Genomic DNA, 55,713 nt, shown 5'->3' on the forward strand with positions numbered 1-55,713 from the left:
CCGGCCAGATCGTCATCGTCGGCACCGAGGGCTTCGACCCCGACAACACCGACACCGCCGAAAACGCCAAGTTCACCTTCAAGGGCGTGCCGAAGTCCACGTCGGTGCCCGACGCGCCGTCCCAGGGCGCGGTCGCGGGTTAGCCCTCGCGTGCGGGATCGGGAGGCAGGGCCGCGGCGGGCGCTCGTGATCGGCGGGCTGGGCGCGATCGGCGGCGCCGTGGTCCGGCGGTTGGGGGGCGCCGGCTGGGAGTGCCTTGTGGCGTCCCGGTCGCCGCGCGCCGACATCGGCCTCGACATCGGGGACGAGGCTTCGGTCGTCGCGGCGGCGGCGGCGTGCCCGCCGTTGGACGCGCTCGTCATCGCCACCAACCTGGAGCCGAGCGCTTCGCTGACCGAGCTGACCGGCCGGCACGCGGCGGCGATGTTCGCCACGCACGTGACCGGTCCGCTCCTGTTCATCCGGAGTGCGCGCCACCTGCTGGCGAAGGGGTCGAGCATCGTCTTCCTGTCGTCCCCGGCGGCCTATCGCGGAAGCTATGACCCGTGTTATGCCGCGGCGAAGGGGGCCACGATCGCTCTCGCGCGGACGCTGGCGAAGGAGCTCGCGCCGGACGTGCGCGTCAACGCGCTGTCCCCCAGCATCGTCGAAGACTCACCTGTGGCCCGGCGCATGACGCCCGACTTTCGCGCCCGCCATCGTGAGGCCTCCCTGCTGGAGCGAACCCTTTCGATGGACGAGTGCGCGGACGCCGTCTCCTTTCTCGTCTCCCACCCGCACGTGACGGGCGCGACCCTGCACCTGAACGGCGGCGAGTTCCTGGGGGCGTAGCGAGCTCACTTGTCCTCGAACTCGGCGCCCAGGGCGTCCAGATGCTGGGTCCAGAACCTGCGGAAGCGCTCCAGCCACGTGTCGATCTCCCGCAGGGTCGCGGAGTCCACGGCGTAGAGGCGGTGCGCGCCCCTCGCCCGGACCGTCGCGAGCCCGCTCTCCCGCAGCACGCGAAGGTGCTGGGAAACGCCGGGCTGCGAGATCCCGAACTCCGCCTGGATGACCGCGGCGATCGCGCCCGAGGTCTGCTCGCCGTCGGCGAGCAGCTCCAGGATCCGGCGCCTCACCGGGTCCCCCAGGACATCGAACACGTGCATCACGCCATTATTTCGGTGCGACTTATATAAGTCAATGGCTAAACAACGCGCCGGACCCCGCCTGCCCGCCGGGGCCGGTTGCGGCCAGGGGGCCAGGACGCGGGCGCCGCGACGGGCGCCGGTCACTACCACGACACGGCCGACCCAGCTATATTTTTTTATAGCGGACTCTCTGACCGCGCTCATTCCAGCGCGATGCCTCCGGCCCCCCGGCCGGAGCCCTCGCCCGCCTTGGACGGAGAGGTGGCCCGATGGAGCCCAGCGCCTCCGCGCACGTCGACACGTTCTGCCGCGACAACCTGCCTCCCCACGACGAATGGCCCGATCTCGACCTCACGCCGGCGGAGGTCGCCTACCCCGAGCGGCTCAACTGCGCGCACGTCCTGCTGGACGAGACGGCGAGGGCCGTGGGCGCCGGCCGGCCCTGCCTGCGCACCCCCGGCGGTCTCCTGTGGACCTACGGCGACGTGCTGCGGCGGGCGAACCAGGTGGCCCGGGTGCTGGTGGACGACCTCGGACTGGTGCCGGGCAACCGCGTGCTGCTGCGCGGGCCGAACCACCCCTGGCTGGCCGCGGCCTGGCTCGGCGTGCTCAAGGCGGGCGGCGTGGTGATCACGACCATGCCGATGCTGCGCGCCCGGGAGCTGACCGCCATCGCCGAGTCGGCCCGGCCGAACCTGGCACTGTGCGACCACCGTTTCCTGGACGACCTCGCCGCGGCGGAGACGCCCGGCATGCGCACCGTGCCCTACGGCTCGGACGACGCCGGCGACCTGGTGTCCCGGGCGGCGGGCAAGGACGGGACCTTCGAGGACGTCGACACCGCCGCCGACGACGTCGCGCTGCTGGCGTTCACCTCGGGCACCACCGGACGCCCCAAGGCCACCATGCACTTCCACCGCGACGTGCTGGCGATCGCCGACACCTTCTCCCGGCATCTCCTCAAGCCCGTTCCCGACGACGTCTTCGCCGCGTCGCCGCCGCTGGGGTTCACCTACGGGCTGGGCGGGCTGCTGGTGTTCCCGCTCCGCGCCGGCGCCTCCGCCCTGCTGATCGAGAAGGCGACCCCGGCCGAGCTCGCCGAGATCGCGGCGGAGCACGGCGTGACGGTGCTGTCCACCGCGCCGACGACCTACCGGGCGATCCTGGCCGCCGGGCTGGCCCGGCGGCTGGCCGCGGTGCGGTGCTGCGTCTCGGCGGGCGAGCACCTTCCGGCCTCGGTGTGGAGGGCGTTCCACGAGGAGACGGGCGTGCGGATCATCGACGGGATCGGCTCGACCGAGATGCTGCACATCTTCGTCGCGGCCGCCGACGACGCCATCAGGCCGGGCGCGACGGGCGTCCCGGTCCCCGGCTACCAGGCGGCCGTGGTGGACGCCGCCGGCCGGCCGGTCCCGGACGGGACCCCCGGGCAGCTCGCGGTCCGCGGCCCGACCGGGTGCCGCTACCTCGCCGACGCCCGGCAGAAGACCTACGTCCAGGACGGCTGGAACATCACCGGCGACACCTACATCCGCGACGCCGACGGCTACTTCTGGTACCAGGCCCGCAGCGACGACATGATCATCTCGTCCGGCTACAACATCGCCGGACCCGAGGTCGAGCAGGCGCTGATCGAGCACCCGGACGTGCTCGAATGCGGGGTGGTCGGCGCCCCCGACCCCGACCGGGGCGCCGTGGTGACGGCGTTCGTGGTGCTGCGCGAAGGGGTCGAGGGGGACGCGGCGAAGGCCGCCGAGCTGCAGGACTTCACCAAGCGGACGATCGCCCCGTACAAGTACCCGAGGTCGGTCCGGTTCGTCGACCGGCTCCCCCGCACCAACACCGGCAAGCTGCAGCGCTTCCCCCTGCGCGAGCAGGTCGGAGGCGCCCGGTAGAGGCCGCGGCGGCGCCGGCGCCCGCATCCGGCCACCCGGGATCGGCGGCGTCCGCGCGGGACGGGAATACCGTGGGTGTCACCCGGCGGAAGGCAGGCTCATGCTTCTGGGCGCCCTCAGCGGAATCGCCGCCGCGATCTGCATCGTGCTCGTCCCCCACCGCGAGGGCATGGTCGCGGTCTGCCCGCCCGAGTGGGCGGTCGCCGTCTCACCGGGGCTGCTGATCGGCCTGCTGCTGTCGGCCGCCGTGATGCCCCGCCTGACCTTCGCGGCCTGCCTCCCGGCGATGTTCGGCGCGGTCGCCGGCGCGGCCGGAGCGCTGTTCAGCGAGCACCCCGTCTACGGCCTGGTCTGGACGCTGTGGGCCGTGCTCTTCTTCTTCGGCCAGCGGAGAGCCTGGTTCAAGGCCCAGGCGGAGTCCGCCTGACCATGCCTCCGCCCGAAGGCGGGCACGCCTTCGGGCCGGGCCCGGCGGGCCCGGCCCGAAGGGCGCCTACAGCCCCCGGCCGCGGCGGTAGTCGGCGACGACCAGGTCGGTCAGCTCCTGCAGGGAGGTCTCCGACGTCGGCCTGTCGAAGGAGATCCGCCCGTGCTGCAGCAGGTTGACCCGGTCGCAGACGTCCAGTACCTGGGCGTAGTTGTGCGCGATGATGATGATCGACACCTCGCCGCGCTCCTTGAGGTCGCGGACGAGGTCGAGGATCATCGTGCCCTCCTTGGCGCCCATCGCGGCCAGCGGCTCGTCGAGCAGCAGGATGCGCGCGTCGGAGTAGACCGAGCGGGCGACCGCGATGGCCTGCCGCTGGCCGCCGGACAGCTTGGCGACCTCGACGTCCACCGACGGGATCCGGACCCCCATGTCGGCCAGCTGCCGCGCGGCCCGCCGGCGCATCGCGCGGTTGCTGAGCAGCGGCCAGCGCACCAGCTCCCGGTTGAGGAACATGTTGTGGTAGACGCTGAGCTCGTTGACGAGGGCGAGGTCCTGGTAGACGGTGTCGACGCCGAGCGAGCGGGCGTGGTCCACCGAGCGCGGGCTCACCTCCGTGCCGTCGATGAGGATGCGCCCGGAGTCCGGCCGCTGGAAGCCACTGATGATCTTGATGAGCGTGGACTTCCCGGCGCCGTTGTCGCCGATGAGGCCGAGCACCTCGCCCTTGCCGAGGCGCAGCGTGACGTCGGCGAGGGCCTCCACCCCGCCGAAGCGCTTGCTGATGCCCTCCACCCTCAGCGCGTCGCTCATGAGCGCCCCGCCCTTCGCAGCCGGGCCAGGTGGACGTTCAGCACCATCGAGATGATGATCGCCGACCCGAGGATGATGTTGAACGGGTTCGCACTGATCCCGATGAGGTTGAAGCCGTTCTGCATCTCGGCCAGCACCAGCGCTCCGAGCAGCGCGCCGACGACGGTCCCCGAGCCCCCGGCCAGGGCGGTGCCGCCGATGACCGCGGCCGACACCGCGATGAACATCGCGTTCGACCCGCCCGAGCTCGGGTCGATGGAGCCGACCCGGAAGGCCTCCAGGATGCCGGCGAAGGCGCCGAGCGCGCCGGTGAGCATGAAGTTGCCGATCTTGATCCGGCCGGTGCGGATGCCCGCCTCGGCGGCGCCGAGCGGGTTGCCGCCGGTCGCGACCGTGTGCAGCCCCCACCGGGTGCGGGTGAGCACCAGGTGGAAGAACACCACGATCACCAGGCACCAGGTCAGCTCCGCCCAGGGGGCGCGCCCGAACCAGCCCGCCAGGCCGTCCGCCGCCTCGGGGATCTGCGCCGGGTAGGCGTGGGAGGTGGTGAGCATGATGCCCTGGACCAGGAACATCGAGCCCAGGGTGGCGACGAACGACGGCACCCGCAGCACGACCGTCACCAGTCCGTTGCCGAGTCCGATGAGCGCGCCGGCCAGGACCGCCAGCACGATCGCGATGATCGGGTAGACGCCGGAGAAGTCGACCATGTAGTGCATGAGGAAGGGGGCCAGCGCGAAGACCATTCCGACCGACAGGTCGATCTCGCCGCTGACGAGCAGGAACACCTCGCCGACGGCGATGATGGCGTACGGCGCGGTGCCCTGGGACACGTTGACCAGGTTGTCGTGGGTCAGGAAGACCGACTTGGCGGTCTGGAAGTAGATCAGCAGTCCGAGCGCCACCAGGAGGATGGTCGCCTCACGGCGGCGCAGGAACGCGTCGGTGGCGAGGCCGGGCAGCCCCCGGGCGGGCCGCCGCGGTGGCGTGCCCGGGGTCGCCGCCTGGTCTCGCAGGGTGCTCTCGCTCACTCCGTGCCCCTCCCGTCAGACGTGAGCGATGGCGCCGGACCGCGGCACCAGTTGCTGGGCCGGGCTGGAGCCCTCGTACCGGGTCTTGGTGGTGAGGTACGGGCCGACGGTCTGCTTGCTGACGAAGGTCAGCCCGGTGTTGGTCACCGGAGGGAAGACCAGGCCTCCCGACAGCTTGTAGAACCACAGGGCGAGCACGGGCAGGAACCCCTGCAGGTACGGCTGCTGGTCGATGGTGAAGTCCAGGTCGCCGGCCTTGACGGCGTTCAGGGTGCCCGGGGTGAGGTCGAACCCGCCCGCGACCACGCCCTTGCCCTTGAGGCCGTACTTCTGCATGACCTTGCCGATGCTCTCGGTCGAGCCCGCGTCCACCGCGAACATGCCCTTGACGTTCTGGTGGCCCTGGGCGTAGGCGTCGACGGTCGACAGCTCCTTGGGCAGCTCGGCGCCGCTGGCGACCGAGGTGAACTTGATCGGCTTGCCGGAGGCCTTGATGGCGTCCGCCGCGCCGTCGATGCGCGGCTGGATGTTCAGCGAGCCCGGGGTGGCGATGAAGCCGACCGCGTCTCCCCCGGTCATCAGCCCCGCGATCTTGGTGCCGAGCTGGTAGCCGGAGGTGTAGAGGTCCTGGCCGATGTAGGCGAGCCGGTTGGTGCCGGGGTCGTCCTTGGCGCCGTCGGCGTTGTAGGAGACCACCGGAATGCCGGCGTCCAGCGCCTTGTCCACCGGCGCCTTGAAGGCGGACTTGTCCACTACGGAGACCGCGAGCCCGTCGGCCTTGCCGGAGATGGCGGCGTTGGCGGCGCTGACCATCTCGGGCACCGAGGAGGTCTGCGACCCCGTCCACTGGAACGAGACGCCCAGCAGGGCGCAGGCGTCCTGGGCGCCGTACTGCGTCGGCGTGAAGAAGGGGTTCGTGGTGACGTGGTTGACGAACACGAACTTCCAGTTCGGCGTCTTCGGGAAGTGCCCGGGCCCGCCCTTGGCCGAGGACGAGCTCTTGTTGTCCGAGGAGCAGGCGGCCAGCAGCGCCGAGGCGGCCGCCGTCGCGCTGACCAGGCCGGCGCCGCTGAGCAGCCGGCGCCGTGTGGGCTCGCTCAGGCCGAGGGTGTCGACGGCCTCTTCGACCACTGGATCGATGCGCTCCATGTCAGGCTCCGAACTGGTAGACGGTCGTGGAGTGGTAGGTCTGGCCCGGGTCCAGCTCCGTCGAGGGGAAGTTCGCGTTGTTCGGCGAGTCGGGGAAGTGCTGGGTCTCCAGGGCGAACCCGTCGCCCTGCCGGTAGACGCGGCCGCCGGTGCCGACCAGCGTGCCGTCGAGGAAGTTGCCCGAATAGAACTGGAGCCCGGGCTGGTCGGTGGAGATGGCCAGGGTGCGGCCGCTCGCGGGGTCCTGGACGCGCGCGGCGACCTTCCACCCGGAGCCGTCCAGGACGAAGTTGTGGTCGTAGCCCTGGCCGTAGAGGAGCTGGTCGAAGCCGGTGCGGATGCGGGCGCCGATCGCGGTGGGCCTGGTGAAGTCCAGCGGGGTCCCGCGCAGCGGGGCGATCTTGCCGGTCGGGATCAGCTCGGACGAGCCGACGGGGGTGTACCGGGAGCCGTTGATCTGGAGCCGGTGGTCGTAGACCGTGCCGGTGCCCTCGCCCGCCAGGTTGAAGTAGGAGTGGTTGGTGAGGTTGACGACGGTCGGCTTGTCGGTGGTGGCGCGGTAGTCGAACCGGATGGCGTTGTGCCGCGTGACGGAGACGGTCACGTCGGTCTTGAGCGTCCCGGGGAATCCCTGGTCGCCGTCCGGGCTGGTGTGGGACAGCCTGAGCGCGACGTCGCCGCCGGACGTGACCGGGGTCGCCGACCAGACGCGCTGGTCGAAGCCGGTCGTGCCGCCGTGCAGCGTGTTCCCGTTGTTGTTGGTGGTCAGCTGGTACGCGTGCCCGTCGAGCGTGAACCGGCCCTTGGCGATGCGGTTGCCGTACCGGCCGATGAGCGCACCGAAGTACGTGCTGTTCTTGGTGAGGTAGTCGGAGAGGGTCGGGAAGCCCAGCGTGACGTTGGCGAGCCTGCCGTGCCGGTCGGGCGTCTCGATGGTCTGGACGATGCCGCCGTAGGTGATCACCCGGATGCGCATCGAGCCGTTGGTCAGGGTGTAGCGCCAGACCTTGGTCCCGTCGGGCATCGTGCCGAACAGGTCCTTGCCGATCCCGGGCTTCAGGGGGCGTCCGGACGCCGTGGAGGAGGGGGCGAATCCGCCGATCGCGGCGCCGGCGAGCGCGGCCAGCGCGACCAGCCTGACCGCGAAGCGTGATCTGGTCATGGGACGGGTTCCTCACAGATCTCGGGGGTGGGGGGTCCTGGCGGCTAGAAGCCTTGCGCCAGGCGGTGGTACGCCTGGTTCCAGCGCATCTCGCGGCGGAACCGGGCGACATCGGTGTCGCCGTCGATGACGAGCAGTTCCACGCCCGTCATCTCGGCGAGGTCGGCCAGGATCTCGGTGGTGACCGCCTGGGACAGCACCGTGTGGTGCGGTCCCCCGGCCGACAGCCAGGCCTCGGTGGAGGTACGGAAGTCCGGGCGGGGCGCCCACACGGCCCGGGCCACGGGCAGCCGGGGCAGCGGTTCCGGGGGCCCCACCAGGTCGATCTCGTTGGCGACCAGCCGGAACCGGTCGCCGAGATCCGCCAGCCCGACGACGAGCCCCGGTCCCGGCGCCGCGTCGAACACGAGCCGGACCGGGTCCCGCCGTCCCCCGATGGACAGCGGATGCACCTCGCAGCTCGGCACGCCGCCGGCGATGGAGGGGCAGACCTCCAGCATGTGTGCGCCCAGGATGAGCTCCCGGCCCGGGACGAGGTGGTAGGTGTAGTCCTCCATGAAGGAGGTGCCGCCGGGCAGTCCCGCGGCGGCGCTCTTGAGGGCCCGAAGCAGCAGGGCCGTCTTCCAGTCGCCCTCGGCGCCGAAGCCGTGGCCGTCGGCCATCAGGCGCTGCACGGCGATGCCCGGCAGCTGGGTGAGCCCGCCGAGGTCCTCGAAATTGGTGGTGAACGCCTGGAACGACCCGGCGGCGAGGAAGTCGCGCAGCCCGAGCTCGATCCGCGCGGCGTCGCGCAGCGCCGGGTGGCGTTCGCCGCCGGACCGCAGCTCCGGTGCGACGGTGTACGCCTGCTCGTACTCCTCGGCGAGCTCCCCGACCCGGTGGGCCGGCACCGCGTCGACGGCGTCGACGAGGTCGTTCACGCCGAAGGCGCTGACCGAGGCGCCGAACCGGATCTGCGCCTCGACCTTGTCGCCCTCGGTGACGGCGACGTCCCGCATGTTGTCGCCGAAGCGGGCGAGCCGCAGCGTCCGCAGGTCGGCGTATCCGCGGGCGGCCCTGACCCAGGAGCCGATCCGCGCCCGGACCGCGGGGTCGGCCGTGTGCCCGGCCACCGTGGTGCGCGCCATGCCGAGCCGGGTCTGGACGTGTGCGTGCTCCCGGTCGCCGTGCGCGGCCTGGTTGAGGTTCATGAAGTCCATGTCGATGCTCGACCACGGCAGTTCCACGTTCGCCTGGGTGTGCAGGTGCAGCAGCGGTCGCAGCAGCGCGTTCAGCCCGGCGATCCACATCTTGGCGGGCGAGAACGTGTGCATCCAGGTGATGACCCCGATGCAGTCGTCGTCCGCGCTCGCCTGGAGCATCGTCCGCCGGATGGCGTCCGCGTCGGTGAGCACCGGGCGCCACCGCACCGCCGCCGGGATGTCCGGATCCTCGTCCAGGGCCTGGGCGATCCGCCGTGACTGCCCGGCGACCTGGTGGAGCGTGTCCTCGCCGTACAGGGACTGGCTTCCGGTGAGGAACCAGATGGTCGGTGCCATCGCGGGGCTGCTCCCTTCGCGGGTCACGGACGCTGTCCGTAGACGTTCTGGTAGCGGTCGTACAGGCGGTCGATGTCCTCGGGCCGGAGCGGGACGGGATCGCCGAGCTGGCGGGCGAGGTGCACCGTCCGCGCCGCGTCCTCGCACATCACCGCGGCCTTGACCGCGGCCCGCGCGTCCGCGCCGATGGTGAAGACGCCGTGGTTGCGCATGATCACCGCTGGGGAGCGGTGGCCACGCAGGGTGCCGACGACGCCGCGCCCGATCGAGTCGTCGCCGATGGGCGCGAACGGGCCGAGGGGGATCTCCGCGCCGAACTCGTCGGCCATGGCCGTCAGGACGCAGGGCACCGGCTCCCCGCGCGCGGCCCAGGCGCAGGCGTACGCGGAGTGGGTGTGGACCACCCCGCCGACCTCGGGCATGTGCCGGTAGACGTAGGCGTGCGCGGCGGTGTCGCTCGAAGGCCGCAGGTCGCCTTCGACGACCGTCCCTTCGAGGTCGCAGACCACCATCGCCTCCGGGGACAGGTCGTCGTAGGAGACGCCGCTGGGTTTGATGACCATCAGGTCGCGGCCGGGCACCCGGGCGGAGACGTTCCCGGCCGTCCACACCACCAGCCCGTACCTGACGAGCTCGGCGTGCAGGTCGCTCACGGTCCGCCGCAGCGCGTGGATCCCGTCGTCTCGCGTGCCGGGCATCACCGGTCTCCTTCCGAGCCGAGCGCGTCGTTGCGCAGCCGCCGCAGCCGGTGCAGGACGTCGCTGCTCGCCCCGCCCCTGGCCGCGAAATGGTCGTGCAGTTCGCGGTACTCCGCGTACAGGAGGTCGTAGGCCCGGGCCCTCGCGGGATCCGGCGCGTAGGCCGCGGTGACCACCCGGCCCATCGCCGCCGCGGCCTCCGGGACGTCCCGGTAGGCGCCCGCCGCGACCGCGGCGTGGATGGCGGCGCCGAGCGCCGGCGCCTGGTCGGAGGCGGCGATGGAGACCGGCCGGCGCAGGACGTCGGCGTAGATCTGCATCAGCGCCGCGTTGCGTTTCAGCCCGCCGGCGACGACGAACTCCTCGACCGGGATCCCGGCCGCCTCGAAGGCCTCGACGATGACCCGCGTCCCGTAGGCCGTCCCCTCCATGAGGGCGCGGTAGACCTCCTCCGGGCGGGTGGCCAGGGTCATGCCCGCGACGACGCCCGACAGGTGGTGGTCGACCAGGACCGAGCGGTTGCCGCCCATCCAGTCCAGCGCCACCAGCCCGTGCGAGCCGACGGGCGCGGCCGCGGATCCGGCCGCCAGCTCGTCGTGGTCCCGGCCGGTCATGCGGGTCCACCAGGCGAAGACGTCGCCGACCGCGCTCTGCCCGGCCTCGTAGCCGTAGGCTCCGGCGGTGATGCCGCCGTCCACGACGCCGCAGATCCCCGGGACCTCGGCGAGGACGCCGCTGTTGACCACGTGGCAGGTCGACGTCCCCATGATCGCCAGCAGCCTGCCGTTCTCGACCGCGCGGGCCGCCGGGGCGGTGACATGGGCGTCGACGTTGCCGGCGGCCACCGCGACGCCCTCCGGCAGGCCGGTCCGGCGGGCCGCCTCGGCGGTCAGCGTCCCCACCCGCGACCCCAGCGGGGAGAGCGGGTGGGCCAGCCGCGTGGCCGCGAAGTCGGCGAAGCCCGGATGCAGCGCGCCCAGATAGTCGGTGGAGGGGTAGCCGCCGTCCTGGTGGAGCCCCTTGTAGCCGGCCGTGCAGGCGTTGCGCGTCTCGCGGCCGGTCAGCTGCCAGACGATCCAGTCCGCCGCCTCGATCCAGCGTTCCGTGCGCCGGTAGGTGTCCGGGTCCTCCTCCAGTACCTGCAGCGCCTTGGCGAACTGCCACTCCGAGGAGATCCGGCCGCCGTACCGCTTGATCCACTTCTCCTCGCGCTCGTGCGCCAGCGCCGTGATGCGGTCGGCCTGCGGCTGCGCCGCGTGGTGCTTCCACAGCTTCGGCCAGGCGTGCGGCCGTCCGGCCAGCTCCGGGAGCTCGCACAGCGGGGTGCCGTCCGACCGGACGGGAAGCACGGTGCAGGACGTGAAGTCGGTGCCGATCCCGACGATCTGGGCCGGGTCCACTCCGGCCTCGGCGACGGCCGCGGGGACCGCGGTGCGCAGCACGGCCCGCCAGTCCGCGGGGTTCTGCAGCGCCCAGTCGGGCGGGAGCGGCTCCCCCGTGCCCGGCAGCACCCGCTCGATCACCGCGTCGCCGTAGTCGTGGACGGCGCCGCCCAGCTCGGCGCCGTCGGCGACCCGGACGACGACCGCCCGGCCGGACAGCGTGCCGAAGTCGACGCCGACGACGCAGGCGGCCTCGTTGATGTTAGCGCTCACAATTCCCTCATCGCTGGAGTACGCGGGCATCGGTCGGTCAGGTGCGCGGGGCCGGCCGGGCGCTGGACCTGACCACGAGCTCCGGCGGGATCAGTACATTCCCCGGCGGCCCCGAGGGTTCGCCCAGGCGCTGCACCAGCAGCTCCAGCGAACGGCGGCCGAGCTCGCCGAAGTCCTGGCGCACCGTGGACAGCGGCGGGATGAAGTAGGCGGCCTCCGGGATGTCGTCGAAGCCCACCAGGCTGACGTCCTCGGGGACCCGGCGGCCGGCCTCGTGCAGCGCGCGGAGCACGCCCAGGGCCATGTGGTCGTTGGCGCAGAACACCGCCGTGACCGCGGGGTCCCGCGCGAGCCGCCGCCCGGCCTCGTAGCCCGACCGGGCGCTCCAGTCACCGGTCAGCGGCTCCGGCACCGCCGCACCGGCCTCGGTCAGGGTCGCCCGCCAGCCGTCGGCCCGGCCGACCGCGTCGAGCCAGGTCACGGGCCCCGCGACGTGGTGGACCGTGCGGTGCCCGAGGTCGAGCAGGTGGCGGGTGGCCGCCACCGCGCCCTCGCGCTGGTCGATCGCCGCCATCGGAACCCCCGCGGTCAGGCCGCACCCGGCCCCCACCAGCGGCACGAGCCGGCCGGCCTGCGCCAGCACGTCGTTCGTCGAGGTGTGCGGGGCGATCACCACGACGCCCTCGACGGCCTGCTCGGCCAACCGTCCGACCGCGTCCAGCAGCGCGCGCTGCGTGATCGCCCGCAGGCTGACGATGCTGACGAAGAAGTCGGCGTTCCGGGCCGCCTGCTCGATGCCGTGCAGCATCGAGGCCGGACCGTAGAGCGTGGATTCGAAGCTGACTACGCCGAGCGTCCTGGAGCGCCGGGTCACCAGGGTCCGGGCCGCCGAGTTCGGCCGGTAGCCGAGCTCGGCGATCGCCGCCTGCACCCGGGCCCGGGTCCGCGCCGAGACGTTCGGGTGGTCGTTGACCACCCGCGACACCGTCTGGTGCGACACCCCCGCCAGCTGGGCGACGTCGGCCATGATCGGCGGATTCGGGGTGCCGTGGTCCGCCATCGCCTCCTCCTCCGCGGTCGTGCCGGTGCCCGGCGGTGATCCGATGGGCCGATTGTGAGCGCGAACATTTCATCCGTCAAGACCCCATTCGCGACTCAGGTCCCCCCGCACCCGCCTCCGGGCGGCCGGACTCCCGGGCCCCTGGCCAGAAAATCGGACTATTGGCTATAAACCGGGTACATCCCTCGTGGACACCCGTGACGTCCGAGGACGGGGGCGACGAGCACGGTCCGCCGTTCCGGGCGCCTGCGAGCCGACTCTCTACACGGAGGGGGAGGACGTGGCGGACACCAACCGAGGGGTCGTGTACCAGGGGCCGGGCGAGGTCACGGTCGAGAACCTGGACTTCCCCAAGCTCGAACTCGCCGAACAGGGCGGGCGCAAGCTGGAGCACGGCGCCATCCTGAAGGTACTGGCCACCAACATCTGCGGTTCCGACCAGCACATGGTGCGCGGCCGGACGACCGCGCCCGCCGGGCTCACGCTCGGCCACGAGATCACCGGGGAGGTGATCGAGACCGGCAGGGACGTCGAGTTCATCAAGCGCGGCGACCTCGTCAGCGTCCCGTTCAACATCGCGTGCGGCCGCTGCCGCAACTGCAAGGAGCGCCACACCGGCGTGTGCGAGAACGTCAACCGGGAACGGCCGGGCGCCGCCTACGGGTACGTCGACATGGGCGGCTGGCACGGCGGCCAGGCCGAGTACGCGGTCGTCCCGTACGCCGACTTCAACCTGCTCAGGTTCCCGGCCGACCGCGACACCGTGATGGAGAAGCTGCCCGACCTGTCGATGCTGTCGGACATCTTCCCGACCGGGTACCACGGCGCCTACACCGCCGGCGTCACCACCGGCTCGACCGTGTACGTCGCGGGCGCGGGACCGGTCGGCCTCGCGTCCGCGACCGCCTGCCTGCTGCTCGGCGCCGCCGTCGTGATCGTCGGCGACATGAACGGGCAGCGGCTGGAGCAGGCCCGCGGCTTCGGCTGCGAGACGATCGACCTGTCGGAGCACGGCGACGTGGCCGCGCAGATCGAGCAGATCCTCGGCGTCCCCGAGGTGGACGCCTCCGTCGACTGCGTCGGGTTCGAGGCACGCGGCCAGGGGCACGAGGGTGCGAGGACCGAGCAGCCCGCGACCGTTCTCAACACGCTCATGGAGGTCACCCGCACCGCCGCCGGGCTCGGCATCCCCGGCCTGTACGTCACCGGCGACCCGGGCGCGTCGGACGAGAACGCGAAGGAGGGGCAGCTCGGGCTGCGGATCGGCCTCGGCTGGGCCAAGTCGCAGTACATCGTCACGGGCCAGTGCCCGGTGATGAAGTACAACCGGCAGCTGATGATGGCGATCCTGCACGATCGGGTGCACATCGCCCGGAACGTCAACGCATCGGTCATCCCGCTCGAACAGGCGCCGCAGGGCTACGCCGAGTTCGACCGGGGCGCGGCGCGCAAGTACGTCCTCGACCCGCACGGCACACTGGGCGCCGCGGCCTGAGCCCGGCCGGACCGCCGCCCGACGCGCCGCGGCGCGACCGAAGCGGCCCGGCAGGCCCGCCCGACACCCGCACCGATGAGCCCGCAGCGGGCGTGGCCATCGACCACGCGGCAGGGTGTGGGCGGGCCTGCCGTCAGATGTGGGGCTCCTCGGCCAGGGCGGGAAGGGCCGGGACCGTCTCGGCGAGCCAGTCGCCGGGGTTGGCGGTGAAGTGCGGGGCGGCGCCGGTCTCCCACCACGACCGGATCGCCGTGGTCGTCACCTGGTCCCCGGTCCGGCGGTCGGTGTAGGACACGGGCCGCTCCCCCGTCCGCCGCACCGCGACCCGCCCCCGCTTACAGCCGGCCGGGTAGTCGTTCCAGTTCACCCCGGCCTCGCTCCACAGCAGCTCCTGCATCTCGCCGGTGCCGATCTTGTGGAGCCGCTTGTGGGAGAAGTGCGCCTGCGCCGCCATCGAGATGCTGTTCCGGACGGCGTCGCGCTGCCGCCACAGGAAGTAGTTCGCGACGTCCACCTGGCCCGGGATCGTGAACACCCGCGCGTCGAACGTCGCCCGGGACACCGGCGACGCACCCCTCGCGGGCACGTAAGCGTCGTTGAACGCGACCGTCGCCGTCGACGCCGCGACCGAGGCCATCTTCTGGATCACCCCGCCGAACCATGGCTCCGTGCCCGTCCCGGTGAAGTCGCTCAGCAGCACCGAGCACTCGTCGGACTGGGTGAAAGCCAACACCGCGCCCGACATCTCCGCGCAGAGGGCCTCGGCGACGGTGTTCATCGCGGCCATGACGGCGTCGTCGAACGGCCGCTCGGCGTGCCGGAGGAACGAGTGGAACGACCGGCCGTCGACCCGCACGACCGTGTAGGTGCGGCGCGGCAGGATCATGCGGGTGGCCTGCTCGTACGCCTTCATCCGGTCACCGAGCGCGGTGGTGTCGCTCACCGGGCCACTCCAGCGGTGGGGCGGCGGGCCGCCGGGACCGCCTGCGGGCCCTGCGGATGGCCGACGGTCGGGGCGCCGGGCTCTTCGGCCATTCTTTGTCCTTTTGAGGGCGATGGGGGTCTACGGTTTATCGGCATTTGTGCCCGTCTAGGGTACTCTACTCAATTCCGCCGCACTGATCACCAGCACTCCCGGCCCGTCTCGCCAGTTCGCTGCGGGCCTGCTCGATCAGCGCGGTTCCGAAGTCGGGCAAGGTCGCGAGGTGAGCGGCAGCGGTCGCTTCGGTCACGACGCGGGCGGCGACGTTCGCCACGTCGGTCTCGGGGCTGGTCCAGCGGTTGACAGGCTGCGCCGGCGGTCTTTCCAAACGGTGGCCGCCTCCAGCTCAGCAATCGGAGACAGAAGCGGGGTATTGGAATGGTCTCTTTCATTTGGTCCTGATGCCTGGAATCGGCATGTGGAGGGCGGCCCCCGGTTACTCCTCCGGGCTCGGCGTCTCGTCCACAGGGCGGGTGGTCGTCATTTCGGGCTCTCGGTTTCCGTTCCGGGGAGACCGTCAGCGAGAGCGAGACCGCCGGAGCCCGCGGGGCGTTCGAGGCATGCGCGACCCGGCAGAGCGGACGCTTCCCGAGCGGTTGGATCAGGGGTAGTTCTTGGGCCCGTACATGCGTAGGACGAGCGCATGCAGGTTGGCGCGGAACTCTTCGAGTGTCTCGGGGGAGATGGCGGACTCGGCCGGGGCGGTCCTGGCCGGTGAGTGGCCGCTGTGCAGCATCCCACCGGTGATGAAGCCCGCGACCGACCAGATGATCGTCCAGGTGACGAAGTCGGTCTGAATGTCGTCCGGCGCCATGGGGCCGACCGCGTCGGTGACCATGGTGATGATCGGTCCGCGGTACCGGACGTCGAGTTCGGCGGTGGCCGACGCGTCGCCCATCCAGCGGTGCATCCACAGCATCGAGGTGTGAGGGTTGCTGACGTGGAAGTCCAGGTAGGCGTCCGCCAACGCGGTCAGCCCTGCCAGAGTGCGAGGAGTCGAGGCCAGCGCGGCCCGCACCATCTGCACCTCGGCCTCATGCACTCGCAGCATCACAGTCTTGTACAGCTCGGTCTTGCCGCCCGTAAGCGCCGTGAGCGTGGCGGTGTCCACCCCGGCGGCTTCGGCCACCAACCCGACCGGGGTCCCGTCGAAGCCAAGCTCGGCAAAGAGCCTGGTAGCGACGTCGACGATCCGCTCCACGGCGAGGTTCTCCTCCACACACCCAACGTAATCGATGAGGTCACGGCGCCTCTCCCTGGAGCCGGATTTTTCGCCGGCACTGCGGCGGAGCCACGCGCATCGATCTATGCGCTCGGCGGCTGAGGCCCTCCAGACGCCCCGGCGGGTCGGGGCCACACGCGTTCGCGCTCGTGCGGGCGCCTGGAGCGCGGCGGGCAGACCGTCCGCCTCGTGCACCGCGACTTGGACAAGGCGGTCATCCCGCGATCTGAGCGCATTTCCGAAGGCCTCTCCCGAACGCCGGGTGGGGCCTCCTCTGCGTCACGGCGTCGAACGCTCGGCAGCGCGACGACTCCGTGATCATTTGCTCGGCGAGGAACTCGGCGCGCTCCTCGAACACCTCGCCGTCGAGGGCCTTCGGGCCGCTTCGCCGACCGGGCGCGCCTTGCGTGATGCCGGAGATGCCCAGGGGCCCACGCTGCTCCAGCGGTCCGTCCTGGCGGCCGCGCTCGGCGAGCCGGTCCAGCGGTGGATTCGCGCTGGGATCTCACCGCCACTTGAGGCCAAATGCGGTGATTGCGGTTCTTAGGGTGTTCTCGCCCCACCTTTTGCGGAGATTCGTGCGACGCTCGACAGGGCCGCACCGACCGTCTGGGGGGCTGATGAAGGCGCTGCTGAACTCGCTGAACGAGCCCGAGAAGGCTCTTGTCCGGGAGACCGAGAGCGCCGAACTCTCTGACCTCGCCGAGGACGGGCTCGTCGATTTGCACACGCGGATCCGGCGCGCCCGCAACAAGTACAGCAAGCTGTACCGCCGCACCGCGAGCGCGCGGATCGAGGAGCAGGGCGGACGGGGCAAGGCCCGCCCGAAGAACACCCGCGCCGCCCAGAAGGCAGAGGTGTTCGAGGACGCCCTGGCCCGCGTGAGCTGGTATCTGGCCAGGGCCGCAAGGCGCAGCGCCTCAGAGATCAAGGCCGAGCGCATTGCCGCGGCCAACCCGTCCCGCCCAACCCCGCCTCAGGCCGGTGCCCCGCAACCCGAGTCGATGACGCCCCAAACGACGGCTCGCCGCAGACCCACAACGGCCGACCCGGCCCTGAACCGCCGCCACGCCGCCACGCGCGCCAAGGGCGCCCGCCGCCAAGCCCGCCGCGACGCCCGCTGAGGATGCGCGGCCTACCTTCCTGCTCAGGGAAATGCGCAAGCCTGGCACGGTGGCCGGGCTGCCGCCGAGTGGGCCGCGTCTCGGCGGCACACCCCCGGCGGCTCGGCTATCTGCGCAGGTCAGCTGTTATCTGACGGGCAGGCCCGTGACGGTGCGGCCGATCACCAGGCGCTGGATCTCCGAGGTGCCCTCGAAGATGGTGAAGATCTTGGAGTCGCGGTGCATGCGCTCGACGGGGTACTCGCGGGTGTAGCCGTTGCCGCCGAGGATCTGGATGGCCTCCTCGGTGACCTGGACCGACATCTCGCTGGCCATCAGCTTGGCCATCGAGCCCTCGGCGTTCTGGAAGTCCTTGCCGGTGCGGGCCATCCAGGCGGCACGCCACACCATGAGGCGGGCGGCGTCCAGGCGGCACTTCATGTCGGCCAGCTTGAAGGCGATGGCCTGGAAGTCGCCGATCTTCCTGCCGAACTGCTCGCGCTCCTGCGCGTACTGGAGGGCGTACTCGTAGGCGGCGCGGCCGACGCCGAGGGCCATCGCGCCGACGGACGGGCGGGTCGTCTCGAACGTCTTCATCGCGGCCTGGCCCTTGGAGCTCTTGCCCTCGCGGCTGCGCGCGATGCGCTCGTCGAACCTGTCCTTGCCGCCGACGACCAGGTGGGACGGGATCCGGACGTCCTCCAGGATCACCTCGGCGGTGTGGGAGGCGCGGATGCCGTGCTTCTTGAACTTCTGGCCCTGCCTCAGGCCCGGGGTGTTCGGCGGGACGATGAAGCTGGCCTGGCCCCGGCTGCCGAGGTCGGGGTGCACCGAGGCGACGATCACGTGGACGTCGGCGATGCCGCCGTTGGTCGCCCAGGTCTTGGTGCCGTTCAGCACCCACTCGTCCTTGGCCTCGTCGAACACGGCGCGGGTGCGGATGGAGCCGACGTCGCTGCCGGCGTCGGGCTCGGAGGCGCAGAACGCGCCGAGCTTGATGTCGTCGGCGCTGCCGAACATCTGCGGCACCCACTCGCTGACCTGCTCCGGCGTGCCCACGGCGGCGACGGACGCGGCGGCGAGGCCGGTCCCCACGATCGACAGGGCGATGCCCGCGTCGCCCCAGAACAGCTCCTCGAACGCCACCGGAATACCGAGGCCGGTGGCCTCCAGCCACTGGGTGGCGAAGAAGTCGAGGGAGTAGATGCCGATCTTGGACGCCTCCTGGATCAGCGGCCAGGGGGTCTCCTCGCGCTCGTCCCACTCCTGCGCCGCGGGGCGGATGACGTCCTTGGCGAACTCGTGCACCCAGTCCCTGACCTCGCGAACGTCCTCGCTGGGCTCCAGCGAGAACGGCGTCTGCTCCGCACTCGTCATGATTAATTGACCCTCTCTCCAATATCGCGTGTTACCAACGGTAGCACCTTCGGAGTTACCACGGGTAACACGCCGGCGGGGTTCGCGTGGAACGGAGGGCCGTTACCGCGGCCGGAAGACAGGGAGCGGGCCGCGGCGTATCCGGGGACCTCGATCATCGGCGGGCGCTCCCCCACGGCCACGTCGGCCGTGCGGGCGTCGTGCCCGTCCGCGCCGCGCCGGAACCGGGTGAGCGCGGTGGAGGGGGCCGCGAGGGGCATCATCCGGCCGTGCCGTTCCAGCCGCGACCAGGCGGTCAGCAGGATCTGGCCCGACATCGCCCCGAGCGCCTCGGTGGACTGGTGGGCGTGGAACCGGCGGCCGAGGTCGACCTGCGCGATCGCGTCGAGCCCGGAGTCCTGCCAGACGTCCAGCAGCAGGCCGAGCTCCACCCCGTAGCCGGTCACGAACGGCAGCCGCTCCAGCAGCGCCCGGCGCCCCGCGTACTCGCCGCCGAGCGGCTGCATGACCCCGGCCAGCAGCGGCCAGTGCAGGTTGATCAGGGGACGCGCGACCAGCTCGGTCACCCGGCCGCCGCCGCCCTCGACTCGCCGCTCCCCCTCGACCAGCGGCCGGTCATAGCAGCCCTTGACGTAGCCGACGGAGGGGTCGGTCAGCAGCGGCCCGAGCAACCCGGTCACGTAGGACGAGGTGAACTCGCGCAGGTCGGCGTCCACGAACACGACCAGGTCGCCGGACGTCGCCGCGAGGGACTTCCACAGGGCCTCGCCCTTGCCTGACATGCGGCCCTGCTCCGGCAGCACGGCGTCCTGCGCCACCACCTCCGCGCCGGCCGCGGCGGCCACGGCGGCGGTCCGGTCGGCGGAGCGGGAGTCGACCACGACGATCTCGTCCACCAGCGGGATCCGCTCGACCAGGTCGGCGCGCACGGCCGCGACGATCGCGCCGACCGTCGCCTCCTCGTCGCGCGCGGGCAGCACGACGCTGATCCTGGTCGCTCCCTTGGCGGCGAGCAGGAGACGCGGCGGCCAGTCCTCCGCCGCGCTCGTACGGCGGGCCAACCACGACGCGACCTCGGGCAGCACGCGCGCCCCCTCTCCGTGCGGGGCGGCCCGGACCGGGCGTCCTGCGGCCGACGTCCCCCTCGCCTCCCAGCAAACGCCAGATCCGCCCAGATCAGCGGCCGCCCGCGCCGCTCACGGCGGACCGACCCGAAGGTTTAACGCGGCCACAACACGTCCGTCATTCGGCGGCGTGCCGGTCCAGGAACTCGTAGACGTCGGCCTCGTCGACGCCGGGGAACGCTCCCGGCGGCAGGACCGACAGGACGTGCGAGTGGGCGCGCGCCGACGGCCAGGCCATCCCCTCCCACCGGTCCGACAGCGCCTTCGGGGGCCGCTGGCAGCAGTCGCCGTCCGGGCAGGCCGACCTGACCCGCCGGGTCGTCTCGCGGCCGCGGAACCAGCGGGAGTCCTCGAACCGGACGCCCAGCGTGATCGCGAAGTCGCGCTCGTGGCTGGGGTCGATGTGCGACAGGCACCAGTACGTCCCGTTCGGGGTGTCGGTGTACTGGTAGTAGACGGAGAAGCGGTCCGCGGCGCCGAACACGTGCCGCCCGGCCCACTCCCGGCACATCCGCTGGCCCTCGATCGCGCCGTCCTCGTCCTGCGGGAAGGCCAGGCCGTCGTTGGCGTACGCCTTGTAGATCGTGCCGTTCTCGTCGTTCTTGGTGAAGTGCAGTTGCAGATCGAGGTGGTGGGTCGCGACGTTGGTGAAGCGGTGCGCGGCCATCTCGTAGGAGACGGAGAAGACGTCCGCAAGGTCCTCGACCGACAGCTCCCGCGCGGCCTTGGCCTCCTGGAGGAACGGGACGACGCTGCGCTCGGGCATCAGGATCGCGGCGCCGAAGTAGTTGGCCTCGACGCGCTGGCGCAGGAAGTCGGCGAAGTCGCGCGGCTGGTCGTGGTCGAGGGCGATGTGCCCGAGGGTCTGCAGCAGGATCGTCCGCGGCGTGTGCATGCCGAGCTGCTCGCGCTCCAGGTAGATCCGCCGGTTGCGCAGGTCGGTGATCGACCGGACCGAGCGCGGCAGGTCCTGGACGTACTGGAGGCTGAAGCCGAAGTGCCCGACCAGCGTCATCAGCAGCCCCTGCGACACCGCGCCGCGCCGGTACCCCACCGAGTCGAGGGTCTGGGACGCGACGTGCTCGATGTCGGCGAAGTGGTTGCCGCGCTCGTGCATCTGGCGGCGCAGCTCGGCGTTGGCCTTGCGGGCCTCCTCGGGGCTCGCGGTGGGCTTGGTGCGGCTGCGCTTGAGCTCCCCGTACAGCGCGAGGATGTGCTCGATGATCTCGTTCGGCATCCGCTTGCCGACCTTCAGGTGCGACAGGCCGAGCGTCCGGTACAGCGGGTCGCGCTGCGCCTCCTCCAGCTGGATCTCCAGCTGGGCGCGCCGGCTGGGGGGCTGGCGGCGCAGGAGCTCCTCCACCGGGCACTCCAGCGCGGCGGCGAGGGCCTGCAGCAGGGACAGCTTGGGCTCACGCCGCCCGTTCTCCAGCAGGGAGAGCTGGGACGGGGCGCGGCCCACGCGCTCGCCGAGCTCCGACAGCGTCAGGCCGCGGGCGCGGCGCAGATGGCGCAGCCGCTGGCCGAACGTCACAAGATCGACGTCACTCGTCAAGTTGAGGGGTTCTTCTGTCCGCAAGGTCGTCACGGCTTCATCGTAGCGGAAATTTCGCACTTCTTCTGTTACTCGTCAGTTCATAACGGGCTTGCGCCGGGGGCATAGTCGGGAACAAGCACCCAGGGGACGACACGGAAGGGCAAGATGATGAGCGACAGTCGCCTCAAGGGCGCAGCCGAGGAGCTGCAGCGGCAGTGGGAGTCCGACCCTCGTTGGAAGGGCATCGAGCGGACCTACACGGCCGAGGACGTCGTCCGGATCCGCGGATCGGTCCAGGAGGAGCACACGCTCGCGCGTCTCGGCGCGGAGCGGCTCTGGACCCTCCTGCACGAGGAGGACTACGTCCACTCGCTCGGCGCGCTGACCGGTCTGCAGGCCGTCCAGCAGGTCAAGGCGGGCCTGAAGGCCATCTACCTGTCCGGCTGGCAGGTCGCGGCGGACGCCAACCTGGCGGGCCAGACCTACCCGGACCAGAGCATCTACCCGGCGAACTCGGTCCCGGCCGTCGTGCGCCGGATCAACAACGCGCTGCTGCGCGCCGACCAGGTGCAGTGGGCCGAGGGTGAGGGCGACACGCACTTCCTCGCCCCGATCGTGGCCGACGCCGAGGCCGGCTTCGGCGGCGTGCTCAACGCCTTCGAGCTGATGAAGGGCATGATCGCCGCGGGCGCCGCGGGCGTGCACTGGGAGGACCAGCTGGCCTCCGAGAAGAAGTGCGGCCACCTCGGCGGCAAGGTCCTCATCCCGACCTCGCAGCACATCAAGACCCTGAACACGGCTCGCCTCGCCGCGGACATCTCGGGCGTCCCGTCTCTGATCATCGCGCGGACCGACGCCGAGGCCGCGACCCTGATCACGACGGACGTGGACGAGCGCGACCGCGAGTTCACCACCGGCGAGCGCACCGCCGAGGGCTTCTACCACGTCCGCAACGGCATCGAGCCCTGCATCGCCCGCGCCAAGGCCTACGCACCGTACTCCGACCTCATCTGGATGGAGACCGGCACCCCGGACCTGGAGCAGGCGCGCAGGTTCGCCGAGGCCGTGAAGGCCGAGTACCCGGACCAGATGCTGGCCTACAACTGCTCGCCGTCCTTCAACTGGAAGGCGCACCTGGACGACGCGACCATCGCCAAGTTCCAGCGCGAGCTCGGCCACATGGGCTTCAAGTTCCAGTTCATCACCCTGGCCGGGTTCCACGCGCTCAACTACGGCATGTTCGACCTGGCGCACGGCTACGCCCGCGAGGGCATGACGGCGTACGTCGACCTGCAGGAGCGCGAGTTCGCGGCGGCCGAGAAGGGCTTCACCGCGGTCAAGCACCAGCGCGAGGCCGGCACCGGCTACTTCGACATGGTCAGCACCGCCATCAGCCCCGACTCCTCCACCACCGCCCTGAAGGGCTCGACGGAAGAGGGCCAGTTCCACTGACCCGCGCCGGCCGGCGCCGCCGGCCCCGCTCTCCGGCCTGATCCCCAGGACCCCTAAGGCCCCCGCGTCCCTACACCCGCGGGGGCCTTACGGCGTCCCGGAACACCCCCGCCGCCCCTCTGGCCACCCTTGTCCGGCCCTCACGTTCCGGCCACATTCGGCAATGGATCTCGACAAACGCCGCCGTCGGGGCGCATCGTGAGCCCCGCTATTCGATCTCTCTGAGAGAGGACCCCTGATGGCGCGTCACCCCCGGTTCATCCGGTCCCGGGCGATCCCCGGCCGGATGCTTCCGCTCGCCGTCGCCGCGGTGAGCGTCGTCGCGCTCGCGCCCGCCGCCTCCGCGGACGGGCAGGGCCAGCACGGGCGCTTCACCCCCGGCGCCCCCGGTGTCGGCGACCCCTACTTCCCGCTGGAGGGCAACGGCGGCTACGACGTCCGCCACTACTCTCTGGACCTGAGCTACGACCCCGACCACGACCAGCTCGACGGCACCGTGACCGTCACCGCGCGCGCCACCCAGGACCTGTCGCGGTTCGACCTCGACCTGTCCGGCATGGACGTCGACAAGGTCTGGGTCGACCGGCGCCAGGCCCGCTACGAGCGGCACGGCCAGGAGCTGGTCATCACGCCGCGGCAGGGGCTGCGCAAGGGACGGACCTTCACCGCGGTCATCAGGTACGGCGGCGTTCCGCAGACCATCGTGGGCTCCCCGATCGTCTTCGGCTCCCCCTACGGCTTCCTGCACACCCCCGACGGCGCGTTCGTCGGCGGCGAGCCGAACGGCGCCAGCACCTGGTTCCCCGTGAACGACCACCCGAGCGACAAGGCCACCTACGACTACACGATCACGGTGCCGAAGGGCCTGACGGCCGTCGCCAACGGCCGCCCGGCGGGGCACCGCTCCGCCGTCGCCGGCTTCAGCCGCCGCGCGTCCAAGACCCGCGCGGAGGTCTTCAAATGGCGCGAGGACAGCCCGATGGCGAGCTACCTCACCACGATCGACATCGGCAGGTGGGACGTGAGGCAGGGCCGGACGCCGCGCGGCGTCCCCAACTACACGGCCGTCGACCCCGAGCTGCTCGCCGCCCAGCCGGACGCGGTGAGCTTCTTCTACGACACCACCAGCGAGGTCACCGACCTCTGGTCGAAGACGTTCGGGGAGTACGCGTTCGGCAGCACCGGCGCGATCGCCGACGACGCCCGCTTCAACGGCCAGCCGCTCGGGTTCTCCCTGGAGACCCAGAGCAAGCCCGTGTACTCGGCCGTGCGCAGCACCGGCACGATCGCCCACGAGCTGGCGCACCAGTGGTACGGCGACGCGGTCTCGCCCGCGCAGTGGAAGGACGTGTGGCTGAACGAGAGCTTCGCCACCTGGTCCGCGTGGTACTACACCGAGGTGCACGGCGGCCGCTCCGTGCACGACGCGGCCCGCGCCACCTACGCCGCCCGCCCGTTCCCCGACGCGGCGGGGCGCCCGTACTGGTCGGTGCTGACCGCCGACCCGCAGCGCGACACCATGTTCAACGATCGCGTGTACAGCGGCGGCGGCATGATGCTGCAGTTCCTCCGCGAGAAGATCGGTGACGAGAAGTTCTTCACCCTGCTCCGGACGTGGTACGCGCAGCACAAGTACGGCAACGCCCGGACCGGGCAGTTCACGGCGCTGGCCCAGCGGATCGCCGGGCAGGACCTGAGCGGGTTCTTCAAGGACTGGCTCTACTCCCCCGTCAAGCCCGACATCCCGCAGGACTGAGCTCGTCCCGCACGTGGACCGGGCCCCCGGCGCGATCCGCCGGGGGCCCGTCTGTGTGCGAAAGTACGTGGTCGGGGCCGGGCCGCCGGTCTAGGATCCCGGCAGGTGGGCGTTCTTCCGTGGGTGTGGTGGTACGGGTTCCGCCGCCACACCGCCTATCCGCTCGGATCCCTGACCGAGTCGCTCACCAACACGATGTTCGGCTTCCTGCGCGCCTACGTGCTGCTGGCGCTGTGGGAGGTCCGGCCGTCGCTCGGCGGGTACGCGGCCGCCGACGCCGTGACCTTCTGCTTCGTCACCCAGGCCCTGATAGGGCCGGTGCAGATCTTCGGCGGGATGGAGCTGACCGAGCGCATCCGCAACGGGGACGTCGCGATCGACCTGCACCGGCCCGCCGGGCTGATGGGCTGGTGGCTGGCGCACGACCTCGGCCGCGCGGCGAGTTCGCTGGTGCTGCGCGCGGGGCCGCCGCTGCTGGCCGGCGCCCTGGCGTTCCCCTTCCGGTGGCCGGCTCCGGCGCACCTGGCCGCGTTCGCGGTGGCGCTGGTCCTCGCGGCGGTGGTGAGCTTCGGGCTGCGCTACCTGGTGGCGATGGGGATGTTCTGGCTGCACGACGACCGCGGCCTGAGCGCCGTCACGCTCGTGATGTCGCTGTTCTTCTCCGGGATGATCCTGCCGCTCGTCGTGTTCCCCGGGCGGCTCGGCCAGGCCGCCGAACTCCTGCCGTGGGCGGCGCAGATCCAGGTGCCGGCGGACGTGTTCCTCGGCCGCCACGACGGCGCCGGCCTGGCCGGCGCGCTGGCCTTCCAGGCGGGATGGGCGGCCGTCCTGCTCGGGGCGGGCGCGCTGGTCACGCGGGCGGCCCGGCGGAGGCTGGTGGTCCACGGTGGCTGAGCCCGCCGCGCCCGGCGCGCTGCGCGTGTACGGGCTGCTCGCCTGGACGTGGATCCGCGCCGCGGCGCAGTACCCGGTGTCGATGGTGCTGCTCGGCCTGGCCACCGCGGTCGTCTCCGTCCTGGACGCGGCCGCGATCATGGTGCTGTTCTCGCGGGCGCCGCGCATCGCCGGGTTCGGCGTGTCCGAGGTCCTGTTCCTGTACGGTACGTCGGCGCTGTCCTTCGCGCTCTCCGACATCGTCCTCGGCTCGACCGAGCGGCTCGGGGCGCACGTGCGGGAGGGGTCGCTGGACGCGATGCTGGTGCGCCCGGTGAGCCCGCTGGTCCAGATCGCGACGGAGGGCTTCACGCCGCGCCGGCTCGGCAAGCTCGTCCCGGCCGTGCTGGTGCTCGGGTACGCGCTCGGCGGGCTGGAGGTCCGCTGGACCCCGGGCCGGCTGGCGATGATCCCCGTCATGGTGCTGTCCGGGGCGGCGATCTTCGGGGGGCTGTGGGTGCTGACGGCCGCGATGCAGTTCGTGCTCGTCGACAGCCACGGGGCGAGCAAGTCGCTCACCTACGGCGGCGCGTTCCTCACCCAGTACCCGCTGACCGTTTTCGCCCGCGACCTGGTCCGCGGGGTGACGTTCGTCGTGCCGCTGGCGTTCGTCAACTGGCAGCCCGCGCTGTACGTCCTGGACCGTCCCGACCCGCTCGGGCTGCCGGGCGCGGCGCGGTTCGCCTCCCCGGCGGTCGCCGCGGCGCTGTGCGCGGCGGCGGCGACCGCGTGGCGGGCCGGCCTGCGGCACTACCGATCGACAGGGAGCTGATGCCGGTGCCGATGATCGAGGCCGAGGACGTGGTCAAGACCTTCACCGTGCGAACGCGCTCGGGCGTCCTTCGGCGGGCGCGCCGGCCGGTGCGCGCGGTGGACGGAGTGTCGTTCACGGTGGAGCGGGGCGAGTTCGTCGGCTACCTCGGCCCCAACGGGGCGGGGAAGTCCACGACGATCAAGATGCTGACCGGGATCCTCACCGCGTCGTCCGGCACCCTGCGGGTGTGCGGGCTGGACCCGTCGCGGCGCCGCACGACGCTCGCGCGCCGCATCGGGGTGGTGTTCGGGCAGCGGACGACGCTGTGGTGGGACCTGCCGCTGCGCGCCAGCCTGGCGCTCGTGCGGCGGCTCTACCGGGTCGAGGCCGCCGCGCACCGGGCCCGGCTCGCGGAGCTGACCGCGCTGCTGGAGCTGGAGCCGTTCCTGGACACCCCGGTCCGGCAGCTCAGCCTCGGCCAGCGGATGCGGGGCGACCTCGCGGCGGCGCTGCTGCACGACCCGGAACTGCTCGTCCTGGACGAGCCGACGATCGGCCTGGACGTGGTGAGCAAGGCGACCGTCCGCGACTTCCTGGAACGCGTCAACGCCGAGCGCGGCACCACGATCCTGCTGACCACGCACGACCTCGGCGACATCGAGCGGCTCTGCCGCCGTGTCATGATCGTCGACCACGGCCGGCTCGCCTACGACGGCGGGCTGGAGGAGCTGCGCCGCACCGTGGACGCCGACCGGCTGCTGGTCGTGGAGCTCGCCCGGCCGGCGCCGCCGATCATGCTGGACGGGATCGAGGCCGAGCGGGTGGAGGGGCCGCGGCAGTGGCTCCGGCTGCCGAACGCGGCGAACGCGGCGGCGGTGGTCGCGGCGCTCGCCCGCGACCACGACATCCGCGACATCTCGCTGCGCGAGGCGGGCATCGAGGACGTCCTCGCCGGCCTCTACCGGGGCGACCACGCGTACTGGTGCTCGGGCCGTCCGGTGGCGCCGTAGCGCAGCGTCACCACGACCCGCCCGGCCTCGGCGAGCGCCGCGAGGTAGCGCTGGGCGGTGGCGCGGGAGATGCCGACCTCGTCGGCGATCTCGGCCGCGGACCGCGGCGCGTCCGCCCGCCGCAGCGCGTCGCTGACCAGCCGCGTCGTCACGGGCGACTGGCCCTTGGGGGCGGGCGTGCGGGCGTGCAGCGGCGCGTACAGCGCGCGGACGGCGCCGTCGAGGGCCGCCTGGGAGAGCTCGCTCCCGCCGGACAGCGCCTCCCGGTAGCGGGCGTAGGCGGTGAGGCGCTCGTTCAGCGCGGCGGCGGTGAACGGCTTGATGAGGTAGTGCAGGGCGCCGTGCCGGAGCGCCTCCCGCACGGCGCGGGGGTCGGCCGCCGCCGTCGCCATGATGACGTCGGCGTCCAGCTCGGGCAGCAGGGACAGGCCCGAGGCGTCCGGCAGGTAGACGTCCAGCAGGACCAGGGCGGGCCGCAGCTCGGCGGCCATGGACCTGGCCTGCGCGGCGGAGTGCGCGAGCCCGGTCACCGCGAACCCCCGCAGCGCCGCCACGAACCCGGCGTGGACCTGCGCCACGCGGAAGTCGTCGTCCACCACGAGCACGTCGATCATCGCACCGCCTCCGCGCCCAGCACCCCGGGGAGCCGGGCGACCGCCACGGCCCCGCACCCCTCCGGCCCGCCCGTTCCCGCGTCCACGAACGTCACGTCGCCGCCGCGGGCGCGGGCGGTGCGGCGCGCCAGGCCGAGCCCGAGCCCGCGCGAGCGGCCCGCCGCGGTGTCGCGGGTGGAGACGCCGTCGTCGAAGACGGCGTCGCGCAGGCCGTCCGGCAGGCCGTCGCCGGAGTCGGTGACGGTGGCGTGCAGGTCGCGGCCGTCGCCGAGCAGCTCGACCTCGACGCGGGCGGGCCGCCGCCGCCCGAGCCGCGCCGCCTCGACGGCGTTGTCGACGAGGTTGCCGACGACGGTCGTCACGTCCAGGGCGTCGGCGACGCGGCCCGGCACGTAGCTGCCGGCGCCGATGTCGAGCCGGACGCCCTTCTCCGCGGCGACGGCGGACTTGGCGGACAGGAACGCGCGCAGGTACGGGTCCGACAGGGGGTCGGGGAGGTTGTCGGGCGCCGGGGCGCGGCGCGCGGCGTCCTCCATCAGGGTGCCGACGTAGTCGGCGGCCTCCTCGCTGTGGCCGAGCTGGAGCAGCCCCGAGAGGGTGTGGAGCCGGTTGGCGTACTCGTGGCGCTGCGCGCGGAGGGCGTCGAAGAGGGTGCTGACCGAGTCCAGCTCGCGGGCGAGGGTCTCCAGGTCGGTGCGGTCGCGCAGCGTGATGACGGCGCCGAGGTCGCGGCGGTGCCTGCGGACCTCCCGCCGGTTGACGACGAGGACGCGCTCCCCCGCCGTGACGAACAGGTTCGCGGCGTCGCGCCGGCCCGTGAGGACGTCGCGCAGCGCCCCCCGCTCGGCGAGGTCCCCGGCGGGGGCGCCGCGCTCCGGCGCGACGCCGAGCAGCCGGGACGCCTCGTCGTTGCAGACCGCGATCCGGCCCGCGGTGTCGACGGCCACGACTCCCTCGCCGACGCCGTGCAGCACCGCCTCCCGCTCGTGGACGAGCTCGACCAGCTCGTACGGTTCGAGGCCGAGCGTCTGCCGCTTCAGCCTGCGGCCGATCGCGGCGGACGCGACGACGCCGAGCAGGACGGCGCCCGCGACGAACAGCGACATCTCGCGCAGCACGTGCCCGAGCTCCCGGTCGATGGCGCGGGCGTCGAACCCGACGCTGACCTCGCCGAGGATCCGCCCGCCCGGGCCGTACAGCGGCACCTTGCCGCGCGCGGACAGGCCGAGCGTGCCGCGCTCGACGCGGACGACCTCCCGCCCGGCGAGCGCGTCGGAGGGGTCGGTGCTGACGTGCCGGCCGAGCTCCAGCGGGTTCGGGTGGGACAGGCGCAGCCCGCGGTTGTCGGTCACCACGACGAACAGCGCCCCGGTCCGGACCCGGACCCGCTCGGCGCGGTCCTGGACGAGCCCGGCGGGGTCGCCGGCGGCGACCGCCGCCGCGATCTGCGGGTCGACGGCGACGCTGCGCGCCACCGTGAGGGCCCGCTGGCCGTACTGGTCGCGGAGCCGCCCGTCCAGCATCCAGGCGACCAGCCCGTACCCGAGGACCGCCACCACGACGACCACGCCCACCTGCAGGATCAGCACCTGGCGGGCGAAGGAGATGCGGGGCCGGACGGGCATGAGGTGCACCGTAGACCAATCCGGCCCGGCCGCCCAGACCCCGCGTGAGCAGAACGCGCAGAACCTCGGCTATCGCGCTCAACGTGGGGATTCGCGGCTTGCGAGCACATCGCGGGCAAGGGTTCCGGTGACGCGCGCCACATTCGTACGGTGCCGCCGTGTCCACATCAGCATCACCCAAGCCAGACAGCGCCGGGCGGCCCGCCGGGCCCGTGATCGAGCTGGACGGCGCCACCAAGCGCTTCCGGTCGGCGGGCGGCGTCCACACGGCGGTCAGGGACCTGCACATGGCCGTGGGGCCGGGCGAGTTCGTCGCCGTGGTCGGCCCGACCGGCTGCGGCAAGTCGACCACCCTGTCCCTGGTCTCCGGACTGGAGCCCGCGTCCGCGGGCCGCGTCCTCGTCCACGGCCGGCCCGTCGAGGGAATCCCCGACGGCGTCGGCTACATGTTCCAGAACGACGCCGTCCTGCCGTGGCGGTCCGTCCTGGACAACGTCGCGGCGGGGCCCCGCTACCGGGGCGCCGGCAAGCGCGAGGCCCGCGACCGCGCCCGGGACTGGGTCGCGCGGGTCGGCCTCGCCGGATTCGAGGGCTACTACCCCCACCAACTGTCGGGCGGGATGCGCAAGCGCGTGGCGCTCGCGCAGACCCTCGTCAACGAGCCGTCCGTGCTGCTCATGGACGAGCCGTTCTCCGCCCTGGACGTCCAGACCCGCGGCCTCATGCAGGACGAGCTGCTGCGCCTGTGGTCGGGGTCCGGCGCCGCCGTCGTGTTCGTCACGCACGACCTGGAGGAGGCGCTCGTGCTGTCCGACCGGGTCGTGGTCATGACAGCGGGGCCCGCGACGATCAAGGGCGTGTTCGAGGTGCCGCTGGAGCGGCCGCGCGACGCCGAGGAGGTCCGGCTGACGGGCGCGTTCCTCGACATCTACCGCGAGGTGTGGGACTCGCTGCGCGAAGAGGTCCAGATCACCCGCGAGAGAGGGGCCGGACATGCGGCGTGAGACGAGGACGCGCGAGGCGGAGACCACCGCGGAGACCACCGCGGGGACCACCGCGGGGACCACCGCGGGGACCACCGCGGGGACCACCGCGGAGACCACCGGCCCGTCCGAGCCCGCTCCGGCGACCGCAGTGCCGGACGACCACGGCGACCGGGCCGCGATCGCGCGGCTGCGCACCGCCGGGCTGCGCCGCACCCTCGGCATCACCGGCGTCCGGGTCGCGCTCGTGGCGGTCTGGCTCGGATCGTGGGAGCTGGCCGCGCGCCACTGGATCGACCCGTTCTACTACTCGATGCCGTCGAAGATCTGGGAACGGCTCGTCGACTGGTTCACCGAGGGCACCTCGCAGGGGTCGATCTGGGAGCAGATCTCGGTCACGCTCCAGGAGGCGGTCGCGGGCTTCGCGCTCGGCGCGGCCGGCGGGGTCGTGCTCGGCATCGTGCTCGGCCGCAGCCGGTTCCTGTCGGACGTGTGCGCGCCGTTCATCAAGGCCGTCAACGCGATCCCGCGCATCATCCTGGCCTCGCTGTTCATCATCTGGTTCGGGCTCGGCATGCAGTCCAAGATCGCGACGGCGTTCGTGCTGGTGTTCTTCGCGGTCTTCTTCAACGCCTTCCAGGGCGCCCGCGAGGTCGACCGGAACCTGGTCAACAACGCGCGGATCCTCGGCGCGGGCCGGACGCAGGTGCTGTGGACGATCGTGGTCCCGAGCGCCACCTCGTGGATCCTCGCCTCGCTGCACTCGGCGTTCGGATTCGCCATCATCGGCGCGATCGTCGGCGAGTACACCGGCGCCGACAAGGGCCTCGGCCTGCTCATCAACCACTCCCAGGGCACCTTCGACGCCGCCGGGATCTACGCCGGGATGATCATCATCACCGTGCTGGCCCTGCTCGCCGAGTACCTGCTCACGCTGCTGGAGGGCCGGCTGCTGCGCTGGCGGCCCGCCGCGTCCGGCCACGACGTCCAGCTCTGACCCCGCCCCGCCCGGCCCCCGCTCCCGGGCCTCCCCACCCCCTCACCAGCACGACCAGGAGAACCGTCATGCCCAGCACCTCCCTCCGGGCGGGCGCCGCCGCGCTCGCCGCCCTCACCGCCCTGTCGTCCCTGTCCGCCTGCCGCGACTCCCGTTCCGGGTCCGGGGCCGACGGCGGGTCCGGCGGCACCGTCAAGATCATGGTGGGCGGGATCGACAAGGTCATCTACCTGCCCGCCAAGCTGACCGAGCAGCTCGGGTACTTCAAGGAGCAGGGCCTGGACGTCCAGCTGCTCACCGAGCCCGCCGGCGCGCAGGCCGAGAACGTGCTCATCGCCGGCGACGTCCAGGGCGTCGTCGGCTTCTACGACCACGCCATCCACCTGCAGACCAAGGGCAAGTGCGTGCAGAGCGTCGTGCAGATGGCGGACGTCCCCGGCGAGGCGGAGATGGTCGCGGCGTCCAAGGCGGGCTCCCTGACCTCCCCGGCCGGGTTCAAGGGCAAGAAGCTCGGCGTGACCAGCCCGGGATCGTCCACCGACTTCATCACCCGCGCGCTGGCCGTGCGCAACGGCGTCAAGACCTCCGACTACACGACGGTGAAGGCGGGCGCGGGCCAGACGTTCATCTCCACGATGGAGAACGGCGGCATCGACGCCGGCATGACGACCGATCCGACCATCGCCAAGCTCGTCAGCACCGGCAAGGGCAAGGTCATGGTCGAGATGCGCACCGAGGACGGCACCCGCCAGGCGCTCGGCGGGCTCTACCCGTCCAGCTCGCTCTACATGGACTGCGCGTACGTGAAGTCGCACGGCGAGACCGTGCAGAAGCTCGCCAACGCCTTCGTCAAGACGCTCGGCTGGATCAAGCAACACAAGCCGGCGGAGATCGCGGCGAAGATGCCGAAGGACTACGCGGGCGGCGACCCGGCGCTGTACGAGAAGGCCGTCGGCGACTCGATCAGCATGTTCAACGGGGACGGCGTGATGAAGCCGGACGCCGCGGAGAACGTCCTGAAGGTGCTCGCGCAGTTCTCCCCCGAGGTGGCGGAGAAGAAGGGCGAGATCGACCTGGCCGAGACCTACACGACGCACTTCGTCATCAACGCGAAGCAGGGCTGACCGCTTCTGCCGGACCTGACCGGACGCCGTGACGCGGGCCGGGCCTCGAGCGGGGCCCGGCCCGTCAGCGTCCCACGGCGGAGTAGAAGTCCGCGTCGGCGCGGTCCTCCCTGCGACCCGACCCCCAGCGCCGCGGCGCCCAGGCGGGCATCAGCAGCGCGAACCCCATCATCGCGTACACGCCCGACCCGAGCAGCATGCGCAGGCCGAAGTCCATGTCGCCGGCCGGCGGCACCCTGCCGGGCAGGTCGAGGGCGCGGCCGGGGTCGGCCAGGAAGAAGGCGGACGCGCCGAGCAGCGCCAGCGCCGGGACCAGCGAGACCAGCGGCGACGCCCACCGCGCGACGATGATCACGCCCGTCACCAGGCCCACGGCGGCGAGCAGGGCGAACGCGCCGTAGATGCGCGTGCGGTCGGTAATCGCCTGCCCGGTGCCGTCGAATGATTGTCCGGCCTGGACGTACCCCCAGGCCGCGCCGTACACCAGCGCGGGGGTCAGCAGGACGCCGAGGACGAAGCCGAACGCGTGGCGCACCGCGCATCACATCCATTCGAGCGCGCCCGCCGCGGGGGGCGCGGGGTTCCGGTAGCGCCCCCATCAGAACACGGGCGCCGGAGACACCGCAGGAAATCCGTACCGTTTTATGGCGAATCGTTTTGAACGCCGTGGGGTGGGCATCGCGGTCTCATTCGATCCGACAGCACGTTGGAGGAAACAATGTCGACCGCGATATGGGTCGTCGTCGCCCTGGTGGTCGTCGCCGTTCTCGCCGCGGCCGGGTACCTCGCCCTGACCCGGTCCCGCACGGCGCGGCTCAGGCGGCGGTTCGGCCCCGAGTACGACCGGGTCCTGGAGCGCCAGGGCGGCCGCGCGGCCGCCGAGCGGGAGCTGCGCTCCCGCGAGCAGCGCCACGAGGAGCTGGAACTGCGCGAGCTCGACCCCCGGCGCCGCGAGGAGTACCGCGAGCAGTGGGTCCGCGTCCAGGAACGCTTCGTCGACGCCCCCGAGGCGGCGGTCGAGCAGGCCGACCAGCTCGTCACGGTCGTGATGGGCGAGCGCGGCTACCCGGCGCGCGGCTTCGAGGAGAAGGTCGCCCACCTGTCGGTCGAGCACGGCCGCACGATGGACCACTACCGGCGGGCCCACGCCATCAGCGGGAAGGCCACGACCCAGGAGGCGTCCACCGAGGACCTGCGCCAGGCCATGGTGCACTACCGCGCCCTGTTCGAGGAGTTGCTCGCCCCCCACGGCGAGGCTCACCACGGCAAGGGCGAAGAGCACACCGCGGAGCCCACCGCGGACGGCGAACACGCCGGCAGGCACGCCGCCGCGCCCACCGGCCCGGCCGCCGGGCACCGCGGCGACGAACGAACCATGAGGAGCTGACCCGATGGAGCACAGGCGAACTGAGACCGGAACGCCCGCGGCCACCGGTCCGCTCACCGGCGAGCGCGCCCGCGCCGCGGGAACGGGCGGGCCCGGGACGACGGACGACCGGCACGTGGCCGGACCCACCCCTCCCGCCCCCGGGACGCAGGCACCGGAGACCGTGCCCGACACCGTCCCCGACCCGATGCCGGCCCACCGCGGCACGGACCGGCCGGGCACCCCCGTCCGGGACGCGGGCGCGATCAAGACCCCGAGCCAGGAGGCCAACCAGGTCAAGGCGACCACCCGGGACACCGACCCGATCGGGACCCCCGTCCAGAGCACGGAGCCGAAGCACGCCGCTCCGGAGAAGCCGGGCCCGGCACCGGGCACGGCGCCGGGCGCCGCTCCGGGCACGGCTCGGGGCGCCGCGACCGGCGGCGTCCAGGAGAAGCTGATCGCCTCCGCCGAGGCCGAGCGGTTCCGGGAGCGGTGGCACGGCGTCCAGGCCGCCTTCGTAGACGACCCCGGCGAGTCGGTGCGGCAGGCGGACGGCCTGGCCTCCGAGGCCGTCGACGCCCTCGGGCGCGCGCTCGCCGCGCACCGGCGCTCGCTCACCGAGGCGCTGGACGGCGGCGGGCCCGCCGACACCGAGCGCCTCCGCCTGGCGCTGCGCGGCTACCGCGACCTCCTGGACCGCATCTTCGCCGCCTGACCTGCCGAAACGGGCGCCCCCGCGGAATCGCGGGGGCGCCCGTCGGCGTCGGGGATCAGCCGTTGAGGAACCTGTAGACCGCCTCGCGGCCCTGGGTCCCCCGCTCGCGGTTCTGGATGGAGTGGGAGGCGCCCTTCACCACGACGAGAGTGCCGCGCGGGGCGTACCGCAGTTCCTCCCGCGCCCATTCCAGCGGCGTGGACAGGTCCCGGTCGCCGTTCACCAGCAGGACCGGGACCGAGAGCCTGGCGCGGCGGGGTTCGGCCGTGTGCCGCGCCCACGGCCAGTGCAGGCATTCCTGGACGAATCCGTTCCCGACCGCGGTGTCGGCGGTGAACGGCCAGGTCGCCTCGGCCGGAAGGCGCTCGCGCGCCCGCTCCAGCGCGGCCTCTCGGAGGGCCGGCACCGTCTCGGACGTCCCCCACGGGAACCGGCCGTCCCCGCAGATCGTCGCGATGTGCAGGCCCGAACTGTACTCGGCGGGGTCATCGCCGCCGGAGTCGAGCGCCCGGAGCAGCCGGTCCAGGTGCGCGGCGTCGCCGCCGCGGGCGTCGTGGATCGCCGACACCACGTCCCCCAGCCCGCCGAGGGCGCCGGCGTCCCGGTAGGTGGGGTCGAGGAACTCGTAGGTCACCAGCATGTCCCAGATCAGCACCGCGTCCTCGCGGTGCCGGGCGAGCCACGCCAGGTCGCGGGCCGGGTCGAAGCCGCAGGCGGGCGCGGCGGCGCAGGCGTCGCGCAGGACGCGCGCGGTGGCCCGCTGCCCGGTGAGGTAGAGCATGTCGTCGCCCTGCGGGTCGACGAACGGCAGCGCCGAGTCGAGGACGAGCCTCCTGACGTTCCCCGGATGAGACGCGGCGTAGGCGGCGCCGGTCATGGTCCCGTAGGACACGCCGTCCACGGTCCAGGTCCGCACGCCGAGCGCGCGGCGCAGCAGGTCGAGGTCGCCGACCGTCTGCTCGGTGGTGAAGTAGTGCCGCCGGCCGCCGAGGACGCCGGCGCACTCCTTCACCGCCTCGGGCGTGGGCGGCTCGATGTCGCTGCCGCCCACCTGCGCCTGGAGCCGCGGGCAGTCGATCGCGCCGAACTCGCCGGTGCCGCGCTGGTCGACCATGACGAACCGGTAGTTCTCCGCCAGCTCCGGCAGGCGCTTGGAGATGCCGCTGATGAACGGGACGCCGGGCTGCCCCGGGCCGCCGGTCAGGAACATCAGGACGCCCTTGGGCGCGCGGGCGTTGTCCGCCGCCGCGACCTGGAGCCTCAGGGTCCGGCCGTCCCCGGGGTCGCGGTGGTCGAGCGGGACGGTCAGGAACGAGCAGGTGAAGCCGGGCTGCCCCGCGCAGGGACGGGAGCCGGACAGCCCGGGCGCGGCCGGTCGGGCGGGAGGCGCTTGGGGTGCGGCCGCCGCCGTCGCCCCGCCGGATCCGAGGAGGGCGAGGGTGAGGGCGAACACCGCTGTGCAACGTGGTCGCATGGGGGGATCCTCTCTCCGCCGGCCCGCGTTCGCCGGGATGTCGCCGGAACCGGTCAGGTCGCCGCCGTCCGCCCCCCCGGGTCGCCCGTTCCGCCGCCGGGGCCCCGGCCCCTCGTCAGGAGGACGGCGAGGGGGAATACTGAATCTCGTTCGGTAAACCCCGTGAGCGGAGGACCCAGGTGTCCGAGAACTTCTCGATGACCATCGACGGCCGGGCCGTGACCGCGCCCGGCACCTTCGGCGTGATCGATCCGGCGACCGGCGAGGTGGCCGAGCAGGCGCCCGACGCGTCCCGGGAGCAGCTCGACGCGGCGATGGCCTCGGCGCAGGCCGCCTACGCCGACTGGCGCCGCGACGAGGCCGCGCGCCGCAAGGCCCTGCTCGCGGCGGCCGACGTCATGTTCGCCAGGTCCGAGGAGATCGGCCGGATCCTCACGCTGGAGCAGGGCAAGCCCCTGGCCGACGCGACCATGGAGGTCGTCGGCGCGGGCGTGTGGCTGAAGTACTTCGCCGACCTCGAACTGCCGCGCGAGGTCATCCAGGACGACGCGAGCGCGCGGGTGGAGGTCGTGCGCCGGCCCATGGGCGTGGTAGCCGCGATCACCCCGTGGAACTACCCGCTGCTGCTCGGGATCTGGAAACTCGCCCCGGCGCTGCTCGCGGGCAACACGATGGTCCTCAAGCCGTCCCCGTTCACCCCGCTGTCGAGCCTGAAGCTCGGCGAGGTGCTGCGCGACGTCCTGCCGCCCGGCGTGCTGAACGTCGTCACCGGCGGCGACGAGCTCGGCGCCTGGATGACCGCGCACGAGGTGCCCCGCAAGATCAGCTTCACCGGCAGCGTCGCGACCGGCAAGCGCGTCGCGGCCGCGGCGGCGCCCGACCTGAAGCGCGTCACGCTGGAGCTCGGCGGCAACGACCCGGCGATCCTGCTCGACGACGCCGACCCGGCCGCGGTCGCCGACCGGCTCTTCGGCGCCGCGTTCCAGAACAACGGGCAGGTCTGCTCGGCGATCAAGCGCGTGTACGTCCCGGAGGCGCTCTACGGGGACGTGGTGGACGCGCTCGCCGAGCGCGCCAGGGCCGCGCGGGTCGGCAACGGGATGGACGAGGGCGTCCAGTACGGGCCGATCAACAACCGGCCGCAGTACGAGCGGGTCGGCGAACTGGTCGCCGACGCGATCGCGGGCGGGGCCCGCGCGGCGGCGGGCGGCGGGCCGATCGACGGGCCCGGCTACTTCTTCGAGCCGACGATCCTCGCCGACGTCTCCGACGGCACCCGGATCGTGGACGAGGAGCAGTTCGGCCCCGCGCTGCCGATCGTCAAGTACACCGATCTGGAGGACGCCGTCGCGCGCGCCAACGGCACCCACTTCGGGCTGTCCGGGTCGGTGTGGGGCACCGACGCCGACCGGGCCGCGGAGGTCGCGGGGCGGCTGGAGTGCGGCACCGCCTGGGTCAACACCCACCTGGCCCTCGCCCCCAACCAGCCGTTCGGCGGGTTCAAGTGGAGCGGCGTCGGCGTGGAGAACGGTCCGTGGGGCCTGTACGGGTTCACCGAGCTTCAGGTGATCCACCGCTCGAAGGCCTGAGCACCTCCGGTGGGGGCGCGGTGACCGCCGCGCCCCCACCGGACATGGGACACTTTCCGGACGGGGGGCGTGGATCACCGCACCGACCGTGGAGGAGCCGGATGGACACCTGGGACGTCATGCGGCAGGACGACCTCGGCAACGCCTTCCGCGTCGCGGCGCACGACTCCCGGATCTCCGCGCTGGCCCAGGTCATGGTCCTGGAGAGCGGCGTCCGGCACCGGCAGATGTACTGGGTGGACGGCCCGCCGGGGCCCGCCGTGCGCACCAACCGCGACCTGTACCTGGTGTTCCTGCAGCTCGGCCAGGAGGCGAGGGCGGCCTCGTGGTCGCTTTCGGCGTTCCTGCGCTCGCTGTGGAAGGTCGGCGCCACGCTCGCCGGCCAGGCGCACCTGGAACCCGACGACGTGGCGGCCATGTTCGCGGCGGCCGCCACCACGCCGCCCGCGGCCTTCGACCCCGCCTGGAGCGGCAAGGACCTGTCGCTGCCCGGCGACGAGCCGGACGGGTACGCCGACTGGGAGCGGGTCCTGCTCTCCCAGATCGCCGACCTGGAGGACTTCCTGTCCGCTCCCCCGGGCCCGCAGGCCCGGTTCGGCGTGCCGGCGCCCCGGCCGCCCGGCTCGGGCGCCCGCGCCACCCCGGCCCGCTGGTACAACTTCGACCCGGCGACGTACCTGGAGTGCGCGGTGGCGGGCAGCCTCGGCGGCTGGGACGCGGCCGACGGCGCCCGCGTGCCGCTGCCGGCCGGCCCCGGGGAGCCGCCGGTGCGCTCCTACGTCCGCACGATCACCACGATGAGCTGGGCCGACCTGGCCCGCATCGCCGTGTGCGGGCAGGTGTACGAGTAGCCCGTCCCGTCACCCTCACGTGGTAGGACTGGCCCCATGAGCGACAGGCCGGTCGAGTTCAGCGACCGGGGCGGCTGGTGCCTGGCGCGGGGCCGCCCCCATCCCGCGCTGCGCCCCTTCCTGCGCGCCTACGACGGCTACTGGGAGACCGAGGCCGTGCCGTCCCGGATGCGGACCCTGCCCACCCGCACCACCGTGGTGATCCTCAACCTGGGCCCGCCGCTCCACTTGGAGGTCCCCGACCCCGGGGTGGCCGACCGCGCTTACGGATCGTTCGTCGCGGGGATGCACGACGGCCACGGCATGTACCTCAGCCCCGGCGGGCAGCGCGGCATCCAGCTCGACGTGACCCCGCTCGGCGCCTACACACTGCTCGGCGTCCCGATGGCGCGGCTCACCAACGCCGCCGCCGACCTGCCCGACCTGCTCGGCCGGGAGGCGCGGACGCTGGTCGAGCGGCTCGGGGACGCGCCGACCTGGGGCGCGCGGTTCGCCATCCTGGACGCCTTCCTCCTGCGCCGCCTCGACGCCGGCCCCGCCCCCGACCGGGAGGTGGTCCGGGCGTGGCGGCTGCTGGACGGGGACCCCGCCGTGCCGGTCGCCGACCTCGCCGCCGACGTCGGCTGGAGCCGCAAGCACCTGACCCACCGGTTCCGGGAGCAGGCCGGGCTGCCGCCCAAGGTGATGGGGCGGGTGCTGCGCTTCCAGCGCGCCGTCGGGCTGCTCCTCGGCGGCGCCGGGATCGCCGAGGCCGCGTTCGCCTGCGGTTACTACGACCAGGCCCATCTCAACCGCGACTTCCGCACGCTGTCGGGCTGCACGCCGACCGAGCTGATCGGCGGCCAGCTGGAGCAGCAGCGCGTCTCCACGCCGGCCGAGGCCTGAGCCGGGCGAACACGCCCCGAGGTCAGCCCTGGTGCACCCCGCCGCCCAGGTTCATCACGACGACGCCGAGCACGATGATGACGGCGCCGGCGATGGTCAGCGGCCTGACCGGCTCGTCGAACAGCAGCACACCGCCCGCGAACGCGCCGATCGTGCCGAGCGCGGACCAGATGGCGTAGACGGGCCCGACGTTCAGCGACGTCAGCGCCCTGGCCATGAAGACGAAGGAGATCAGGTACCCGGCCACCACGATCACCGAGGGGCCCAGCCGGGTGAAGCCTTCGGATGCGCGCATCGCCAGCGTCGCCGTCACCTCGAAGGCGATCGCGAGGCCCAGCAGGACGAACGGCATCAGCGGGGCTCGCCGTGCTCGGCGGCGATCGCCTCGAAGACCTTCATGTCCGCCTCGAACGGCGAGCCGGGGCGGGGCCAGTGCAGCGCGATCTCGGTGATGCCGAGTTCGGCGTAACGGCCTGCCAGGTCGGCGAACGCGCCGGCCGACTCCAGCCAGGGCTCCTCGTTGAAGCCGGTCAGCAGGACGAGGTCGTCGAGGCGGCGGCCTTCGGCGTCGCACGCGGCGCGCAGGGCGTCCAGCCGGGAGCGGACGATGCCGTGCGGCTCGTCTCCCGCGCCGTGGGCGCTGGTCACCCAGCCGGTGCCGTGCCGGGCGGCGACCCGCATCCCGCGCGGGCCGTTCCCCGCGATGACGAGCGGCACACGGGGGCGCTGGACGCAGCCGGGTTCCTGCACGACCTCGCGAGCGGTGTAGAACTCCCCGTCGAAGGTGGTCTCGGGGCCGGTCAGCAGGCGGTCCAGCAGTTCCACCCATTCGGCGAACCGGGAGGCGCGCTCGTCCGGGCTCCAGTCGGGGCCGATGATCCCGGCGTCGGACGCGCGGCGCGTGCCGCCCGCCCCGATGCCGACGGTCAGGCGCCCGCCGCTCACGTGGTCGATCGTCTTGATCGCGTGCGCGGTCGGCACGGGATGCCGGAAGTTCGGCGAGGTCACCAGGGTGCCGATGCGGACGCGCGAGGTGACCGCCGCGGCCGCGGCGAGCGTGGTGTAGGCGTCGTACCAGGGCGTCGTGCCGCGCCAGGCGATGTGGTCGTACACCCACGCGTGCCGGAAGCCGAGGTCCTCGGCACGCCGCCACAGCTCCCCGGCCTCCGGCCAGGACTGCATGGGCCACATCACGGCGCCGATCCTCGGTGCGGTCACCGGTTCCTCCGCTCTCTCCTGCGTCCCCCGCGGAACGCTCCCACCCATAGATACATGCCGCCGCGGCGGTTCACGTTCCGGACCCCGCAAGCCAGCGGTGCAGGGCCCACCACCAGTTCGCGGTGCGCGACACCGCCGCGCCCGCGCCGGGATCGAGCAGCGGCCGCCCGGCCAGCTCCTGGAAGCGGCGGATCCGGTACTTCACCGTGTTGCCGTGGACGTGCAGCGCCACGGCCGTCGGCTCGATCCGGCCGCCGTGGTCGAGGTAGGCGAGCGCGGTCTCGGCCAGCTCCCGGTGGAACGGCTCGCCGGGGTCGAGGCCCGCCAGCAGCGCGCCCGCGAGCAGGCCTCCGAGCTCCGGTTCGGCCTCGGTGACGGTGAGCAGCGCGAGGTCGGCCAGCTCCCGCATGCCGGTGAGCCCGGCGGCGGCGCCCGCCCGCAGCGCCCGCCGACCGAGCGCGTACATCGGGGCGACCTCGCCGGGACGGGCGGGCGGGGCCGCCACCAGCAGCGGCCCGGACGGCCCGGCGAGCGGGCCCCGCGGCCCGGGCAGCCGGGCGACGAGGGCCGCGAGCCGCCCGTCGACGAGCCCGCACAACCCCGGCCCGGCGGCGGTGAGCGCCGACTCCAGCCGTCCCGCCACGGCGGGGTCGCTGACGTCGGACACCACGCAGTGGTAGGCGACGCGGGGGTCGAGCGGGGCGAGCACGGGGACGGCCTCGCCGTGCAGCAGCTGCCGGAGCATCTGGAGGCGCCCCTCGCGGACGGTCCGCGCCATCTCCAGCTCGGCGACCCGGTGCGCGTGGACCATCCGCTGCACGAGCGCGGTGGTGATCTCGTCGATGCGGGTCACGCCGTCCAGCAGCGCCGCGTCCGGGACGCCCATCCGGCGGCCGTCGGCGACGAGGGCCCGGACGAGGTGGGCGCGGCCCGCCTGGAAGCCGTCCAGGAACGCCGCGACCGGCACGCCCTGCCGGGCCCGGTCCGAGCCGAGCCGCTCCGCGGCCGCGAGGACCTCCTCGCCCGGCTCGCCGTCCTCCAGCGCGGCGAGCACCCCGTGGACCAGGGCGCGGGTGTGCCGCCTGGTCTCCTCCTCCGGCAGCGCGGCCACCAGCTCCGACCGGCCGCGGGCGGCGCGGACCGTCGCCTCCAGCAGCACGGGGTCGTCGGTGTGCTCGATCAGCAACCGCAGGAACCGGTCTCCTGGGCTGGGCTCCATCCCCCCATTCTGCGTCCTGGTTGTCCCGTCCGGACAACCGGGCGCGCGGCATTGGGCGCCGCCGGTCTAGCCCGAGGGCGGGGCCATGGTGTTCGGTGGTGGGGAGACGAGCCCGAGGAGTGCGCGATGTCCGACGAGGAAGAGTTCCTGGAGAAGCTGCCGACCGACCTGATCTTCCGGCTGCCGCCCACGTTCGACGACGTCGCGGACGAGCGCCGGCACCGCAAGGAGCGCCTCGCCGCCGCGCTGCGCGTCTTCGGCAAGTTCGGCTTCGAGGAGGGCGTGGCCGGGCACATCACCGCCCGCGACCCCGAGCGCACCGACCATTTCTGGGTGAACCCGTTCGGCATGTCGTTCAAGCACATCCGGGTCAGCGACCTGATCCTGGTGAACCACGAGGGCAAGGTCGTCGAGGGCCGCTACCCGGTCAACGAGGCGGCGTTCGCGATCCACTCGCAGGTGCACCAGGCGCGCCCGGACGTGGTGGCCGCCGCGCACAGCCACTCCACTCACGGGCGGGCGATCTCGGCGCTCGGCCAGAAGCTGGAGCCCATCACCCAGGACGTGTGCGCGTTCTACCAGGACCACGGCCTGTTCGACGACTACACCGGCGTCGTCACCGACCTGGAGGAGGGCAAGCGCATCGCCGCCGCCCTCGGCGGCCACAAGGCCGTCATCCTGCGCAACCACGGCCTGCTGACCGTCGGCGACACCGTGGACGCCGCCGCCTGGTGGTTCATCACGATGGAGCGCTCCTGCCAGGTGCAGCTGCTGGCCAAGGCCGCGGGGCAGGTCGTCCCGATCGAGCACGACAACGCCGTCCTGACCCACGAGCAGATCGGCAACGACCTGGTCGGCTGGATCAACTACCAGCCCCTCTACGACCAGATCACCCGCGAGCAGCCCGACCTCTTCGAGTAGGCGGCCCGTCCCCCGGCCCCGGCGCGCTCGGCGGCGCCGGGGCCTCGGCGAGCCCCGGCCGCGCCCGCGGGTCGAGGTGGGCGAGCAGGACGCGGGCGATGCGCTCGAAGGCGGCCCGGTCGTCCGGGGTGAGCGGCGCCAGCAGCGCGGCGTCCAGCTCGGCCGCGCGGCGGGTGACCTCGTCCAGCTCCGCGCGGCCCCGCCCGGTCAGCTCGACCACGTAGCGGCGGCGGTCGGCCGGGTCGCGCTCGCGGCGGACGAGGCCGGCCCCCTCCAGCCGGCCCACGACCTCGACGAGGTCGCTCGGGTCGATGCGCAGCCGGGCGCCCAGGCCGCGCTGCGAGGCGGGCGCGGCGTCGTCCAGCGCGGACAGGACGGCGAAGTGCCAGAGGCCGAGGCCGTGCTCGTCCATCATCCGGCCCATCCGCACGCGTCCGGCCCGCCCGACCTGGGCGAGCACGAACGTGGTGATCCCGAGCAGGCGGGGCGGCAGCGGTCCGGCGGTCTCGTCCATCCGCCTATTGTAGGGTTACCCCAATCATTGGTGAACACCCATGAATAGGGGACGGCATGGACGCGCTGTATCCGCGCCTTCTGGTGGACGACTTCCGCGCCTGCGCGGGCTTCTACGAGGCGGCGCTGCGCGCGCTGCACGGGATCGACCCGGTCAAGCTGATCCCGGAGGCCGAGTACGCGAACTGGGACCTGCGGGGCGAGGCCGCCCTGGTCGTGATGGGGCGCTCCCGGATGGCGAAGGCCGTCGGCACCGCGGGCCTGCCGGCACCGTCCGGGCAGGACGGCTCGATGCTGGTGCTGCGCGTGGACGACGTGGACGCGGCGGCCGCGACGCTCCGCGGGCTCGGCGCCGTCCAGGTGGCCGGGCCGCGGGACCGCCCCGAGTGGGGGCCGGGGCTGCGCACCGCCCATCTGCGCGACCCCGGCGGGAACCTGCTGGAGCTCCAGTCCTACTGAGCGGTCTCCCCGGCGGACTCCTCCGAGGGCTCGGTGAGCGGCAGCAGGACCTGGAACCGGGTGTCGCCGGGCAGCGACTCCACCCGGATGTCGCCGCCGTGCCGGCCCGCGACGATGCGCCAGGAGATGTCGAGGCCGAGCCCGGTGCCCTGCCCCACCGGCTTGGTGGTGAAGAAGGGCGTGAAGATCCGGTCGAGGTCCTCCTCGGGGATGCCGACCCCGGTGTCGGCGATCTCCACCAGCGCGTAGTCGTCCTCCCGGGCGGTGCGGATCGTCAGCGTGCCGCTGCCCTGCATCGCCTGCAGCGCGTTGACGATCAGGTTGGTCCACACCTGGTTCAGCTCGGCCGCGTAGACCGGGACGGGCGGCAGCGCCTCGTCGTAGACGGTCTTGACCGTCACACCGTCCCCGAACTTGCGCTTGAGCATGGTGAGCGTGCTGTCCAGCAGCTCGCGCAGGTCGGTGCGCCGGTAGGGCGCGCGGTCCAGCTGGGAGTACTGGCGGGCCGAGTCCAGCAGCGCGGTGATGCGGCCCATCGCCTCGGAGATCTCCGCCTGGAGCTGGGTCACCTCCATCACCTCGGCCAGCCAGCGCATCGCGGCGGGCAGGTGGCCGCCCGCCGCCCGCTCGACCTCCTCCGCCTGCCCGATGCCGATCCCGGCGGCCACCAGGCCGGGCGCGAGGTCCCAGGCGTCGCCGACGCCGTGCTCCTCCAGCCAGTCGCCCAGCTCGTCCTCGGCGTCGCTGACCTCCAGCGGGCTGCGGCGCCCGCCGGGCGCGGCGGGCAGCGCCGGGCGCAGCGACACCAGCGCGCTGAGATGGGTGCAGTCGACGCCCTGCGCCGCGAGGTCGGCGAGGCTCTTCTGCGCGCCGATCAGCCGGTCGCCGAGCTCGGCGCTGGCCCGCGCCGCGGCGGCGGCCGGGTTGTTCAGCTCGTGGGTGAGGCCCGCGGTGATGGTGCCGAGCGCGGTGAGGCGCTCGCGCTGGTCGACGACCCGCCGCGCGTTGGTCATCCCGAAGAAGACGCCCTCCAGCAGGTGCGTGGCCATCGGGAACCACTTGCGGACCATCTTGGCGAACTTGTATGCCGGCAGCACGAAGACCCGCGTGGGGCGCGTCGCGCGCAGCGAGTGCTGGTACCTCTGCTCGATCTTGTCGCCCAGGTACGCCTGGACGGCCCCGCCGTAGGTGCCGGGCCGGTCGGTCCGGCTGACCTGCGCCACGTGGCCCCGGACGTTCTGGGTCATCACCATCTCGCCGTCGAGCAGCACGTAGAGGAACTCGGCGGCGTCGCCCTGGTCGCAGATGATCCCGTCCTCGGGGAAGTCCGCGACCGTCCCGCAGGCCGACAGCCAGCCGAGCTTCTCGTCGTCCAGGTCCTCGAAGAGGAACAGCTCCCGCAGCTGCTCCGGTGACGCCGTGTTCATGCCTGCTCCAGGTAACGGTGGACCAACGCGACGGCCATCGCGCCGTCGCCGACCGCGGACGCCACCCGCTTCATCGACTCCGAGCGGACGTCGCCCGCCGCGAACACCCCGGGGACGCTGGTCTCCAGGTGGTAGGGCTGGCGCGCGAGCGGCCACCCTGCGGGGCGGCGGCCCCCGCCGACGAGGTCGGGCCCGGTGAGGACGTACCCGCGCGCGTCGCGCTCGACGAAGCCGTCCAGCCACCCCGTGCCCGGTTCCGCGCCGATGAACACGAACAGCCAGTGCGCGTCGATGGTCTTCTTCCCGCCCGGCCACGCGAACGTGAGCCGCTCCAGCCGGTCGGCGCCCTCCGCCGCGCACACCGTCTTGCCGGTGTGCACCTCGATGTTGGGCGTCGCCGCGATCTGCTCGACCAGGTAGTGCGACATCGACTTCTCCAGGCCGTCGGCCCGGACGATGATGTGCACCTTCCTTGCGTACTTGGCCAGGTGCACCGCGGCCTGGCCCGCGGAGTTGGCGCCGCCGACGACGGCGACCTCCTCGTCCGCGCAGGACGGCGCCTCGGTGAGCGCGGCGCCGTAGTACACGCCGCGCCCGACGAAGTCGTCCACGCCCTGCGCGTTGAGGCGGCGGTAGGAGACGCCGGTGGCCAGGATGACGGCGTGCGCGGCGATCTCCGAGCCGTCCGAGAGCCGCGCCACCCGGGCCGTGCCGCGCGACTCCAGCGCGGTGACCTCGCCGGCCTGCAGCAGCTCGGCGCCGAACCGGTCGGCCTGGCGGCGGGCCCGGTCGGCGAGCTGCGCGCCGCTCACCCCGTCGGGGAAGCCGAGGTAGTTCTCGATGCGGGAGCTCTGCCCGGCCTGGCCGCCGAGGGCGCGGCGCTCCACGACCACCGTCTTCAGGCCCTCGGACGCGCCGTACACGGCCGCGCCGAGCCCGGACGGGCCGCCGCCGACGACGATCAGGTCGTAGAAGCCGGCGGTCGGGGTGCTCGGCAGCCCGACCGCGGCGGCCAGCTCGGCGTCGGAGGGGGCCGACAGCGTCGCCCCGTCCGCGGTCACGATCAGCGGCAGCTCCGGGCACGCGGCCGCCGCGACCAGCTGGGCGCCCTCGGGGTCGCCGTCCATCAGCCAGGTGTAGGGCACCTGGTGGCGGGCCAGGAAGTCGCGGACCTCGTAGCAGCGGGACGACCAGCGGTGCCCGACCACCCGCAGCTCACCCGGCGGGCGCCGGTCGACGCGCGCCCAGGCGTCCAGCTGCTCGTCGATCACCGGGTAGAACTTCTCCTCCGGCGGGTTCCACGGCTTCAGCATGTAGTGGTCGAGGTCGACGTCGTTGATCGCGCGGATCGCCGCGTCGGTGTCGGCGTAGGCGGTGAGCAGGATCCGGCGCGCGAACGGGAACAGGTCCATGGCGCGTTCCAGGAACTCCACGCCGTCCATCCCGGGCATCCGGTAGTCGGCGAGCAGCACGGCCGTGTCGTCGCCGCGCAGCCGCAGTTCGCTCAACGCCTCCAGGGCCTGCCCGCCCGACTCGGCGCGCACGATCCGGTACGTCTCGGCGTACCGGCGGCGAAGGTCCCGCGCCACGGCCCGGGACACTCCCGGGTCGTCGTCGACCGTCAGCAGCACTGGTTTCGGCAACATGCCCCCCTCGATCCAACACAACCCGTACGAAAGCCTACGTGGAACCGGCGCCGCCGTGCGGGCCCGGACCGGCCCATCGGGGCCCCCGCCGCCCGGCCGCCACCGCGCCATCGGCCATGATCGAGTCATGGACCTGCGTGTTGCCCTGATCGGATACGGCACCGGCGGCTCGGTGTTCCACGCCCCGCTGATCTCGTCGGTGCCGGGGATGCGGCTGGCCGCGGTCGTGACCGGCTCCCCGGAACGGCAGCGGGCCGTGCGCGAGCGGTACCCGGAGGCCGAGGTCCTCGACAGCGTGGACCGGCTGTGGGGAGCGTCGGGCGCCTGCGACCTGGTGGTGGTCACCGCCCCCAACCGGCAGCACGTGCCGCTGGCCCGGACCGCGCTGACCTCGGGCCTGCCCGTCGTGGTGGACAAGCCCGTCGCGGCCGCCTCGGCCGACGCCCGCTCCCTCGCCGCGCTCAGCGCCGTCCGGGGGCTGCCGGTCTTCCCGTTCCACAACCGCCGCTGGGACGGCGACTTCCAGACGGTGCGGCGGCTGGCCTCCTCGGGCGCCCTCGGCGACGTCCTGCGCCTGGAGTCCCGCTTCGAGCGCTGGCGGCCGGAGGTCAAGGAGAGCTGGAAGGAGAGCGCCGACCCCCGCGACGCCGGCGGCATCCTGTTCGACCTCGGGTCCCACCTGGTCGACCAGGCGATCGCGCTGCTCGGCCCGCCGGAGCGGGTCTACGCCGAGATCGACACCCGCCGCCCGGGAGCCGCGGCCCCCGACGACGTGTTCGTGGCCCTGGCCCACCCGGGCGGCGCCCGGTCGCACCTCTGGATGAGCGCCATCGCCGCCCACCAGGGCCCGCGCTTCCGCGTCCTCGGCAGCCGCGCGGCGTACGCGGTCTCGGGCATGGACGTCCAGGAGGAGCAGCTCCGCGCGGGCCTCACCCCCAAGGACCCCGGCTACGGCATCGCGCCGCCCGGATCCAGCGGCCTGCTCGGCACCCCCGGACACGAGACCCCCGAGCCCACGGCCGCCGGGGCCTACCACGACTTCTATGCGAGCGTCCTGCGCACCCTGCGGGACGGCGCGCCGCCGCCGGTCACCCTCGCCGAGGCGATCACCGGGCTGGAGGTCATCGAGGCCGCCGCCCGCTCCGCGCGCGAGTCGGCCGTCGTCGAGCTCGGCGACGGGTGAGGACGCCCGAGCGGCGTCCCGGCGCCCGCGCCGGGAGGCGCGGACGCGTCAGAGCACCGAGACGTGGACGTGGTCGAAGTGGTTCTGGGTGACGCTGCCGCGGTCCTCCATCTGGCTCCAGCCGCCGCTGCCGCGCATGTCGTAGATGCGCTGCTTCCAGATGACGTACTTGATGCCGAGGCGGGACGCGTTGTCGATCACGTACTGGGCGACGCGGTCGCCGTGCGCCTGGGCGGAGGCGCTCGGCATCTTGCCGCCGGTGCTCTCCATGAAGTCGCAGGCCCGGCCCGAGCCGTGGTCCTGCGGGTCGCCGGGGCGCGAGCACCCGATGGTCGGGAAGGCGCCGAACTTCCCGTCGATCTCCAGCAGCACGGTGCGCATCCGCGCGGTCATCGAGTTGCCGACGATCGGGGACTTCGTGCCGCTCGCCCCGTCCGGGCGGCCGCCGCCGGCGGGCACGGTGGTGCGGGTCGTCTCCGGCTTGTACTTGACGAGCAGCTTCTTGACGCGGGCGCGCTGGCCCTCCAGGTCGTCGATCTCCTTCTTGACCGCGTCCAGCTTCTTGCGGGCCGTCGCCTCCGACTGGACCGCCCTGGTGTTCAGCGCCTCCAGGCTCTGGATGCGGCGGCCGTTGTTGCGGCTGATGTGCTCGACCACGGCGGCGTCGTGGACGGCGGCGCCCGGCTCCGCCGAGGAGATCATCGGGATCACGTCGAGGCGGCCGGTCATGTAGGTGCCGGCCGCCAGCCGGGCCACGTCGATCCGGGCGGCGTCGTACTCGCGGCCGGCCCTGGTCGCGTCCGCGCCGGCGCGCTCGGCGGCCTTCTTCGCCTCCTCGAGGGAGACGAGCTCGCCCCGGTACTCCTTGGAGAGCTTCTCCGAGCGCGCCTTGAGCTTGGCGTACTCCTTCTTCAGGTCCTTCGGCCGCTCCGGGAGTGCCGCCGCGCTCCCGGACACCGGCGGCAGGGCCGCCGAGACGCCCGCCGCGAGGGCCAGCGCCGCGAGGCGCTTCGCCGCTGCGCGCCCGCGCGGAGGGCGCGGCGTTCTGCCGGGGGGATCGAGGGCCGCCACAGATCTCTCCTAGATAACAAAGCTCAAGATTGGCGGCACATTACCACAATCGCCCTATTTACCTCAGAAGCTCCACAAAACACATAGAGTCACGCGCGGGCTACCGGACGGCGCCGCCGCGAACGGCCAGGGGCCGGACCGCGCGACGCGGTCCGGCCCCTCCCCCGGCGGCGCCGGGCCGATCCGGCGGCCCCCGTCACGGCCCGACGAGCTCCTCCCAGCGCGGCACCCGCGGCGGCGACGGCAGCCGCAGCCCCGCCTCGGCGAGCGTCCGGTCCCCCTTGCGGTTGTTGCACCTGCCGCACGCCAGGACGGTGTTCTCCCAGGTGTCGGCCCCGCCGCGGGACTGCGGATGGACGTGGTCGATCGTGTTGCCGCGCTTGCCGCAGTAGCAGCAGCGGCCCCCGTCGCGCAGGTACACGCCGCGCTTGCTCCAGGGCGGGCGCCTGCCGTGCCTCCAGCGCATCGCGACATAGCGAACGAGCCGCAGGACGCGCGGGACCGGGAAGCGACCGAAGGTGCGGCCCTCCTCCGCCTCCTCGACCACGGCCACCTCGCGCACCAGCATCCGGATGGCGTGCCGCAGATCGACCCTCTGCATGGGTTCGTACGACGCGTTCAGGACGAGCACGTTCACCGCGTCACCTCCCTGGCCCGTGCCGCTCCCCCGCCAGGATTCGAACCTGGATATCCGCATTAACAGTGCGGCGTTCTGCCGTTGAACTACGAGGAAATGCTTCGGCAATTCTCCGCCTTCCGGGCATTTCCCGGAAGACCTCCATGAGAATGCCCAGCGGCGGGCCGCGGGGGCAACGTGTTTTCCGGTCAGCGGCCGGAGGCGGGGAGGGCGGACACCGCGGCCTGGTACTCCAGGGACTCGCGCTCCAGGCGGAAGCCGAGCTCCTCGTTCACCGCGATCATGTGGGCGTTGTCGCCAGAATTGTCCGTTTCGATTTCCCGTACGCCGGGGCACTCCTCCCCCAGCCAGCGCAGCATCGCCGCCTTCACCCAGATGCCGAGCCGCCTGCCGCGGTGCTCTGGCAGCACCGCCGTGTCGTACTGCGCCGCGCGCCCGGCGCACCCCGCCGGCACCACGACCTCGGTGAACCCGGCGATGACGTCGCCCGACAGCGCCGCGACCGTGTAGAGGTCGTCACCGCGCTTGGCGACGATCTCGGCCATCTCGCGGACGCGGTGCGCGTCCCAGGGCGTCCCCTCGTACTCGGCGAAGTCGGCCATGGCGTGCTTGGCGCGGGCGAGGGCCTCGGCGTGCTCGTCCGGCACCGCTCCCCGCCAGCGCGCGAGCCGGTAGCCGGCGGGCGCCTCGGCCAGCAGCCGCGCGACGCGCTCGGCGGGGACGTCCTCCAGCCGCAGCAGCATGCCGCGCAGGGTCAGCACGCACTCGAAGCCGTGCGACTCCAGGAACGGGACGGCCGGGGTGCCCGCGAGGACCTGCGCGATCACGCTGGAGCGGCCGTCCTCGCGCAGCCCCTGCGCGGCCGCGGCGAGGAGCCGGGCGCCGAGCCCGCGCCGCCGGTGCTCGGGGCGGACCTGGATGTCGACCTCGCCGGGACGGTCGGCGCCCGGCTCGCCGGGCAGCCGCAGCGCCGCCACCGCGGCCAGGGCGCCGCCCGCGCCGGGTCCGCCGGCGGCCGCCGCCCACAGCCGCTGCCGCGCGCCGGCCTCCGCGCCGAGCAGCAGCCGCGCCGTCCCCTCCGGGTCGGGCGCGGGGTCGCCGTCCGGCTCGGCCGCGTGGACGGCGGCGAGCACCGCGTGCCACCCCCGGATCTGCGCGTCCGTCGGATCATCGAGCGCGATGACGTCCATCCGACTTTTCTACCTGATCCCCGTGCGCCGCGACCGGGACCTGGGACAACCCAAGGTTTCGGACATACGGAACCCCGTTCAGCGGTCCCGCGAGAACACCTCCAGGAGGCGCTCGGCGGCCAGGGCTGGGGTCAGCGTCCCCTCCGCGACCTCCCGCTCCAGACCGGGCGCGGCGTCCCGGACGCCGGGATGCCCGCGCAGGTCGGACAGCAGCCGCTCGCGCACCAGCGCCCACGTCCAGCCGACCTGCTGCCGGCGGCGCCGGGCCTCCAGCTCGCCGGTCTCGCGGAGCCGGTCCTGGTGCTCGACCAGCGCGCCCCACACCTCCTCCAGCCCGGTGCCCTCCTTGGCGCTGCACGTCAGGACCGGGGTGGCGCGGACGCGCTCGTCGCTGCGCAGCAGCCGCAGCGCGCCCGCCAGCTCGCGGGCGGCGCGCTCGGCCTCTCTCCGGTGCTCGCCGTCGGCCTTGTTCACCGCGATGACGTCGGCCAGCTCCAGGACGCCCTTCTTGATCCCCTGGAGCTGGTCGCCGGTGCGGGCGAGGGTGAGGAACAGGAAGGAGTCGACCATCTCGGCGACGGCCGTCTCGGACTGCCCGACGCCGACCGTCTCGACCAGGACGACGTCGAACCCCGCCGCCTCCATGACCACCATCGCCTCGCGGGTGGCCTTCGCGACGCCGCCCAGCGTCCCGGCGGTGGGCGAGGGGCGGATGAACGCGGCCGGATCGGTGGCGAGCCGGTGCATCCGGGTCTTGTCGCCGAGGATGCTGCCGCCCGTCCGGGTGGAGGACGGGTCCACGGCGAGGACCGCGACCCGGTGCCCCTCCCCCGTCAGCCGGGTGCCGAGCGCGTCGATGAACGTGGACTTGCCGACCCCGGGCACCCCGGTGATCCCGACGCGGCGCGCGTTCCCGGCATGCGGGGTCAGCTCGACCAGCAGTTTCTGCGCCAGCTCCCGGTGGTCCGGGCGGGCCGACTCCACGAGCGTGATCGCCCGCGCGATCCACGCCCGCGACCCGTCCCGCACCCCGGCCGCGTAGTCGTCGAGGCCCGGCGCGCTCACGACGCTCCCCGCACGCCCGCCGGGCGCCCCTCGGCGCCGCCTTCCCTCGTCACTCCCGCACCGCTCCTCAGGCGCGCTCGGGCGCGCCGTGCCCGAGCGCGGCGGTGAGCTCCTCCAGCAGGCCGACCGCCGCGTCCGCCAGGACCGTGCCGGGCGGGAAGATCGCCGAGGCGCCGGCCGCGCGCAGCTCCTCGAAGTCGCCGGGCGGGATGACGCCGCCGACGACGATCATGATGTCGTCGCGGCCCAGCGCGGCCAGCTCCTCGCGCAGCGCGGGGACCAGCGTCAGGTGGCCCGCGGCGAGCGAGTTGACGCCGACGATGTGCACGTCGGCCTCGACGGCCTGCAGGGCCACCTCGCCGGGGGTCTGGAACAGCGGGCCCACGTCGACGTCGAAGCCGAGGTCGGCGAACCCGGTCGCGATCACCTTCTGGCCGCGGTCGTGGCCGTCCTGCCCCATCTTGGCCACGAGGATGCGGGGGCGGCGGCCCTCGGCCTCCTCGAACGCGGCGGTCGCGGCGCGCGCCCTCTCGATGCCCGTCACCCGTCCCGCCTCCTCCCGGTACACACCGGAGATCGTACGGATCTGCGCCGCGTGGCGCCCGTAGGCCCTCTCCAGCGCGTCGGAGATCTCGCCGACGGTGGCCTTGGCCCGGGCGGCGTCGATGGCGAGGGCGAGCAGGTTGTGCTCCAGCCCCCGCGGGCGGGTGCCGTCCTCGGCGGCCTCGGCGGCACGGGTCAGCGCCTCCAGCGCGCCCCGCGTCGCGGTCTCGTCGCGCTCCTCGCGCAGCCGGCGCAGCTTGTCGATCTGCTGCGCGCGCACGGAGGCGTTGTCGACCTTGAGGACCTCGATCTCCTGCTCGACGTCGGGCCGGTACTTGTTGACGCCGATGACGGGCTGCCGCCCGGAGTCGATGCGCGCCTGGGTGCGGGCGGCGGCCTCCTCGATGCGCAGCTTGGGCAGCCCCTCGTCGATCGCCTTGGCCATGCCGCCCGCCTGCTCGACCTCGGCGATGTGGCCCCAGGCGCGGCGGGCGAGGTCGTAGGTGAGCCGCTCGACGTAGGCGCTTCCGCCCCAGGGGTCGATGGTGCGGGTCGTCCCGGACTCCTGCTGCAGGACGAGCTGGGTGTTGCGGGCGATGCGGGCCGAGAAGTCGGTCGGCAGCGCGAGCGCCTCGTCCAGCGCGTTGGTGTGCAGGGACTGGGTGTGGCCCTGCGTGGCGGCCATGGCCTCGACGCAGGTGCGGGCGACGTTGTTGAACGCGTCCTGCGCGGTCAGCGACCAGCCGGACGTCTGCGAGTGCGTCCGCAGCGACAGCGACTTGGGGTTGCGCGGGTCGAACGTCTTCACCAGCCGCGCCCACAGCAGCCGCGCGGCGCGGAGCTTGGCGACCTCCATGAAGAAGTTCATCCCGATCGCCCAGAAGAACGACAGGCGCGGCGCGAACGCGTCGATGTCGAGGCCCGCCTCGCGGCCGGCGCGGATGTACTCGACGCCGTCGGCGAGCGTGTAGGCGAGCTCCAGGTCGGCGGTGGCCCCGGCCTCCTGGATGTGGTAGCCGGAGATCGAGATGGAGTTGTACTTCGGCATCCGCTGCGAGGTGAACGCGAAGATGTCGGAGATGATCCGCATGGACGGCTGCGGCGGGTAGATGTAGGTGTTGCGGACCATGAACTCCTTGAGGATGTCGTTCTGGATGGTCCCCGCGAGCGCCTCCGGCTCCACCCCCTGCTCCTGCGCGGCGGCGATGTAGAGCGCGAGGACGGGCAGGACGGCGCCGTTCATGGTCATCGACACGCTCATCCGGTCCAGCGGGATGCCGTCGAAGAGCTGCCGCATGTCGTAGATGGAGTCGATCGCGACCCCGGCCATGCCCACGTCGCCGGCCACGCGGGGGTGGTCGGAGTCGTAGCCGCGGTGCGTGGCCAGGTCGAACGCCACCGACAGGCCCTTCTGCCCGGCGGCGAGGTTGCGGCGGTAGAAGGCGTTGGACTCCTCGGCGGTGGAGAAGCCGGCGTACTGCCGGATCGTCCACGGCTGGGTCGCGTACATCGCCGGGTAGGGGCCGCGCAGGAACGGCGCGATCCCCGGATAGGTGCCGAGGAAGTCGAGCCCGGCCAGGTCATCGCCGGTGTAGAGGGGCTTGACACCGATGCCCTCCGGGGTGTCCCAGGTCTGGGCCTCGGGGTCGGCGCCGGTGGCGTCGGCGACCGCGGCGCGCCACCGCTTGGCGGCCTCGTCGGCGGGGGGCGCCGTCCCGAGGTCGACCTCGGTGAAGTCGGGGATCATTCGTTCACTCCCAGATCTCGGAGGGTGGTCTCCAGCACCTCGATCGCGTCGCATCCCGCGTGCACGCGGTCGTCGACCCCCTCGTAGGTTCCCTTACCCGCCAGCCAGACCTTCACCGCACCCGCCTCGCGCAGAACCCGCGCGGCCTCCGCGGCCCGCTCCTCGTAGAGGGCGTCGCTGGAGCAGATGCAGGCGACCGCGGCGCCGGACGTCCCGAATTCCTCGGGGGCGCCCGTCACCGTCTCGATCCCGCCCGCCTGGAAGAGGTTGGCGGCGAACGACGCGCGCGCCGTGTGGACGGCGATCGGCCCGAGCGTGGCGAGGAAGACCTTCGGACGGGCGCCGGCGGCCTCGGCGTGGGCGTCGGAGCGGTCGCGCAGGGCCTCGAAGTCCTGCGCGTACGTGACCACCGGAAGCCCGCCGCCGGGTGCAGGCGGCGCCGGGTCGCGACGCGGCGGCGTCTCCGCGAGGTCGGGGAACTCGCTGACGCCGGTGAGCGGCGCCTTGCGGCGGGCGATGTCCTTGCGGCGCCGCTCCCAGGTGGCGGCGAGGCGGCGGGCGACGAGGCCCGAGTCGAGCGCGGCGGCCAGCCCCCCGGCCCGCTCGATCTCGGTGAACCAGGTCCAGGCGGCCTGGGCGAGTCCCTCGGTCAGGCTCTCGGCGTACCAGGAGCCGCCCGCCGGGTCGACGACGCGGGCGAGGCTCGACTCCTCCAGCAGCAGCGTCTGGGTGTTGCGGGCGATGCGGCGGGCGAAGCCGTCGGGCAGGCCGAGCCGGGCGTCGAACGGCTGGACGGTGACCGCGTCCGCGCCGCCGACCCCGGCGGCGAACGTCGCGATGGTGGTGCGCAGCATGTTCACCCACGGGTCGCGCCGCGTCATCATCGCCGACGAGGTGACCGCGTGGACGCGCGCGACGGTGCCCTCGGCGGCGCCGCTGACCTCCGCCACCCGGGCCCACAGGCGGCGCGCCGCGCGGAGCTTGGCGATGGAGGAGAACTGGTCGGCGTTGACGGCGAGGCGGAACTCGATCTGCCCGAACGCCTCGTCCACGCTCAGCCCGGCGCCGGTCAGTGCGCGCAGGTACGCGACGCCGGCGGCGGCCGCGGCGCCCAGTTCGTCGGCGTCGCCACCGCCCGCGTCGTGGTAGGGGGTGCCGTCGGCGACGACCGCGCGCAGCCCGGGGAACTCGCGGACGCAGCGGACGGCGAGCGCGGCGGCCTCGTCCAGCGAACCGGGCGTGCCGGTGCGCGCCGCGAGGCCGAGCGGGTCGGCGCCGAGGTTGCCGGACGCGCGAGCCGCGTTCCCGCGCTCGGCGACCAGGGCCAGGAACGCCTCCGCGGCCT

51 protein-coding genes and 1 tRNA gene (1 of these 52 only partly in view) are annotated in these 55,713 nt (G+C 73.1%); 21 read left to right on the forward strand and 31 right to left on the reverse strand.

Going from position 1 to position 55,713, the window contains the following annotated elements; genetic code table 11:
* Positions 1 to 150: 150 nt before the first annotated feature.
* Positions 151 to 831, forward strand: coding sequence for an SDR family oxidoreductase (locus AB0C84_RS30005; RefSeq protein WP_258945473.1), 681 nt, complete (start codon positions 151 to 153; stop codon positions 829 to 831).
* Between the two features lie 5 nt (positions 832 to 836).
* Here AB0C84_RS30005 and AB0C84_RS30010 read toward each other — a convergent pair whose 3' ends face one another.
* On the reverse strand, positions 837 to 1,148 hold the full coding sequence (locus AB0C84_RS30010; protein WP_179834659.1) for a metalloregulator ArsR/SmtB family transcription factor: 312 nt from the start codon (positions 1,146 to 1,148) through the stop codon (positions 837 to 839).
* A 251-nt stretch (positions 1,149 to 1,399) separates the two neighbouring features.
* On the opposite strand from AB0C84_RS30010, the gene AB0C84_RS30015 reads away from it, so the two are divergent.
* On the forward strand, positions 1,400 to 3,025 hold the full coding sequence (locus AB0C84_RS30015) for an AMP-binding protein (RefSeq protein ID WP_361073063.1): 1,626 nt from the start codon (positions 1,400 to 1,402) through the stop codon (positions 3,023 to 3,025).
* A gap of 100 nt (positions 3,026 to 3,125) precedes the next feature.
* Positions 3,126 to 3,452, forward strand: a complete 327-nt coding sequence (locus AB0C84_RS30020) for a hypothetical protein (protein ID WP_361073066.1) — start codon at positions 3,126 to 3,128, stop codon at positions 3,450 to 3,452.
* Between the two features lie 66 nt (positions 3,453 to 3,518).
* On the opposite strand, the gene AB0C84_RS30025 is transcribed toward AB0C84_RS30020, so the two are convergent.
* The 8 genes from AB0C84_RS30025 to AB0C84_RS30060 are packed head-to-tail and all read right to left on the reverse strand — an operon-like array spanning position 3,519 to position 12,558.
* Positions 3,519 to 4,265 carry an ATP-binding cassette domain-containing protein gene (locus tag AB0C84_RS30025; protein WP_179848675.1) on the reverse strand — a complete coding sequence of 249 codons (747 nt, stop codon included), beginning with the start codon at positions 4,263 to 4,265 and terminating at the stop codon, positions 3,519 to 3,521.
* Positions 4,262 to 5,296 carry an ABC transporter permease gene (locus AB0C84_RS30030; protein WP_218905836.1) on the reverse strand — a complete coding sequence of 345 codons (1,035 nt, stop codon included), beginning with the start codon at positions 5,294 to 5,296 and terminating at the stop codon, positions 4,262 to 4,264. Before AB0C84_RS30030 ends, AB0C84_RS30025 begins: the two co-directional genes overlap by 4 nt.
* Positions 5,297 to 5,311: 15 nt before the next feature.
* On the reverse strand, positions 5,312 to 6,445 hold the full coding sequence (locus tag AB0C84_RS30035; RefSeq protein ID WP_361073069.1) for a sugar ABC transporter substrate-binding protein: 1,134 nt from the start codon (positions 6,443 to 6,445) through the stop codon (positions 5,312 to 5,314).
* 1 nt (position 6,446) lies between these two features.
* Positions 6,447 to 7,607 (reverse strand): aldose epimerase family protein, encoded by a 1,161-nt coding sequence (locus tag AB0C84_RS30040; RefSeq protein WP_361073072.1) that lies wholly within the window; start codon positions 7,605 to 7,607, stop codon positions 6,447 to 6,449.
* A gap of 44 nt (positions 7,608 to 7,651) precedes the next feature.
* A complete protein-coding gene (gene araA, locus AB0C84_RS30045) occupies positions 7,652 to 9,145 on the reverse strand; it encodes an L-arabinose isomerase (RefSeq protein WP_361073075.1) in 1,494 nt (497 codons plus the stop codon).
* A 23-nt stretch (positions 9,146 to 9,168) separates the two neighbouring features.
* A complete protein-coding gene (locus AB0C84_RS30050; RefSeq protein WP_361073077.1) occupies positions 9,169 to 9,843 on the reverse strand; it encodes an L-ribulose-5-phosphate 4-epimerase in 675 nt (224 codons plus the stop codon).
* Positions 9,843 to 11,528: a ribulokinase gene (locus AB0C84_RS30055; protein ID WP_361073080.1), complete on the reverse strand. Its 1,686-nt coding sequence runs from the start codon at positions 11,526 to 11,528 to the stop codon at positions 9,843 to 9,845. The genes AB0C84_RS30050 and AB0C84_RS30055 overlap by 1 nt, the downstream gene beginning before the upstream one ends.
* Before the next feature lie 7 nt (positions 11,529 to 11,535).
* The gene (locus AB0C84_RS30060; protein ID WP_338743070.1) at positions 11,536 to 12,558 is read right to left on the reverse strand and encodes a LacI family DNA-binding transcriptional regulator; all 1,023 of its coding nucleotides are present in this window, start codon (positions 12,556 to 12,558) and stop codon (positions 11,536 to 11,538) included.
* 280 nt (positions 12,559 to 12,838) lie between these two features.
* Here AB0C84_RS30060 and fdhA point away from each other — a divergent pair, with 280 nt between their 5' ends.
* Positions 12,839 to 14,053 (forward strand): formaldehyde dehydrogenase, glutathione-independent, encoded by a 1,215-nt coding sequence (gene fdhA, locus AB0C84_RS30065; RefSeq protein WP_312879730.1) that lies wholly within the window; start codon positions 12,839 to 12,841, stop codon positions 14,051 to 14,053.
* A gap of 133 nt (positions 14,054 to 14,186) precedes the next feature.
* On the opposite strand, the gene AB0C84_RS30070 is transcribed toward fdhA, so the two are convergent.
* Both AB0C84_RS30070 and AB0C84_RS30075 read right to left on the reverse strand, forming a co-directional pair.
* Positions 14,187 to 14,996, reverse strand: a complete 810-nt coding sequence (locus tag AB0C84_RS30070) for a tRNA(His) guanylyltransferase Thg1 family protein (protein WP_361073085.1) — start codon at positions 14,994 to 14,996, stop codon at positions 14,187 to 14,189.
* Positions 14,997 to 15,636: 640 nt separating this feature from the next.
* The gene (locus AB0C84_RS30075) at positions 15,637 to 16,254 is read right to left on the reverse strand and encodes a TetR/AcrR family transcriptional regulator (protein ID WP_361073088.1); all 618 of its coding nucleotides are present in this window, start codon (positions 16,252 to 16,254) and stop codon (positions 15,637 to 15,639) included.
* 623 nt (positions 16,255 to 16,877) lie between these two features.
* Between AB0C84_RS30075 and AB0C84_RS30080 the strand changes: the two genes are divergently transcribed.
* Positions 16,878 to 17,381, forward strand: a complete 504-nt coding sequence (locus AB0C84_RS30080) for a hypothetical protein (protein WP_361073090.1) — start codon at positions 16,878 to 16,880, stop codon at positions 17,379 to 17,381.
* Positions 17,382 to 17,507: 126 nt separating this feature from the next.
* Here the strand turns inward: AB0C84_RS30080 and AB0C84_RS30085 are convergent, their stop codons facing one another.
* The 3 genes from AB0C84_RS30085 to AB0C84_RS30095 form a co-directional block, all read right to left on the reverse strand.
* Positions 17,508 to 18,737, reverse strand: coding sequence for an acyl-CoA dehydrogenase family protein (locus tag AB0C84_RS30085; protein WP_258945459.1), 1,230 nt, complete (start codon positions 18,735 to 18,737; stop codon positions 17,508 to 17,510).
* Positions 18,738 to 18,739: 2 nt separating this feature from the next.
* The gene (locus AB0C84_RS30090) at positions 18,740 to 19,822 is read right to left on the reverse strand and encodes a glucosyl-3-phosphoglycerate synthase (RefSeq protein ID WP_361073093.1); all 1,083 of its coding nucleotides are present in this window, start codon (positions 19,820 to 19,822) and stop codon (positions 18,740 to 18,742) included.
* Between the two features lie 157 nt (positions 19,823 to 19,979).
* Positions 19,980 to 21,416: an XRE family transcriptional regulator gene (locus AB0C84_RS30095; protein WP_258945457.1), complete on the reverse strand. Its 1,437-nt coding sequence runs from the start codon at positions 21,414 to 21,416 to the stop codon at positions 19,980 to 19,982.
* A 147-nt stretch (positions 21,417 to 21,563) separates the two neighbouring features.
* Here AB0C84_RS30095 and aceA point away from each other — a divergent pair, with 147 nt between their 5' ends.
* From aceA to AB0C84_RS30120, 5 genes are all read left to right on the forward strand, one after another.
* Positions 21,564 to 22,850, forward strand: coding sequence for an isocitrate lyase (gene aceA / locus AB0C84_RS30100; protein ID WP_258945456.1), 1,287 nt, complete (start codon positions 21,564 to 21,566; stop codon positions 22,848 to 22,850).
* 238 nt (positions 22,851 to 23,088) lie between these two features.
* The gene (locus AB0C84_RS30105; RefSeq protein ID WP_361073097.1) at positions 23,089 to 24,606 is read left to right on the forward strand and encodes a M1 family metallopeptidase; all 1,518 of its coding nucleotides are present in this window, start codon (positions 23,089 to 23,091) and stop codon (positions 24,604 to 24,606) included.
* Between the two features lie 105 nt (positions 24,607 to 24,711).
* Positions 24,712 to 25,500 (forward strand): ABC-2 family transporter protein, encoded by a 789-nt coding sequence (locus tag AB0C84_RS30110; RefSeq protein ID WP_258945454.1) that lies wholly within the window; start codon positions 24,712 to 24,714, stop codon positions 25,498 to 25,500.
* A complete protein-coding gene (locus tag AB0C84_RS30115) occupies positions 25,493 to 26,311 on the forward strand; it encodes an ABC-2 family transporter protein (protein ID WP_361073101.1) in 819 nt (272 codons plus the stop codon). The genes AB0C84_RS30110 and AB0C84_RS30115 overlap by 8 nt, the downstream gene beginning before the upstream one ends.
* Positions 26,311 to 27,303 (forward strand): ATP-binding cassette domain-containing protein, encoded by a 993-nt coding sequence (locus tag AB0C84_RS30120; RefSeq protein ID WP_246396312.1) that lies wholly within the window; start codon positions 26,311 to 26,313, stop codon positions 27,301 to 27,303. The genes AB0C84_RS30115 and AB0C84_RS30120 overlap by 1 nt, the downstream gene beginning before the upstream one ends.
* Here AB0C84_RS30120 and AB0C84_RS30125 read toward each other — a convergent pair.
* Both AB0C84_RS30125 and AB0C84_RS30130 read right to left on the reverse strand, forming a co-directional pair.
* On the reverse strand, positions 27,252 to 27,917 hold the full coding sequence (locus AB0C84_RS30125; RefSeq protein ID WP_179848658.1) for a response regulator: 666 nt from the start codon (positions 27,915 to 27,917) through the stop codon (positions 27,252 to 27,254). The genes AB0C84_RS30120 and AB0C84_RS30125 overlap by 52 nt on opposite strands.
* Entirely contained in the window at positions 27,914 to 29,542 is a 1,629-nt protein-coding gene (locus AB0C84_RS30130) for a sensor histidine kinase (protein WP_361073104.1), read from the reverse strand. The genes AB0C84_RS30125 and AB0C84_RS30130 overlap by 4 nt, the downstream gene beginning before the upstream one ends.
* 158 nt (positions 29,543 to 29,700) lie before the next feature.
* Here AB0C84_RS30130 and AB0C84_RS30135 point away from each other — a divergent pair, with 158 nt between their 5' ends.
* From AB0C84_RS30135 to AB0C84_RS30145, 3 genes are all read left to right on the forward strand, one after another.
* Positions 29,701 to 30,546, forward strand: coding sequence for an ABC transporter ATP-binding protein (locus AB0C84_RS30135; protein ID WP_361073107.1), 846 nt, complete (start codon positions 29,701 to 29,703; stop codon positions 30,544 to 30,546).
* A complete protein-coding gene (locus AB0C84_RS30140; protein WP_361073110.1) occupies positions 30,536 to 31,522 on the forward strand; it encodes an ABC transporter permease in 987 nt (328 codons plus the stop codon). The genes AB0C84_RS30135 and AB0C84_RS30140 overlap by 11 nt, the downstream gene beginning before the upstream one ends.
* 68 nt (positions 31,523 to 31,590) lie before the next feature.
* A complete protein-coding gene (locus tag AB0C84_RS30145; protein WP_361073113.1) occupies positions 31,591 to 32,646 on the forward strand; it encodes an ABC transporter substrate-binding protein in 1,056 nt (351 codons plus the stop codon).
* Positions 32,647 to 32,710: 64 nt separating this feature from the next.
* Here the strand turns inward: AB0C84_RS30145 and AB0C84_RS30150 are convergent, their stop codons facing one another.
* Positions 32,711 to 33,181 (reverse strand): hypothetical protein, encoded by a 471-nt coding sequence (locus AB0C84_RS30150; RefSeq protein WP_258945448.1) that lies wholly within the window; start codon positions 33,179 to 33,181, stop codon positions 32,711 to 32,713.
* A gap of 183 nt (positions 33,182 to 33,364) precedes the next feature.
* Here AB0C84_RS30150 and AB0C84_RS30155 point away from each other — a divergent pair, with 183 nt between their 5' ends.
* Positions 33,365 to 34,033 carry a hypothetical protein gene (locus tag AB0C84_RS30155; protein WP_361073116.1) on the forward strand — a complete coding sequence of 223 codons (669 nt, stop codon included), beginning with the start codon at positions 33,365 to 33,367 and terminating at the stop codon, positions 34,031 to 34,033.
* Positions 34,034 to 34,037: 4 nt separating this feature from the next.
* Positions 34,038 to 34,730 carry a hypothetical protein gene (locus tag AB0C84_RS30160; RefSeq protein ID WP_361073118.1) on the forward strand — a complete coding sequence of 231 codons (693 nt, stop codon included), beginning with the start codon at positions 34,038 to 34,040 and terminating at the stop codon, positions 34,728 to 34,730.
* Between the two features lie 55 nt (positions 34,731 to 34,785).
* On the opposite strand, the gene AB0C84_RS30165 is transcribed toward AB0C84_RS30160, so the two are convergent.
* Complete coding sequence (locus tag AB0C84_RS30165; protein WP_361073121.1) at positions 34,786 to 36,204, reverse strand: alpha/beta fold hydrolase; 1,419 nt, start codon at positions 36,202 to 36,204, stop codon at positions 34,786 to 34,788.
* A 179-nt stretch (positions 36,205 to 36,383) separates the two neighbouring features.
* Here AB0C84_RS30165 and AB0C84_RS30170 point away from each other — a divergent pair, with 179 nt between their 5' ends.
* From AB0C84_RS30170 to AB0C84_RS30180, 3 genes are all read left to right on the forward strand, one after another.
* Positions 36,384 to 37,793: an aldehyde dehydrogenase family protein gene (locus AB0C84_RS30170; RefSeq protein WP_361073124.1), complete on the forward strand. Its 1,410-nt coding sequence runs from the start codon at positions 36,384 to 36,386 to the stop codon at positions 37,791 to 37,793.
* A gap of 101 nt (positions 37,794 to 37,894) precedes the next feature.
* Complete coding sequence (locus AB0C84_RS30175) at positions 37,895 to 38,644, forward strand: hypothetical protein (RefSeq protein WP_361073127.1); 750 nt, start codon at positions 37,895 to 37,897, stop codon at positions 38,642 to 38,644.
* A 36-nt stretch (positions 38,645 to 38,680) separates the two neighbouring features.
* Positions 38,681 to 39,529, forward strand: a complete 849-nt coding sequence (locus AB0C84_RS30180) for an AraC family transcriptional regulator (protein ID WP_361073129.1) — start codon at positions 38,681 to 38,683, stop codon at positions 39,527 to 39,529.
* A gap of 22 nt (positions 39,530 to 39,551) precedes the next feature.
* Here AB0C84_RS30180 and AB0C84_RS30185 read toward each other — a convergent pair whose 3' ends face one another.
* The 3 genes from AB0C84_RS30185 to AB0C84_RS30195 all read right to left on the reverse strand — a co-directional run bounded on the left by AB0C84_RS30185 (position 39,552) and on the right by AB0C84_RS30195 (position 41,966).
* Complete coding sequence (locus AB0C84_RS30185) at positions 39,552 to 39,881, reverse strand: multidrug efflux SMR transporter (RefSeq protein ID WP_258944134.1); 330 nt, start codon at positions 39,879 to 39,881, stop codon at positions 39,552 to 39,554.
* Complete coding sequence (locus AB0C84_RS30190; RefSeq protein ID WP_361073132.1) at positions 39,881 to 40,747, reverse strand: LLM class flavin-dependent oxidoreductase; 867 nt, start codon at positions 40,745 to 40,747, stop codon at positions 39,881 to 39,883. The genes AB0C84_RS30185 and AB0C84_RS30190 overlap by 1 nt, the downstream gene beginning before the upstream one ends.
* 70 nt (positions 40,748 to 40,817) lie before the next feature.
* On the reverse strand, positions 40,818 to 41,966 hold the full coding sequence (locus AB0C84_RS30195; protein WP_361073135.1) for a helix-turn-helix domain-containing protein: 1,149 nt from the start codon (positions 41,964 to 41,966) through the stop codon (positions 40,818 to 40,820).
* Between the two features lie 126 nt (positions 41,967 to 42,092).
* Between AB0C84_RS30195 and AB0C84_RS30200 the strand changes: the two genes are divergently transcribed.
* On the forward strand, positions 42,093 to 42,887 hold the full coding sequence (locus AB0C84_RS30200; RefSeq protein ID WP_345176034.1) for a class II aldolase/adducin family protein: 795 nt from the start codon (positions 42,093 to 42,095) through the stop codon (positions 42,885 to 42,887).
* Here AB0C84_RS30200 and AB0C84_RS30205 read toward each other — a convergent pair.
* Positions 42,856 to 43,401, reverse strand: a complete 546-nt coding sequence (locus AB0C84_RS30205) for a MarR family transcriptional regulator (RefSeq protein WP_361073138.1) — start codon at positions 43,399 to 43,401, stop codon at positions 42,856 to 42,858. The two genes, AB0C84_RS30200 and AB0C84_RS30205, sit on opposite strands and share 32 nt — an antisense overlap.
* Before the next feature lie 56 nt (positions 43,402 to 43,457).
* Between AB0C84_RS30205 and AB0C84_RS30210 the strand changes: the two genes are divergently transcribed.
* Positions 43,458 to 43,859, forward strand: a complete 402-nt coding sequence (locus AB0C84_RS30210; protein ID WP_361073141.1) for a VOC family protein — start codon at positions 43,458 to 43,460, stop codon at positions 43,857 to 43,859.
* Here AB0C84_RS30210 and AB0C84_RS30215 read toward each other — a convergent pair.
* A complete protein-coding gene (locus AB0C84_RS30215; RefSeq protein WP_361073145.1) occupies positions 43,853 to 45,286 on the reverse strand; it encodes an ATP-binding protein in 1,434 nt (477 codons plus the stop codon). The two genes, AB0C84_RS30210 and AB0C84_RS30215, sit on opposite strands and share 7 nt — an antisense overlap.
* Positions 45,283 to 46,932 (reverse strand): FAD-dependent oxidoreductase, encoded by a 1,650-nt coding sequence (locus tag AB0C84_RS30220; RefSeq protein ID WP_179848642.1) that lies wholly within the window; start codon positions 46,930 to 46,932, stop codon positions 45,283 to 45,285. Before AB0C84_RS30220 ends, AB0C84_RS30215 begins: the two co-directional genes overlap by 4 nt.
* 127 nt (positions 46,933 to 47,059) lie before the next feature.
* Here AB0C84_RS30220 and AB0C84_RS30225 point away from each other — a divergent pair, with 127 nt between their 5' ends.
* Positions 47,060 to 48,115, forward strand: coding sequence for a Gfo/Idh/MocA family oxidoreductase (locus AB0C84_RS30225; RefSeq protein WP_361073148.1), 1,056 nt, complete (start codon positions 47,060 to 47,062; stop codon positions 48,113 to 48,115).
* 48 nt (positions 48,116 to 48,163) lie between these two features.
* On the opposite strand, the gene AB0C84_RS30230 is transcribed toward AB0C84_RS30225, so the two are convergent.
* The 7 genes from AB0C84_RS30230 to AB0C84_RS30260 all read right to left on the reverse strand — a co-directional run.
* Positions 48,164 to 49,186, reverse strand: a complete 1,023-nt coding sequence (locus AB0C84_RS30230; protein ID WP_258944143.1) for a hypothetical protein — start codon at positions 49,184 to 49,186, stop codon at positions 48,164 to 48,166.
* Between the two features lie 196 nt (positions 49,187 to 49,382).
* Positions 49,383 to 49,823, reverse strand: a complete 441-nt coding sequence (locus AB0C84_RS30235) for an HNH endonuclease (protein ID WP_179848640.1) — start codon at positions 49,821 to 49,823, stop codon at positions 49,383 to 49,385.
* Between the two features lie 25 nt (positions 49,824 to 49,848).
* Positions 49,849 to 49,919 (reverse strand) — tRNA-Asn (locus tag AB0C84_RS30240).
* A gap of 92 nt (positions 49,920 to 50,011) precedes the next feature.
* A complete protein-coding gene (locus AB0C84_RS30245; RefSeq protein WP_361073152.1) occupies positions 50,012 to 51,013 on the reverse strand; it encodes a GNAT family N-acetyltransferase in 1,002 nt (333 codons plus the stop codon).
* Between the two features lie 78 nt (positions 51,014 to 51,091).
* Positions 51,092 to 52,078, reverse strand: coding sequence for a methylmalonyl Co-A mutase-associated GTPase MeaB (gene meaB, locus AB0C84_RS30250; protein ID WP_179848638.1), 987 nt, complete (start codon positions 52,076 to 52,078; stop codon positions 51,092 to 51,094).
* 67 nt (positions 52,079 to 52,145) lie between these two features.
* On the reverse strand, positions 52,146 to 54,368 hold the full coding sequence (scpA, locus tag AB0C84_RS30255; protein ID WP_361073155.1) for a methylmalonyl-CoA mutase: 2,223 nt from the start codon (positions 54,366 to 54,368) through the stop codon (positions 52,146 to 52,148).
* On the reverse strand, positions 54,365 to 55,713 hold the 3' portion of the coding sequence (locus AB0C84_RS30260; RefSeq protein WP_361073158.1) for a methylmalonyl-CoA mutase family protein. 475 nt of this gene lie beyond the right edge of the window; 1,349 of the gene's 1,824 nt are visible here — the last part of the coding sequence; its start codon lies off the right edge, out of view — the gene reads right to left on this strand; the stop codon is at positions 54,365 to 54,367. Before AB0C84_RS30260 ends, scpA begins: the two co-directional genes overlap by 4 nt.

The organism is Actinomadura sp. NPDC048955 (genome assembly GCF_040649435.1).
Taxonomy (GTDB): domain Bacteria; phylum Actinomycetota; class Actinomycetes; order Streptosporangiales; family Streptosporangiaceae; genus Spirillospora; species Spirillospora luteofluorescens.

What these genes read in the sequence shown, in the direction of transcription:
- AB0C84_RS30010 (WP_179834659.1), bottom strand. Translation starts at nt 1,148, where the DNA reads ATGCACGTGTTCGATGTCCTGGGGGACCCGGTGAGGCGCCGGATCCTG.
- AB0C84_RS30015 (WP_361073063.1), top strand. Translation starts at nt 1,400, where the DNA reads ATGGAGCCCAGCGCCTCCGCGCACGTCGACACGTTCTGCCGCGACAAC.
- AB0C84_RS30020 (WP_361073066.1), top strand. Translation starts at nt 3,126, where the DNA reads ATGCTTCTGGGCGCCCTCAGCGGAATCGCCGCCGCGATCTGCATCGTG.
- AB0C84_RS30025 (WP_179848675.1), bottom strand. Translation starts at nt 4,265, where the DNA reads ATGAGCGACGCGCTGAGGGTGGAGGGCATCAGCAAGCGCTTCGGCGGG.
- AB0C84_RS30035 (WP_361073069.1), bottom strand. Translation starts at nt 6,445, where the DNA reads ATGGAGCGCATCGATCCAGTGGTCGAAGAGGCCGTCGACACCCTCGGC.
- AB0C84_RS30040 (WP_361073072.1), bottom strand. Translation starts at nt 7,607, where the DNA reads ATGACCAGATCACGCTTCGCGGTCAGGCTGGTCGCGCTGGCCGCGCTC.
- araA (WP_361073075.1), bottom strand. Translation starts at nt 9,145, where the DNA reads ATGGCACCGACCATCTGGTTCCTCACCGGAAGCCAGTCCCTGTACGGC.
- AB0C84_RS30050 (WP_361073077.1), bottom strand. Translation starts at nt 9,843, where the DNA reads ATGCCCGGCACGCGAGACGACGGGATCCACGCGCTGCGGCGGACCGTG.
- AB0C84_RS30055 (WP_361073080.1), bottom strand. Translation starts at nt 11,528, where the DNA reads ATGCCCGCGTACTCCAGCGATGAGGGAATTGTGAGCGCTAACATCAAC.
- AB0C84_RS30060 (WP_338743070.1), bottom strand. Translation starts at nt 12,558, where the DNA reads ATGGCGGACCACGGCACCCCGAATCCGCCGATCATGGCCGACGTCGCC.
- AB0C84_RS30080 (WP_361073090.1), top strand. Translation starts at nt 16,878, where the DNA reads ATGAAGGCGCTGCTGAACTCGCTGAACGAGCCCGAGAAGGCTCTTGTC.
- AB0C84_RS30085 (WP_258945459.1), bottom strand. Translation starts at nt 18,737, where the DNA reads ATGACGAGTGCGGAGCAGACGCCGTTCTCGCTGGAGCCCAGCGAGGAC.
- aceA (WP_258945456.1), top strand. Translation starts at nt 21,564, where the DNA reads ATGATGAGCGACAGTCGCCTCAAGGGCGCAGCCGAGGAGCTGCAGCGG.
- AB0C84_RS30105 (WP_361073097.1), top strand. Translation starts at nt 23,089, where the DNA reads ATGGCGCGTCACCCCCGGTTCATCCGGTCCCGGGCGATCCCCGGCCGG.
- AB0C84_RS30120 (WP_246396312.1), top strand. Translation starts at nt 26,311, where the DNA reads ATGCCGGTGCCGATGATCGAGGCCGAGGACGTGGTCAAGACCTTCACC.
- AB0C84_RS30125 (WP_179848658.1), bottom strand. Translation starts at nt 27,917, where the DNA reads ATGATCGACGTGCTCGTGGTGGACGACGACTTCCGCGTGGCGCAGGTC.
- AB0C84_RS30130 (WP_361073104.1), bottom strand. Translation starts at nt 29,542, where the DNA reads ATGCCCGTCCGGCCCCGCATCTCCTTCGCCCGCCAGGTGCTGATCCTG.
- AB0C84_RS30140 (WP_361073110.1), top strand. Translation starts at nt 30,536, where the DNA reads ATGCGGCGTGAGACGAGGACGCGCGAGGCGGAGACCACCGCGGAGACC.
- AB0C84_RS30145 (WP_361073113.1), top strand. Translation starts at nt 31,591, where the DNA reads ATGCCCAGCACCTCCCTCCGGGCGGGCGCCGCCGCGCTCGCCGCCCTC.
- AB0C84_RS30155 (WP_361073116.1), top strand. Translation starts at nt 33,365, where the DNA reads ATGTCGACCGCGATATGGGTCGTCGTCGCCCTGGTGGTCGTCGCCGTT.
- AB0C84_RS30160 (WP_361073118.1), top strand. Translation starts at nt 34,038, where the DNA reads ATGGAGCACAGGCGAACTGAGACCGGAACGCCCGCGGCCACCGGTCCG.
- AB0C84_RS30165 (WP_361073121.1), bottom strand. Translation starts at nt 36,204, where the DNA reads ATGCGACCACGTTGCACAGCGGTGTTCGCCCTCACCCTCGCCCTCCTC.
- AB0C84_RS30175 (WP_361073127.1), top strand. Translation starts at nt 37,895, where the DNA reads ATGGACACCTGGGACGTCATGCGGCAGGACGACCTCGGCAACGCCTTC.
- AB0C84_RS30180 (WP_361073129.1), top strand. Translation starts at nt 38,681, where the DNA reads ATGAGCGACAGGCCGGTCGAGTTCAGCGACCGGGGCGGCTGGTGCCTG.
- AB0C84_RS30185 (WP_258944134.1), bottom strand. Translation starts at nt 39,881, where the DNA reads ATGCCGTTCGTCCTGCTGGGCCTCGCGATCGCCTTCGAGGTGACGGCG.
- AB0C84_RS30195 (WP_361073135.1), bottom strand. Translation starts at nt 41,966, where the DNA reads ATGGAGCCCAGCCCAGGAGACCGGTTCCTGCGGTTGCTGATCGAGCAC.
- AB0C84_RS30200 (WP_345176034.1), top strand. Translation starts at nt 42,093, where the DNA reads ATGTCCGACGAGGAAGAGTTCCTGGAGAAGCTGCCGACCGACCTGATC.
- AB0C84_RS30205 (WP_361073138.1), bottom strand. Translation starts at nt 43,401, where the DNA reads ATGGACGAGACCGCCGGACCGCTGCCGCCCCGCCTGCTCGGGATCACC.
- AB0C84_RS30210 (WP_361073141.1), top strand. Translation starts at nt 43,458, where the DNA reads ATGGACGCGCTGTATCCGCGCCTTCTGGTGGACGACTTCCGCGCCTGC.
- AB0C84_RS30215 (WP_361073145.1), bottom strand. Translation starts at nt 45,286, where the DNA reads ATGAACACGGCGTCACCGGAGCAGCTGCGGGAGCTGTTCCTCTTCGAG.
- AB0C84_RS30220 (WP_179848642.1), bottom strand. Translation starts at nt 46,932, where the DNA reads ATGTTGCCGAAACCAGTGCTGCTGACGGTCGACGACGACCCGGGAGTG.
- AB0C84_RS30225 (WP_361073148.1), top strand. Translation starts at nt 47,060, where the DNA reads ATGGACCTGCGTGTTGCCCTGATCGGATACGGCACCGGCGGCTCGGTG.
- AB0C84_RS30245 (WP_361073152.1), bottom strand. Translation starts at nt 51,013, where the DNA reads ATGGACGTCATCGCGCTCGATGATCCGACGGACGCGCAGATCCGGGGG.
- scpA (WP_361073155.1), bottom strand. Translation starts at nt 54,368, where the DNA reads ATGATCCCCGACTTCACCGAGGTCGACCTCGGGACGGCGCCCCCCGCC.